This is a genomic window from Ramlibacter rhizophilus, from assembly GCF_004681965.1.
In the GTDB taxonomy this organism is placed as follows: domain Bacteria; phylum Pseudomonadota; class Gammaproteobacteria; order Burkholderiales; family Burkholderiaceae_C; genus Ramlibacter; species Ramlibacter rhizophilus.
The window spans coordinates 53,816-109,249 of sequence record NZ_SMLL01000005.1 but is presented as its reverse complement, the minus strand read 5'-3'; the positions used below and the strand labels follow the sequence as shown (position 1 = coordinate 109,249).

The 55,434-nt window shown below is 68.3% G+C and carries 53 protein-coding genes and 1 tRNA gene (2 of these 54 only partly in view); 30 read left to right on the top strand and 24 right to left on the bottom strand.

Annotated elements, in window-relative coordinates:
• The 6 genes from rpoD to EZ242_RS13375 form a co-directional block, all read right to left on the bottom strand.
• Positions 1-35: the 5' end (the start) of an RNA polymerase sigma factor RpoD gene (gene rpoD, locus EZ242_RS13400; RefSeq protein ID WP_135285682.1), read on the bottom strand. It extends 2,347 nt beyond the left edge of the window; 35 of the gene's 2,382 nt are visible here — the first part of the coding sequence; it begins with the start codon at positions 33-35; its stop codon lies beyond the left edge, outside the window.
• 284 nt (positions 36-319) lie between these two features.
• Positions 320-2,116 carry a DNA primase gene (gene dnaG / locus EZ242_RS13395; RefSeq protein WP_135285681.1) on the bottom strand — a complete coding sequence of 599 codons (1,797 nt, stop codon included), beginning with the start codon at positions 2,114-2,116 and terminating at the stop codon, positions 320-322.
• 56 nt (positions 2,117-2,172) lie between these two features.
• On the bottom strand, positions 2,173-3,960 hold the full coding sequence (locus tag EZ242_RS13390; RefSeq protein WP_135285680.1) for a gamma-glutamyltransferase family protein: 1,788 nt from the start codon (positions 3,958-3,960) through the stop codon (positions 2,173-2,175).
• 62 nt (positions 3,961-4,022) lie between these two features.
• Positions 4,023-4,781 carry a 3-hydroxyacyl-CoA dehydrogenase gene (locus EZ242_RS13385; RefSeq protein WP_135285679.1) on the bottom strand — a complete coding sequence of 253 codons (759 nt, stop codon included), beginning with the start codon at positions 4,779-4,781 and terminating at the stop codon, positions 4,023-4,025.
• Between the two features lie 117 nt (positions 4,782-4,898).
• Positions 4,899-5,942: an extracellular solute-binding protein gene (locus EZ242_RS13380; protein ID WP_135285678.1), complete on the bottom strand. Its 1,044-nt coding sequence runs from the start codon at positions 5,940-5,942 to the stop codon at positions 4,899-4,901.
• A 270-nt stretch (positions 5,943-6,212) separates the two neighbouring features.
• A complete protein-coding gene (locus EZ242_RS13375) occupies positions 6,213-6,764 on the bottom strand; it encodes a phasin family protein (RefSeq protein WP_135285677.1) in 552 nt (183 codons plus the stop codon).
• Positions 6,765-6,949: 185 nt separating this feature from the next.
• On the opposite strand from EZ242_RS13375, the gene EZ242_RS13370 reads away from it, so the two are divergent.
• The 7 genes from EZ242_RS13370 to EZ242_RS13340 all read left to right on the top strand — a co-directional run bounded on the left by EZ242_RS13370 (position 6,950) and on the right by EZ242_RS13340 (position 13,563).
• Positions 6,950-7,879, top strand: a complete 930-nt coding sequence (locus EZ242_RS13370; protein ID WP_135285676.1) for a histone deacetylase family protein — start codon at positions 6,950-6,952, stop codon at positions 7,877-7,879.
• Entirely contained in the window at positions 7,876-8,322 is a 447-nt protein-coding gene (locus EZ242_RS13365) for an acyl-CoA thioesterase (RefSeq protein ID WP_135285675.1), read from the top strand. Before EZ242_RS13370 ends, EZ242_RS13365 begins: the two co-directional genes overlap by 4 nt.
• A complete protein-coding gene (locus tag EZ242_RS13360) occupies positions 8,319-9,044 on the top strand; it encodes a nitroreductase (RefSeq protein WP_135285674.1) in 726 nt (241 codons plus the stop codon). The genes EZ242_RS13365 and EZ242_RS13360 overlap by 4 nt, the downstream gene beginning before the upstream one ends.
• Positions 9,045-9,066: 22 nt before the next feature.
• Positions 9,067-10,056 (top strand): 2-hydroxyacid dehydrogenase, encoded by a 990-nt coding sequence (locus EZ242_RS13355; protein ID WP_135285673.1) that lies wholly within the window; start codon positions 9,067-9,069, stop codon positions 10,054-10,056.
• A 17-nt stretch (positions 10,057-10,073) separates the two neighbouring features.
• Positions 10,074-11,417: a DNA recombination protein RmuC gene (locus EZ242_RS13350; RefSeq protein ID WP_205960664.1), complete on the top strand. Its 1,344-nt coding sequence runs from the start codon at positions 10,074-10,076 to the stop codon at positions 11,415-11,417.
• 64 nt (positions 11,418-11,481) lie between these two features.
• Positions 11,482-12,588: an MFS transporter gene (locus EZ242_RS13345; RefSeq protein ID WP_240787105.1), complete on the top strand. Its 1,107-nt coding sequence runs from the start codon at positions 11,482-11,484 to the stop codon at positions 12,586-12,588.
• 87 nt (positions 12,589-12,675) lie between these two features.
• Positions 12,676-13,563, top strand: coding sequence for a c-type cytochrome (locus EZ242_RS13340; protein ID WP_135285671.1), 888 nt, complete (start codon positions 12,676-12,678; stop codon positions 13,561-13,563).
• A gap of 14 nt (positions 13,564-13,577) precedes the next feature.
• On the opposite strand, the gene EZ242_RS13335 is transcribed toward EZ242_RS13340, so the two are convergent.
• The 4 genes from EZ242_RS13335 to earP form a co-directional block, all read right to left on the bottom strand.
• Entirely contained in the window at positions 13,578-14,441 is an 864-nt protein-coding gene (locus EZ242_RS13335; protein WP_135285670.1) for an LOG family protein, read from the bottom strand.
• 56 nt (positions 14,442-14,497) lie between these two features.
• The gene (locus EZ242_RS13330) at positions 14,498-15,307 is read right to left on the bottom strand and encodes a heme-dependent oxidative N-demethylase subunit alpha family protein (RefSeq protein ID WP_135285669.1); all 810 of its coding nucleotides are present in this window, start codon (positions 15,305-15,307) and stop codon (positions 14,498-14,500) included.
• A gap of 55 nt (positions 15,308-15,362) precedes the next feature.
• Entirely contained in the window at positions 15,363-15,917 is a 555-nt protein-coding gene (gene efp / locus EZ242_RS13325; protein ID WP_135285668.1) for an elongation factor P, read from the bottom strand.
• Between the two features lie 115 nt (positions 15,918-16,032).
• On the bottom strand, positions 16,033-17,208 hold the full coding sequence (gene earP, locus EZ242_RS13320) for an elongation factor P maturation arginine rhamnosyltransferase EarP (RefSeq protein WP_240787082.1): 1,176 nt from the start codon (positions 17,206-17,208) through the stop codon (positions 16,033-16,035).
• Here earP and uvrC point away from each other — a divergent pair.
• The 8 genes from uvrC to EZ242_RS13280 all read left to right on the top strand — a co-directional run bounded on the left by uvrC (position 17,194) and on the right by EZ242_RS13280 (position 25,378).
• Positions 17,194-19,212, top strand: coding sequence for an excinuclease ABC subunit UvrC (gene uvrC, locus EZ242_RS13315; protein WP_135285667.1), 2,019 nt, complete (start codon positions 17,194-17,196; stop codon positions 19,210-19,212). The genes earP and uvrC overlap by 15 nt on opposite strands.
• 39 nt (positions 19,213-19,251) lie before the next feature.
• Entirely contained in the window at positions 19,252-19,818 is a 567-nt protein-coding gene (gene pgsA, locus EZ242_RS13310) for a CDP-diacylglycerol--glycerol-3-phosphate 3-phosphatidyltransferase (RefSeq protein WP_135285666.1), read from the top strand.
• 24 nt (positions 19,819-19,842) lie between these two features.
• Complete coding sequence (locus EZ242_RS13305) at positions 19,843-20,781, top strand: DMT family transporter (protein ID WP_135285665.1); 939 nt, start codon at positions 19,843-19,845, stop codon at positions 20,779-20,781.
• Between the two features lie 4 nt (positions 20,782-20,785).
• The gene (locus tag EZ242_RS13300; RefSeq protein WP_135285664.1) at positions 20,786-21,676 is read left to right on the top strand and encodes an alpha/beta fold hydrolase; all 891 of its coding nucleotides are present in this window, start codon (positions 20,786-20,788) and stop codon (positions 21,674-21,676) included.
• Positions 21,673-22,758, top strand: a complete 1,086-nt coding sequence (locus tag EZ242_RS13295; protein ID WP_135285663.1) for a tartrate dehydrogenase — start codon at positions 21,673-21,675, stop codon at positions 22,756-22,758. The genes EZ242_RS13300 and EZ242_RS13295 overlap by 4 nt, the downstream gene beginning before the upstream one ends.
• 195 nt (positions 22,759-22,953) lie before the next feature.
• Positions 22,954-23,283, top strand: a complete 330-nt coding sequence (locus EZ242_RS13290; RefSeq protein ID WP_167784762.1) for an HU family DNA-binding protein — start codon at positions 22,954-22,956, stop codon at positions 23,281-23,283.
• 15 nt (positions 23,284-23,298) lie between these two features.
• A tRNA-Val gene (locus tag EZ242_RS13285) sits at positions 23,299-23,374 on the top strand.
• 75 nt (positions 23,375-23,449) lie between these two features.
• Positions 23,450-25,378, top strand: a complete 1,929-nt coding sequence (locus EZ242_RS13280; RefSeq protein WP_135285661.1) for a SurA N-terminal domain-containing protein — start codon at positions 23,450-23,452, stop codon at positions 25,376-25,378.
• A gap of 218 nt (positions 25,379-25,596) precedes the next feature.
• Here EZ242_RS13280 and EZ242_RS13275 read toward each other — a convergent pair whose 3' ends face one another.
• From EZ242_RS13275 to EZ242_RS13260, 4 genes are read right to left on the bottom strand one after another with little or no spacing between them, the layout of a single operon-like run.
• Complete coding sequence (locus tag EZ242_RS13275; protein WP_135285660.1) at positions 25,597-26,352, bottom strand: GntR family transcriptional regulator; 756 nt, start codon at positions 26,350-26,352, stop codon at positions 25,597-25,599.
• Positions 26,336-27,526, bottom strand: a complete 1,191-nt coding sequence (locus EZ242_RS13270; RefSeq protein WP_135285659.1) for an amidase — start codon at positions 27,524-27,526, stop codon at positions 26,336-26,338. The genes EZ242_RS13275 and EZ242_RS13270 overlap by 17 nt, the downstream gene beginning before the upstream one ends.
• Positions 27,527-27,547: 21 nt before the next feature.
• Positions 27,548-28,483 (bottom strand): polysaccharide deacetylase family protein, encoded by a 936-nt coding sequence (locus EZ242_RS13265; protein WP_135285658.1) that lies wholly within the window; start codon positions 28,481-28,483, stop codon positions 27,548-27,550.
• Positions 28,480-28,908, bottom strand: a complete 429-nt coding sequence (locus EZ242_RS13260) for a nuclear transport factor 2-like protein (RefSeq protein WP_135285657.1) — start codon at positions 28,906-28,908, stop codon at positions 28,480-28,482. The genes EZ242_RS13265 and EZ242_RS13260 overlap by 4 nt, the downstream gene beginning before the upstream one ends.
• Positions 28,909-29,124: 216 nt before the next feature.
• On the opposite strand from EZ242_RS13260, the gene EZ242_RS13255 reads away from it, so the two are divergent.
• The 4 genes from EZ242_RS13255 to EZ242_RS13240 all read left to right on the top strand — a co-directional run bounded on the left by EZ242_RS13255 (position 29,125) and on the right by EZ242_RS13240 (position 34,125).
• Positions 29,125-30,318: an ABC transporter substrate-binding protein gene (locus EZ242_RS13255; protein WP_135285656.1), complete on the top strand. Its 1,194-nt coding sequence runs from the start codon at positions 29,125-29,127 to the stop codon at positions 30,316-30,318.
• Between the two features lie 17 nt (positions 30,319-30,335).
• Positions 30,336-31,214, top strand: a complete 879-nt coding sequence (locus EZ242_RS13250; RefSeq protein ID WP_135285655.1) for a branched-chain amino acid ABC transporter permease — start codon at positions 30,336-30,338, stop codon at positions 31,212-31,214.
• A 5-nt stretch (positions 31,215-31,219) separates the two neighbouring features.
• Entirely contained in the window at positions 31,220-33,781 is a 2,562-nt protein-coding gene (locus EZ242_RS13245; RefSeq protein ID WP_135285964.1) for a branched-chain amino acid ABC transporter ATP-binding protein/permease, read from the top strand.
• Positions 33,782-33,876: 95 nt separating this feature from the next.
• On the top strand, positions 33,877-34,125 hold the full coding sequence (locus tag EZ242_RS13240) for a hypothetical protein (protein WP_135285654.1): 249 nt from the start codon (positions 33,877-33,879) through the stop codon (positions 34,123-34,125).
• Between the two features lie 121 nt (positions 34,126-34,246).
• Here EZ242_RS13240 and EZ242_RS13235 read toward each other — a convergent pair whose 3' ends face one another.
• Positions 34,247-34,984, bottom strand: a complete 738-nt coding sequence (locus EZ242_RS13235; protein WP_135285653.1) for a response regulator — start codon at positions 34,982-34,984, stop codon at positions 34,247-34,249.
• A gap of 208 nt (positions 34,985-35,192) precedes the next feature.
• Between EZ242_RS13235 and EZ242_RS13230 the strand changes: the two genes are divergently transcribed.
• The 4 genes from EZ242_RS13230 to EZ242_RS13215 all read left to right on the top strand — a co-directional run bounded on the left by EZ242_RS13230 (position 35,193) and on the right by EZ242_RS13215 (position 38,609).
• On the top strand, positions 35,193-36,170 hold the full coding sequence (locus EZ242_RS13230; RefSeq protein WP_135285652.1) for a hypothetical protein: 978 nt from the start codon (positions 35,193-35,195) through the stop codon (positions 36,168-36,170).
• Between the two features lie 28 nt (positions 36,171-36,198).
• The gene (locus EZ242_RS13225; protein ID WP_135285651.1) at positions 36,199-36,459 is read left to right on the top strand and encodes a hypothetical protein; all 261 of its coding nucleotides are present in this window, start codon (positions 36,199-36,201) and stop codon (positions 36,457-36,459) included.
• A complete protein-coding gene (locus tag EZ242_RS13220) occupies positions 36,456-37,640 on the top strand; it encodes an MFS transporter (RefSeq protein WP_167784761.1) in 1,185 nt (394 codons plus the stop codon). The genes EZ242_RS13225 and EZ242_RS13220 overlap by 4 nt, the downstream gene beginning before the upstream one ends.
• A gap of 165 nt (positions 37,641-37,805) precedes the next feature.
• On the top strand, positions 37,806-38,609 hold the full coding sequence (locus EZ242_RS13215) for an alpha/beta fold hydrolase (protein ID WP_135285649.1): 804 nt from the start codon (positions 37,806-37,808) through the stop codon (positions 38,607-38,609).
• A 24-nt stretch (positions 38,610-38,633) separates the two neighbouring features.
• Here EZ242_RS13215 and EZ242_RS13210 read toward each other — a convergent pair whose 3' ends face one another.
• On the bottom strand, positions 38,634-39,578 hold the full coding sequence (locus tag EZ242_RS13210; RefSeq protein ID WP_240787081.1) for a LysR family transcriptional regulator: 945 nt from the start codon (positions 39,576-39,578) through the stop codon (positions 38,634-38,636).
• A 327-nt stretch (positions 39,579-39,905) separates the two neighbouring features.
• On the opposite strand from EZ242_RS13210, the gene EZ242_RS13205 reads away from it, so the two are divergent.
• From EZ242_RS13205 to EZ242_RS13195, 3 genes are all read left to right on the top strand, one after another.
• Positions 39,906-40,253 carry a DUF4148 domain-containing protein gene (locus EZ242_RS13205; protein ID WP_135285647.1) on the top strand — a complete coding sequence of 116 codons (348 nt, stop codon included), beginning with the start codon at positions 39,906-39,908 and terminating at the stop codon, positions 40,251-40,253.
• A gap of 141 nt (positions 40,254-40,394) precedes the next feature.
• The gene (locus EZ242_RS13200; RefSeq protein WP_240787080.1) at positions 40,395-41,423 is read left to right on the top strand and encodes a TRAP transporter substrate-binding protein; all 1,029 of its coding nucleotides are present in this window, start codon (positions 40,395-40,397) and stop codon (positions 41,421-41,423) included.
• A 211-nt stretch (positions 41,424-41,634) separates the two neighbouring features.
• Entirely contained in the window at positions 41,635-42,957 is a 1,323-nt protein-coding gene (locus EZ242_RS13195; protein ID WP_135285646.1) for an MFS transporter, read from the top strand.
• Here EZ242_RS13195 and EZ242_RS13190 read toward each other — a convergent pair.
• The 4 genes from EZ242_RS13190 to EZ242_RS13175 all read right to left on the bottom strand — a co-directional run bounded on the left by EZ242_RS13190 (position 42,875) and on the right by EZ242_RS13175 (position 48,247).
• The gene (locus EZ242_RS13190) at positions 42,875-44,512 is read right to left on the bottom strand and encodes a hypothetical protein (RefSeq protein WP_135285645.1); all 1,638 of its coding nucleotides are present in this window, start codon (positions 44,510-44,512) and stop codon (positions 42,875-42,877) included. The genes EZ242_RS13195 and EZ242_RS13190 overlap by 83 nt on opposite strands.
• Before the next feature lie 72 nt (positions 44,513-44,584).
• Positions 44,585-45,397, bottom strand: coding sequence for a glutamate racemase (gene murI, locus EZ242_RS13185; protein ID WP_135285644.1), 813 nt, complete (start codon positions 45,395-45,397; stop codon positions 44,585-44,587).
• Positions 45,398-45,436: 39 nt separating this feature from the next.
• Positions 45,437-46,978, bottom strand: a complete 1,542-nt coding sequence (locus tag EZ242_RS13180) for a fumarate hydratase (RefSeq protein ID WP_135285643.1) — start codon at positions 46,976-46,978, stop codon at positions 45,437-45,439.
• A 183-nt stretch (positions 46,979-47,161) separates the two neighbouring features.
• On the bottom strand, positions 47,162-48,247 hold the full coding sequence (locus tag EZ242_RS13175) for a helix-turn-helix transcriptional regulator (RefSeq protein ID WP_167784760.1): 1,086 nt from the start codon (positions 48,245-48,247) through the stop codon (positions 47,162-47,164).
• 469 nt (positions 48,248-48,716) lie between these two features.
• Here EZ242_RS13175 and EZ242_RS22675 point away from each other — a divergent pair, with 469 nt between their 5' ends.
• Complete coding sequence (locus tag EZ242_RS22675) at positions 48,717-48,965, top strand: response regulator transcription factor (RefSeq protein WP_135285641.1); 249 nt, start codon at positions 48,717-48,719, stop codon at positions 48,963-48,965.
• 40 nt (positions 48,966-49,005) lie between these two features.
• Here the strand turns inward: EZ242_RS22675 and EZ242_RS13165 are convergent, their stop codons facing one another.
• Positions 49,006-50,556: a PKD domain-containing protein gene (locus EZ242_RS13165; protein ID WP_135285640.1), complete on the bottom strand. Its 1,551-nt coding sequence runs from the start codon at positions 50,554-50,556 to the stop codon at positions 49,006-49,008.
• Positions 50,557-51,573: 1,017 nt separating this feature from the next.
• Between EZ242_RS13165 and EZ242_RS22535 the strand changes: the two genes are divergently transcribed.
• From EZ242_RS22535 to EZ242_RS13150, 3 genes are all read left to right on the top strand, one after another.
• Positions 51,574-52,335, top strand: coding sequence for a tyrosine-type recombinase/integrase (locus EZ242_RS22535; protein ID WP_135285639.1), 762 nt, complete (start codon positions 51,574-51,576; stop codon positions 52,333-52,335).
• A 20-nt stretch (positions 52,336-52,355) separates the two neighbouring features.
• Entirely contained in the window at positions 52,356-52,673 is a 318-nt protein-coding gene (locus EZ242_RS22530; protein WP_135285638.1) for a tyrosine-type recombinase/integrase, read from the top strand.
• 220 nt (positions 52,674-52,893) lie between these two features.
• The gene (locus EZ242_RS13150) at positions 52,894-53,094 is read left to right on the top strand and encodes a hypothetical protein (protein WP_135285637.1); all 201 of its coding nucleotides are present in this window, start codon (positions 52,894-52,896) and stop codon (positions 53,092-53,094) included.
• A gap of 1,511 nt (positions 53,095-54,605) precedes the next feature.
• On the opposite strand, the gene EZ242_RS13145 is transcribed toward EZ242_RS13150, so the two are convergent.
• The 3 genes from EZ242_RS13145 to EZ242_RS22040 form a co-directional block, all read right to left on the bottom strand.
• Complete coding sequence (locus tag EZ242_RS13145; protein ID WP_135285636.1) at positions 54,606-55,031, bottom strand: hypothetical protein; 426 nt, start codon at positions 55,029-55,031, stop codon at positions 54,606-54,608.
• Positions 55,032-55,132: 101 nt separating this feature from the next.
• Complete coding sequence (locus EZ242_RS13140; protein ID WP_135285635.1) at positions 55,133-55,402, bottom strand: hypothetical protein; 270 nt, start codon at positions 55,400-55,402, stop codon at positions 55,133-55,135.
• A protein-coding gene (locus EZ242_RS22040; RefSeq protein WP_167784759.1) for a hypothetical protein crosses the window boundary here: on the bottom strand, positions 55,387-55,434 show its final stretch. Its footprint extends 117 nt past the window's final position; the window shows 48 of its 165 coding nt (coding positions 118-165); the start codon falls outside the window, past its right edge; it ends in the stop codon at positions 55,387-55,389. The genes EZ242_RS13140 and EZ242_RS22040 overlap by 16 nt, the downstream gene beginning before the upstream one ends.

Genomic DNA, 55,434 nt, shown 5'->3' with positions numbered 1-55,434 from the left:
GCAGCGGCCGTCTTGGCAGGCTTCTGTGCGGGCATGAGCGAGTACCTTCAGGAATGCAACACCAAACACAAATCGCGCCAGACGCGGCGCACGGACGACGCGGGCCCTTGCCCTGCGCTGCGTGATGCAGGCCAGGGTGGGGGCGAGCGCCTTCAGGGGCAAGATGGGTGGGCGAACATTTGGAGTGCAGTCCTTGCGGTTGTTGGCGCTGTCGTGCCGGGAATTCCCGTCTGCACTGTCGGCCGGCCCGGAGGTGCTGCTGTCGCTCTTGCCGCGAGCAAACCGCACATTATAGCGATGCGGTCGGATTTCAAGGTCCTCAGGAGGGCTGTTTCGGCGCGGGGCGGCTCGCGGCCACGAGCTGCTTGAGCCTTTCGTACGCATCCGGATCGGTGGCCGCGCGCTGCGAGAGGGCCTTCATTTCCTCCGCTCGGCGGTGCTCGCGCTCGCGCTGGACGATGTTGGCCAGCTCGGCGGGGTCGTTCTCGATGGCCTCGGGCAGGCGCTCCATGAGCCTGGCGGCATAGTCTTCGTGCTCATGGCCGGCCAGCACCGGGCGCAGCGCCGGCCAGGGCACCGGACCGGCCTCGTGCAGGCGCGCGTCCACCCAGGTGAAGAGCGGACCGTGCGGCGCAGGCAGCTCGCACAGCAGGTGATGCTCCTCGCCGGACAGGCGCTCCCAGGTCCCCGGGTCCGACAGGACGATCTGCAGGGCGCGGTCGGCGCGGCCGAGGGGATGCACGCGGCCACGCACCCGAGCGGCCGGCTCGCTGCCCGGCTCGCGCCACGGGCGTCGTCGCTGGCCGCCGCCGGCCACGGGTCGGCCGGTCCAGACGGATTCGAGCTCCGCGCCCGACAGCTGGCACAGCCCGGCGATCTCGGACAGCAGCTGGCGCTTGAGCGTGCCTTCGGGCAGGGCGGTCCACAGCGGCTTGGCATTGGCCGCGAAGCGGGCCCGGCCTTCGGCGCTGGACAGGTCGCAGCCCTCGCGGGCGCTGTCGACCAGGAAGCGCGACAGCGGCGTGGCCTCGCCCACGTAACGTGCGAAGGCGTCCCGGCCATGCTCGCGGATGTAGCTGTCCGGGTCGTGCTCGGACGGCAGGAACAGGAACTTCACCGAGCGCAGGTCCGTGGCGTAGGGCAGGGCGCCTTCGAGCGCCTTGCGCGCGGCGCGGCGGCCCGCGGCGTCGCCGTCGAAGCTGAATACCACCGCGTCGGTGAATCGGAAGAGCTTCTGCACGTGCTCGGCGGTGCAGGCGGTGCCCAGCGTGGCGACCGCATTGGGAAAGCCGAGCTGCGCGAGCGCGACGACGTCCATGTAGCCCTCGGTGACCAGCACGTAGCCCTGCTCGCGCAGCGCCTGGCGGGCCTCGAAGAGGCCATACAGCTCGCGCCCCTTGCTGAAGACCGGCGTCTCGGGCGAATTGAGGTACTTGGGCTTCTCGTCCCCCAGCACGCGACCGCCGAAGCCGATGCACTCGCCCTTGACGTTGCGGATGGGAAACATCACGCGGTCGCGGAAACGGTCGTAGCGCTTGTCGTCCTCCTCGTGGACGATGACCAGGCCGGATTCGGCCAGGAGCGGGTCGTCGTAGTGCGCAAAGACGCTGGCGAGCGAGCGCCAGCCCTCGGGGGCATAACCCAGGCCGAAGCGCTTCGCGACCTCACCCGACAGTCCGCGGCCCTTGAGGTAGGCGACGGCGCGCGGCGCATTCTTCAGGTGCTGGCGGTAGGCCTCGGCGGCTTTTTCCAGCACCTCGGTGAGCGTGGCCTGCTGCTGGCGTTGCCGGTCGGCCCGTTCGCGCTCCTGCGGCGAGCGTTCGTCCTCGGGCACCTGCATGCCGAACTGGCCGGCCAGGTCCTTCACCGCTTCGACGAAGCCCATGCCCGCGTGCTCCATGAGGAAGCCGATCGCGTTCCCATGCTTGCCGCAGCCGAAGCAGTGGAAGAACTGCTTGCTCGGGCTCACGGTGAAGGACGGCGACTTCTCCGAATGGAAGGGGCACAGGCCGGCGAAGTTGGCGCCGGTTTTCTTGAGCGGGACGTAGCGGCCGACGATCTCAACGACGTCGGCACGGGCGAGCAGCTCCTGGATGAATGATTCGGGGATGGCCATCGATGGGTACTGCGTGCGCGGCCGCTATTGTGACCAGCCCGGCAGCGATCTCGCCCTCAGTCTCCCATGACCACGCCTTCGCGGCGTGGATCGGCCCCGCCGAACCAGCCGGTCGGCGTGCGCGCGATGGCCTGCAGGCCGCTGGTCATGGCTTGCTCGCGCACCTCGGCGCCGCGGGCGCGCAGGGCCAATGCCGTGGCCGTGGGAAAACGCCTGTCCTCCAGCAGCGTGGGGCCGTTGTTGGAGCCGAAGTTGGGCAGGTCGATGGCGCGTTGCGGATCGAGCCCCCAGTGGAAGACGCCCTGCAGCGTCTTGGCCACGTAGTGGATGATGAGCGCGCCTCCCGGGCTGCCGCCGGTCAGCGCCAGCTGGCCGCTGTCCTTGTCGAACACCAGCGTCGGCGCCATGGACGAGCGCGGTCGCTTGCCCGGCTGCACGCGATTGGCGATGGGGCGCCCCTGGGCGTCGGCGGGGGCGAAGCTGAAGTCCGTCAGCTCGTTGTTCAGCAGGAAGCCCTTGACCATCTGGCGCGCGCCGAACTGGTCCTCGATGGTGGTGGTCATGGCCAGCGCGTTGCCGAAGCGGTCCACGATGCTGATGTGCGAGGTGCCGAACTCCGGTTGCTCCGGCATGGGCGCCGTGCGCGCCGCGGCGGCGCCGGTGGGCGTGCCCGGCTGCGCCACTTTCATGCTCTGCTCGCCGATCAGGCTGGCGCGGCGCGCGAGGTAGGCGGGATCGACCAGGCTCATCCAGCTGCCGACGGGTGGCTGCACGAAGTCCGGGTCGGCGATGTACTGGGCCCGGTCGGCGAAGGCCAGCCGCGCGGCTTCGGTGTAGAAGTGCAGCCACTGCGCCGACGGCAGGCCGCTTTCCAGCGGAAGCCGCGCGGCCGGCGTGGCGTTCAGAATGCCCAGGATCTGCCCGACCGTGATCGCGCCTGAGCTGGGCGGCGGGAAGCCGCACAGGCGCCAGGGCTTGCCTGCGGCCGTCCAGTCGTGGCAGAAGGCCTCGCGCTTTATAGGCTGGTAGCCCGCGAGGTCGGCCAGGCTCAGGCGGCCGGGGTTGCCCGGATGCGAGCGGACCTTCTGCACGATGGCCTCGGCGATCTCACCCTCGTGCAGGGCTTTCGAGCCCTCGCGCGCAATCCGGCGCAGCACGGCGGCGAGCTCCGGGTTGCGCAGTACGTGGCCGACGTCGTGCGGCGCGCCGTCCGCCTTGTAGAAGTAGGCGGCGGCCGCCGGGTCCTTCTTCAGGTGCGCCTCGTTGGCCAGCAGCGTGTTCAGGCGCGGACTGACCCGGAAGCCGCGCTCGGCCAGCAGGATGGCCGGCTCGATCAGGCGCGCCCAGGGCAGTCGCCCGTGTTCGCGGTGCGCCAGCTCCAGCATGCGCACGGTGCCGGGCACGCCGACGGCGCGGCCCCCCACCACGGCTTCGTAGAAGGGCAGGGGCTTGCCGTCGGGGCCGAGGAAGAGGCGCTCGTCGGCGGCTGCGGGCGCGGTCTCCCGGCCGTCGTAGGCCTCGACCTTGCGGCCATCGTGATGCAGCAGGAAGGCGCCGCCGCCGATGCCGCTGGACTGCGGCTCCACCAGGGTGAGCACCATCTGCACGGCCACCGCCGCATCGATGGCCGAGCCGCCCGCGCGCAGCACCTGGAAGCCGGCGTCGGTGGCCAGCGGATTGGCCGCCGCCACGGCGAAGCGGTTCGTGGCCCAGCCCGGCTTGGCGCTCAGGCCGGAGGCGGCTTCAGGCTGGTCGGGCGGCTGGTAGCGGAACCCGGACCCGCCGCCGGCGCAGCCGGCGAGCAGCAGGGCGGCCACGAGCGAGCCGAGCGCGGGGAAGGGCATGGCAGGTCGCTTCTTGTTGGAGGACGGGCCATGCTAGTCGCTCCCGCCCGGCGCACCAAGCCTCAGCGCGGCGCCAGGCGGATGGCGCCGTCCAGGCGGATCACCTCGCCATTGAGCATCTCGTTCTCGAAGATGTGCCGGGCCAGCTTGGCGTAGTCCTGGGGCGTGCCCAGGCGCGAGGGAAAGGGCACGCTGGCGGCGAGCGAGTCCTGCACTTCCTTGGGCATGCCGAACATCATGGGCGTGCCGAAGATGCCCGGGGCGATCGTCATGTTGCGGATGCCATTGCGGGCCAGGTCGCGTGCGATGGGCAGGGTCATGCCGACGACGCCGCCCTTGGAGGCGCTGTAGGCGGCCTGGCCGATCTGTCCGTCGTAGGCGGCCACCGAGGCGGTGGAGATGAGGCAGCCGCGCTCGCCGGTGGGCTCGGGCTCGTTGCGGGCCATGGCCTCGGCCGCCAGCCGGATCATGTTGAAGCTGCCCACCAGGTTGACCATGACCGTCTTGGTGAAGGTGGCCAGCGTGTGGGCGCCGCTCTTGCCCACCGTCTTTTCGGCCGGGGCGATGCCGGCGCAGTTGACCAGGCCCATCAGCTTGCCCATGCCGACGGCCTGGGCCACCACGGCCTGCGCGTCGGCCTCCTGGCTCACGTCGCAGCGCACGAAGGCGCCGCCGATCTCGCGGGCCACGGCTTCGCCTTTCTCCTCCTGCATGTCGGCCACGACGACCTTGCCGCCGCACTCGGCCAGCATGCGCGCCGTGCCTTCGCCCAGCCCCGAGGCCGCGCCGGTGACGATGAAAACCTTGCCCTGGATGTCCATGAGTGCTCCTGAAAGACGTTGACGTTGACGTAAACGTCATTATTGCCGAGGGCTTGCCCGGCCCCCCAATGCAAGCAGCCCGGCGGAGCCGGGCTGCGCACGGGACCGCGAGGCGGCTTACTTGAAACCGACCCGGTCCAGCATCTGCTGGATCTTGACCGTGTTGGCGCCGACGGCGGCCAGCGGGATGGTCTCGGCCTTGAAGTCACCGCCGCCGCTCATGGCCTGCAGCGCGGGGTTGTCGGCCTTCACGCCCTTAGCGGTGGGCCACTCGTTGTTGCCGTTGGCAAAGTAGTTCTGCGCTTCGGGGCTGGCCAGGTACTCCAGGAACTTGACCGCATTGGCCGTGTTCCTGGCGTTCTTGGCAACGGCGCCGCCGGCGATATTCAGGTGCGTGCCCCAGCTGTTCTGGTTGGGGAACACCACCCCGACGCGCTCCATCAGTGCCCGGTCTTCGGGCTTGTCGGAGCGCATGAGGCGCGCGATGTAGTAGGAGTTGCTCACGGCGATCTGGCATTCCCCGGCACCCACGGCGCGGATCTGGTCGGTGTCGCCGCCCTTGGGGGCGCGGGCAAGGTTGGCGACCAGGCCCTTGAGCCACTGCTCGGCCTGCTGCTCGCCCGTGTGCTCCATGACCGAGCCGAAGAGGGACAGGTTGTAGGGATGCGAGCCGGAGCGGATGCACAGCTTGCCCTTGTGCTTGGGGTCGGCGAGCTCCTGGTAGGTGTCCACGTCGGCCTTGTTCACCTTGGCCTTGTCGTAGACCACCACGCGGGCGCGGGTGGAAAAGCCGAACCAGGGCGTGCCTTCGGCCGAGGCCGTGCCGCGGTACTGCGCCGGAATGGCATCTTCCAGCACCTTGGACTTGATGGGCTTGAACAGGCCGTCCACCTCGCCCTTGTGCAGGCGGGCTGCATCCACCAGCAGGATCACGTCGGCCGGGGACGCCGCGCCTTCGGCTTTCAGGCGGGCGAGGATGCCGGCATCGTCCGCATCGACGCGGTTGATCTTGATGCCGGTGGCCTTGGTGAAGTTGTTGTAGAGCGCCTCGTCGGTGGAGTAGTGACGTGCGGAGTAGAGATTGAGCACCTGCTCCTGGGCAGAAACGGAGGCGGCGGTCGCCAGCGCCAGTCCGAAGGCGACGAGGGTCTTGCGGGTCATGGGTTCAATCGTTGTCGATGGTGGAAAGTGCGGCGGATGATAAGCGAAAACAAGAATGATTCGCAATCAGTGATCAGACCGAAAAAAAGCCCCAGACTTTTGGGGCTGGGGGCGCAATAAAAAAGCCCCAGTCCTGTAAGACTGGGGCTAAGGATCCCTGAACCGCTACGGTGTCGAAAGGACCCGAGGAGACAACCTGAAGAACCCTGCCTGAAAGCTACAGGCGAGCGGTTCGTAACGAGGGCTCCGGATGAGTTCCTGCGAAGGAACTCAGCGCTTGGCGCGGGTGGTGGTGGTCGTCTTGGCGGCGTTCACGGCCGTGTTGGCGACGGCGTTGAAGTTCGCTTCCGCGACGTCGCTGGCCTGCTTGACGGCTTTCTGCACCGACTCCAGGGCATTGCTGCCGGCGGCGACGGCGCTCTTGAACACGGCCACGGCGGTTTCGCTGCCGGCAGGAGCGTTCTTGGCGGCGTTGTCCACCACGGCCAGGAACTTCTTCTGCGCGTCGGCGGCCTGGGCTTCGAAGGTCTTGCCGAACTCGGCGCCGGCGCCGGAGGCGATCTCGTACAGGTGGCGGCTGTAGGACGCGGTCTTCTCGGCCAGGGGCTGGAACATGGCGGCTTGCAGGGCCAGCAGTTCCTGCGCGTCCTTGGCGCTCAGCAGGGCCTGGGTCGTGCCAGCGGCTTCGGCGATGGCGGCCTTGGAGGCGGTCATGTTCAGTTCGACCAGCTTCTCGACGCCCTCGAAGGCTTTGGCGGTCAGGCCGAACAGGGTTTCGACGTTGGCTTTTTGGGAGGCCAGGATTTGCTCTGCGGTCAGCATGGGATAACTCTCCAGTCAGGTGTGAATCGGGGTGTACGCTGCTGGCTGGATGTCATGTTGCGCCGCAGCATGGTTCGAATTTTAAGGACGTCTGAGACGATTGCAAGCTTTTTTTGCTGCGATGCACAAAAAAGACGGCGAGGCTCATCCTTAGCTTGGGCTCCGGAGCCTTCCACAATGCCGGGATGCAGGTGTTTTTCGCCACCCAGTTCGTGCTGAGCCTGCCCGCCGGGCACCGCTTCCCCATGGCCAAGTACCAGCTGCTGCGCGATGCACTGGCCGCCCACGTTCCCGAGGTACGGCTGGAGCAGGCGCTCCCCGCGAGCGACGGCGAGCTGGCGCTCGCGCACACGCCGGCCTACATCCGCGCCATCGCCCAGGGCACCGTCGCGCCGCAGGTGCTGCGTGAGATCGGGTTCCCCTGGAGCGAAGCCATGGCCGAGCGGGCGCGCCGTTCGGTCGGTGCCACCGTCTCGGCGTGCCGCGTGGCCTTGAAGGAGGGTGTTGCCGCCAATATCGCCGGCGGAACCCACCACGCGCAGGCGGACCGGGGAGGGGGCTTTTGCGTGTTCAACGACGCCGCCGTCGCCGCGCGCCTCATGCAGGCCGAGGCGGGGCGGGCGCGCCGCAGCCCACTGCGGGTCGCGGTCGTGGACCTGGACGTCCACCAGGGCAACGGCACGGCCAGCATCTTCCGCAGCGACGACTCGGTGTTCACGTTCTCGATGCACGGGCAGAAGAACTTTCCCTTCCGCAAGGAGCCCGGCGACCTGGACATCGACCTGCCCGATGGTTGCGGGGACGAGGACTACCTCGTCGCGCTCGACCGCGGCCTCGAGGAACTGGAGGCCCGCTTCACGCCCCAGCTCCTCATCTACCTGGCCGGTGCCGACCCGCACGAGGGTGACCGGCTCGGGCGGCTGAAGCTCACCTGGGACGGCCTGGAGGCCCGGGACCGTCGCGTCTTCGAATGGGCCTGGCAGCGCCGCCTGCCGCTGGCCTTCGCCATGGCGGGTGGCTACGGGCACCGCATCGAGGACACGGTGCGGGCGCAGCTGAACACCTTCCGCGTGGCCGTGCAGTACTGGCGACGCTGGCAGAATCTCGCGCGATGAGTCCGACGGCCCCACCGCGAATCCAAGCCGAGCCCCGCGAGGCCTTCCGCGTCTTCCGTCCCATCGGCACCCGCTGGTCCGACAACGACGTGTACGGACACGTCAACAACGTCGTCTACTACAGCTGGTTCGACACCGCCGTGAATGCCTACCTGATCGAGCAGGGCGCGCTCGACATCCACGGGGGCGAGACCATCGGCCTGGTGATCGAGACCCAGTGCAACTACTTCGCGCCGCTCGCCTTCCCGCAGGCGGTCGAGGCCGCGCTGCGGGTCGCGCGCGTCGGCGGCAGCAGCGTGCGCTACGAAGTCGGCCTGTTCGCCGCCGGCGAGCCGCTCACCGCGGCCCGCGGCCATTTCATCCACGTGTATGTGGACCGGCGCAGCCGCCGTCCGGTGCCACTGCCCGCGCGCCTGCGCGACGTCCTGGAGAGCCTTACGTGAGTTCACCCCAAGTCAGCACCCGCATCGAGGACCCGGCCAGCGTCGATGCGGCCATCACCAGCCGCTTTTCCGCGCGCGCCTTCCTGCCGCGGCCGGTGCCGCGCGAGACGATCGAAGGCATCCTCGACGTCGCCCGTCGCGCGCCTTCGGGCACCAACACCCAGCCCTGGAAGGTGTACGTGCTGCAGGGCGCGAGCCGCGACGCGCTGGTGGACAAGGTCTGCGCCGCGCATGACGCGATCTATGCCGACCCTTCGCTCGCCGCCGAGTACCGCGAGGAGTGGGACTACTACCCCGAGCGCTGGGTCTCGCCCTACATCGAGCGGCGGCGCGAGAACGGCTGGGGCCTCTACGGCCTGCTGGGCATCGCGCGGGGCGAGAAGGACCGCATGCACGCGCAGCACCAGCGCAACTACCGCTTCTTCGACGCCCCGGTGGGCTTCATGTTCACCATCGACCGCGTGCTCGGCCGCGGCTCGCTGATGGACTGCGCCATGTTCCTGCAGAACGTCATGGTGGCCGCGCGCGCCCGTGGCCTGCACACCTGCCCGCAGGCGGCGTGGAACGGCTACTGGAAGATCGTGCTGCCGCACATCGGCGCCGGCGAGGACGAGATGCTGGTCTGCGGCATGTCCCTGGGCTGGGCCGACGAATCGGCGCCCGTCAACGGCTTCCATACGCCGCGCGAGCCCGTCCAGAGCTTCACGCGCTGGCTCGACTGAACCTTTTCCGCGAAAGCACTCCATGACCGCCAAGCCCTCCGTCCTCGTCGCCCGCGCCATCTTCCCCGAGGTCATCGCCCACCTCGAGCAGCACTTCGAGGTCACGCACAACCAGGCCGACGAGGCCTGGTCGCGCGAGCAGCTCATCGCCCGCCTGCAAGGCAAGCAGGGCGTGTTCACTACGGGGGGCGAACGCATCGACGCCGAGCTCCTCGCGGCCTGCCCCGAACTGCGCATCTGCGCCAACATGGCCGTGGGCTTCAACAACTTCGACCTCAAGGCCATGACGGCCGCCGGCGTGCTGGGCACCAACGCGCCCGACGTGCTGACCGAGACCACGGCGGACTTCGGATTCGCCCTCCTCATGGCCACCGCGCGCCGCGTGACCGAGAGCGAGCATTTCCTGCGCGCCGGCCGCTGGGGCAAGTGGAGCTACGACCTTTTCGCCGGGCAGGACGTGCACGGCAGCACCCTGGGCATCCTGGGCATGGGGCGCATCGGCCAGGGCATCGCCAGGCGCGGCGCGCACGGCTTCGGCATGAAGGTCATCTACCACAACCGCAGCCGCCTCACGCCCGAGCTGGAATCGGCCTGCAAGGCGCGCTACGTGGGCAAGGAGGAACTGCTGCGCGAAGCGGACCACCTCGTGCTCGTGCTGCCCTACACGCCCCAGTCGCACCACGCCATCGGTGCGGCCGAGATCGCGCTCATGAAGCCCACGGCCACGCTGGTCAACATCGCGCGCGGCGGCATCGTGGACGACGCGGCGCTGGCCCAGGCGCTGCGCGAGCGACGCATCGCCGCGGCCGGCCTGGACGTCTTCGAGGGCGAGCCCAAGGTGCACCCCGAGCTGCTCACCGTGCCCAACGTGGTCCTGACGCCGCATATCGCCAGTGCCACCGTGCCCACGCGGCGCGCCATGGCGCAGCTGGCTGCCGACAACCTGGTCGGCTTTCTCGTCAACGGCAAGCCGCTCACGCCGCTCAATCCCGAGGTGCTGGAGTCCGCTTGAACCTCGACCTGAGCCAGATACCGCCCCAATGGATCGCCGCCGGCTTCGGCCTGCTCAATCTCCTCCTGCTGATCGTGCTGCTCGCGCGGCGTGCGCCCTCGCAGGAGCCGCTGCGCACCGAGCTGCTCGCGGCCGGTGAGCGGCTCGAGCGCGAGCTGCGGCGCGAGGTGCAGGAGAGCTCGCGCGGCTCGCGCCAGGAGCTGGGCCACCACCTGGCCGACCTGCAGCAGGTGCTGGTCGCGCAGGCCGCCGAGGCCACGCGCACGCAGAATGCGCAGATCGACGCCTTCGGCCAGCAGCTCGCCTTGCTGCAAAAAGGCCTGGGCGACACCCTGCACACCCAGCTGCAGGCGCTGGGCGCCTCCAACGACCGGCGCCTGTCGGAGGTCCGCGGCACGCTGGAGACCCAGCTGGCGGCGCTGCAGCAAGGCAATGCCGCCAAGCTGGAGGAGATGCGCCGCACCGTGGACGAGAAGCTGCAGGCCACCCTGGAGACACGCCTGGGCGAAAGCTTCCGGCAGGTGGCCGAGCGGCTGGAGCAGGTGCACCACGGCCTGGGGCAGATGCAGTCGCTGGCGCAGGGCGTGGGCGACCTCCAGCGCGTGCTGACCAACGTGAAGACGCGCGGCGTCTTCGGCGAGGTGCAGCTGGAGGCACTGCTGGAGCAGGTGCTCACGAACGAGCAGTACGCCCGGCAGGTCGAGACGCGGCCCGGCAGCCGCCAGCGCGTGGACTTCGCGGTGCGGTTTCCCGGGCGCAGCGCCGACGGCGTGCCGGTTTGGTTGCCGATCGACGCCAAGTTCCCGCGCGAGGACTACGAACGCCTGGTCGAGGCCCACGACCGCGCCGATGCCGCCGGCGTGGACAGCGCCGCGCGTGCACTGGAACTTCGCATCCGCCAGGAGGCCCGCTCCATCTGCGAGAACTACCTGTGCCCACCGCAGACCACCGACTTCGCCATCCTGTTCCTGCCGGTGGAAAGCCTGTACGCCGAGGTGCTGCGGCGCCCGGGCCTGGTGGACCACCTGCAGCGCGAGCACCGCGTCACGCTGGCCGGACCGACCACGCTGCTGGCCATGCTGAACGCGCTGCAGATGGGGTTCCGCACGCTCGCCCTGGAGCAGCAGGCTTCAGAGGTATGGAAGGTGCTCGGCGCGGTCAAGACCGAGTTCGAGCGCTACGGCGACTGGGTGGCGCGCATCCGCGAGCAGGTGCACAAGGCCGCCGAAACGCTGGACCGCGCCGATACCCGCACCCGCCAGATGCGCCGTGCCCTCAAGCACGTCGAAGCCCTGCCGGACGCGCAGGCGCAAAGCCTCATTGCCCTGGTCGATGAACCCGGCGACGACACCCCCGCCTGAGGCGGCCGAGGCCGCGCCGCAGGGGGGAGGCGGGCGCGAGCTGGCGCGGCTCATCGCCGGCCAGATGTGCATCCATGCCTGCATGGCCGGGATGCGAATGGCCGCGCCGCTCATGGCGCTGCGCGCCGGCTACAGCGAGATCGCCGTCGGCGTGCTGCTGGCGCTTTTCGCGCTCACCCAGGTCTTCCTGGCCTTGCCGGCCGGGCGCTTTTCGGACCGGCACGGTTTCAAGCGGCCCATCGGCATGGCCATTGCCGCCGCGACTTTCGGTGCCGGTGCCGCCACCGCCTTCCCCGTCTTTCCGGTGCTGTGCCTGGCCGCCATGCTCACCGGAGGCGCCACGGGCGTGGCGGTGATCGCGCTCCAGCGGCATGCCGGCCGGGCCGTGAGCGGCCCGACGCAGTTGCGGCGGGTCTTCTCCTGGCTGGCCATCGGGCCCGCGGTGTCCAATTTCTTCGGCCCCTTCGTTTCCGGACTCCTCATCGACCACGCGGGGTTCCGGGCGGCCTTCTTCACGCTGGCCCTGCTGCCGCTGGCCACGTGGTTCTGGGTGCGACCGGTCAAGGACCTGCCGCCGTTGACGCCGCCTCAGGGAGCGCGCACCGGCGCTGCCTGGGACCTGCTGCGCGAGCCCGATTTCCGCCGCCTCATGGTGGTGAACTGGCTGCTGTCCTCCTGCTGGGACGTGCATACCTTCATCGTTCCCGTGCTGGGGCACGAACGCGGCCTCTCGGCCTCGGTGATCGGCACCCTGCTCGGCAGTTTCGCGCTGGCGGCAACGGCGGTGCGGCTGCTCATTCCGCTGGTCGCGGCGCGGCTGCAGGAGTGGAAGATGATCTTCAGCGCGATGCTCGCCGCCGCCGCGCTGTTCGTGGTCTATCCGCTGCTCGGGTCCGCCTGGGCCATGGGGGCCTGCTCGGTCCTGCTCGGTTTCGCGCTCGGCTCGGTCCAGCCCATGATCATGAGCACGCTCCACCAGATCACGCCGGAGCACCGGCACGGCGAGGCGCTGGGCCTGCGCCTGATGGCGATCAACGGCTCCAGCGTGGTCACGCCCCTGCTGTTCGGCGCCGCCGGCGCGGCCGTGGGCATCGCGGGCGTGTTCTGGTCGGTGGGTGCGGTGGTTGCGGCCGGAAGCCGGCAGGCCTTGCTCCTGAAACCCGGGCGCTGAAGCACGACACCGGGGACCGCCCCTTGGCTGCCGGGCGATCGCCCGCTAGAGTTCGCCTCCGGTCGTCGTCCGGGCGGAGGTCTTGAGATGCGTTTCCTGAAGTACGGGCTCTACGTGGTGCTCGCCCTGGTCCTGCTGGCCGCCGCGGCGGTCTTTGCGGGCCTGCAACTGGGTGAGCGCAAGCTGCAGCGCAAGGTGGACGTGCGGGTGGCGGCGCTCGCCGTGCAACCGGCCAACGTGTCGCTGGAGCGCGGGCAGTATCTCTTCGCCTCCCGCGGCTGCGTGGACTGCCACGGGGCCAATGGCGCCGGCCGCGTGTTCGTGGACGATGGCAAGGGCCTGAAGATCAAGGGGCCCAACATCACCGGCGGCCCGGGCGGCGTGGTCGCGCGCTACAGCGACGATGACTGGACCCGCGCCATCCGCCATGGCGTCGCACCCGGTGGCCGGCCGCTGCTGGTCATGCCCAGCGAGGACTACAACCGCTTCACCGACCGCGACCTCGCCTCGCTGGTCGCCTATGTGCGCTCGCTGCCGCCGGCGCCGGGCGACGGTGCCGTCGTGCAGCTGCCCCTGCCGGCGCGGGTGATGTACGGGCTGGGCCTGATCGAGGACGCAGCGGCCAAGATCGACCATGCCCGGCCGCCGCAGGCCGAGGTCGCCGAAGGCGTGAACCTGCCGCACGGGCAGTACGTGGCCAATATGTGCATCGGCTGCCACGGCGAGCGGCTCACCGGCGGCCGGGTGCCGGGCGGTCCGCCCGACTGGCCGCCCGCGGCCAACCTGCGCCCCGGCGAGGGCTCGGGCATGGGACGCTACGAGCAGCCCGAAGCCTTCCTGGCCATGTTCCGCAGCGGCAAGCGGCCGGATGGTTCGGCGATCCAGGTGATGCCCTTCGAGTCGCTGCGCAACATGAGCGAGACCGACGTGCGGGCGCTGCACCTGTACCTGCGCAGCCTCAAGCCGCAGGGCTGAGGACCTGTGCTGCGCTACAGCTGGTAGAACGAACGAATCACCTCCCAGGCCGCCTGCGGTTCGTCGGCGTACTGGAACAGGGCCAGGTCGTCGGGAGAGATCACCCCTTCCTCGATCAGCGTGTCGAAGCAGATCAGGCGCTTCCAGTAGTCCGAGCCGAAGAGGACGATGGGCACCTGCTTGGACTTGCGGGTCTGCACCAGGGTGATGACCTCGAAGAGCTCGTCCAGCGTGCCGAAGCCGCCGGGAAAGGCCACCAGCGCCTTCGCCCGCATCATGAAGTGCATCTTGCGCAGTGCGAAGTAGTGGAACTTGAAGGACAGGTCCGGCGTCACGTAGGGGTTGGCGGCCTCCTCCATGGGCAGGGCGATGGACAGGCCCACGCTCACGCCCTCGGCCTCATAGGCGCCGCGGTTGGCCGCCTGCATGATGCCCGGGCCGCCGCCGGTGCAGATGAACAGCTTGTCCGCCGCGGGCTTGCCCGCGCTGTAGCGCGCCACCAGCTGGCCGAAGGCACGCGCCTGCTCGTAGTAGCGGGCATTGCGCACCAGGGTGCGGGCGCGGCGGATGGTGGCCTCTTCGCCGCCGGCCTCGGCCGCAGCCAGGAGCGCATCGGCTTCCTCCTGGCTGCGAAAGCGGGCGCTGCCGAACACCACGATGGTGTTCTCGATGCCGTGCTCGATCTGCGTCAGGTCCGGCTTGAGCAGCTCCAGCTGGAAGCGGATGCCGCGCGTCTCGCGGCGAAGCAGGAACTCGGGGTCGGCAAATGCCAGGCGGCTCGCGTCGGGCTGGAGCGGAAGTCCGGCCCCGGCATGGGCATGCAGCGTGGCCCAGGCATCGGCCAGCCTCTGGTCGTGGATGTTTCGGGTGGAAGCCATGCAGGCATTGTGAGGGCATTCACGAGCCCCCCGGGGTCCGGCATGGCCCGTTGGGACTATGCCGACGCGCGCGTGGAAAGCCAGCGCAGCAGCGATGGGCGGGCCGGCGCGAGCCCCTTGTAGGCGGCGACGGCCTCGCTCATGGAGGCGAGGCTGTCATGCAGTCGCCGGGCTTTCCAGGCTTCATCGACCGCTTCGGCCAAGGGCGCGAGCTGCACCCGGATCGTGAACACCGCAAGCCGGCGAGGACCCGGCACCGGGAAGAAGGTCTGCCGCTCGGCACGCAACCAGCAGTGCGCGGCGAGGGCATCGGCATCGGCCACATCGGGCCAGGGCTCGCGCGGATGGCGTCGCGGGTGCTGGTCATGCCGCCCCGACGGGCTCACGGTCCAGACGTGGCGCTCCCAGCGTTCGCCACCGGTGGCCAGCTGCACCAGCGGGGCGGCGGCGGCCAGCAGCAGCGCGTTGTCCGCCACCGGGGCATGCACGGCGGCGAAGGGCTGGCCCAGCTTGTCCTCCGGCGCCCAGTGCGAGGGCGCGCACACGCACAGCCAGGGCAGGGTGCCGGATTCGCCATCGAGCACGGCGAAGTCCTCCTCGAAGGCCAGCTCCAGCGGCGTGCCCTCCTGCGGCGTCCAGGCGATGCCGTTGCTGCGCGCCTGCTGCGCGATCGCGGCCAGCACGGGCCCGGCATCGAAGCCGGGCACGGCCAGCCGGGACCCGCTGCGGTCGAGCACGGCGCGCTTTTCGGCGTACAGCGGATGCACCGGATCGAGCGGCGTGAGCTGGCGTGCGGACGCCGGCAGCCGCGTGAGCCCCGGCCGCATGCGGAAGGGAACGCCGATCAGCTGGAAGTCGAAGTCCATCGCGGAAACGAAAAAGGCTCCCGCAGGAGCCTGTCGGGAGCGGCCGGGGCAGGCCTCAAACGCGGCGGCGGTACTCGCCCGTGCGCGTGTCGATCTCGACCTTGTCACCCTGGGCCACGAAGATCGGCACGCCGATCTCGAAGCCGGTGGCGATCTTGGCGGGCTTGAGGACCTTGCCCGAAGTGTCGCCCTTGACGGCCGGTTCGGTCCAGGTGATTTCGCGCTCCACGCTGGTGGGCAGTTCGACGGAGATGGCCTTGCCTTCGTAGAACACCACTTCGGCGCCCATGCCGTCTTCCAGGTAGTTGAGCGCGTCGCCCATGTTCTCGGCCTCGACCTCGTACTGGTTGTACTCGGTGTCCATCCAGACGTACATCGGGTCGGCGAAGTAGGAGTAGGTGCAATCCTTCTTGTCCAGCACGATCTGGTCCATCTTGTCGTCGGCCTTGAAGACGATCTCGGTGCCCTGGTTGGACAGCAGGCTCTTGAGCTTCATGCGCACCGTGGCCGCGTTGCGGCCGCCCCGGGCGTATTCGGTCTTGAGCACGACCCAGGGGGCGCCGTTTTGCATGATCACGTTGCCGGCGCGGATTTCTTGAGCGATTTTCATAAAGCGTGAGGGCTTGGGTTGGGCCGAGGCACCGGAAAGCTCGGTCGAGCCCTGCCGCGGCGGGATGCGCCGGTGCCTGGCTGTCCTGGCCGGCCCGACGGCAAAGCCCGCGATTTTAGCGCCTTCGCCGCCGCCCGCCCGAAAAGTGCTCCAGTCCACCGCCGCCAGGGACCGCCTCGTCCCGTTCCACGGTCATCAGGGTCGTGACGAGCTCGGGTTGGGCCTGCAGGCGGGCGCGGAAGGCCTCGGCCGCGGCTATCCAATCCCCGGTGTCGCCCGGCCAGTCGGCGCTCAGGCCGTTCCACGCCAGGAAGGCCTGACGCAGCGAGGCCGGCGGTGCCAGGAGGTCGAGGAAGGCGCGCAGCTTGGCCTCGTGGGCCTGGTCCTGCTGCGGATAGATCTGCCACACGAAGGGGCGGCCGGCCCAGATCGCGCGCACCAGCGAGTCCTCCCCGCGCACGAAGTTGAGGTCCGAGGCCCAGAGCAGCTCGTCGTAGCCGGCCTGGCTCAGCAGGGGGAGGAAAGCCAGTCGGGGGTGTGGCCGGGGCAGGGTGGCCAGCGCCCGGCGAACCGCGTCCCCGGCCCGGCCGCTGGTGACGAGCAGGCGCTTCGGAAGCCGCGACTCCCCCAGCTGCCGCAGGAGCGCGCTGAGCGCGGGTGGCTCGTAGCAGAAGAGACTGACCAGCGACTCGGCGGCCAGCGTCTCGGCAGGGATGGGCGCACCCGCCTCGTCCTGCAGCCGGGGCGCGATCTCCCGCAGCCAGGCCGCGCGATCGAAGCGCTGCTGCCGCTGCGCAAGTTCATGCTCGCGGATCAGCCCCCCCGTGCGGGGCGTGAAGCCCGGATAGATGAATCGTTTGACCAGCCCCGCGCCCGGGCCGTGGGCCACCGGCGAGGGCAGGCCGTGGAATCGCTCCACCCAGGTTTCGGCGCTGAGGTACTCCAGGTTGATCCAGGCCGGCTGCCGGCCCTGCGACCGCCAGCGCCGGGCCATCGCGGCGACGAAGGCCTCGTGTGGATCGCAGCCGAAGGCCTCCACCACGACATCGCCGGGCTCGGCGTCGCGGGCGTTCGCGTCCCAGCGCACCACGTCCACGCCATCGCGTCCGCCCGGCGCCATCCACGCCAGCGACGCAGGCTCGTCCACCCACAGGCGCACTTCCTCGCCACGCGCGGCCAGCTCCGCCGACAGGCGCCAGGTGACGCCCAGGTCGCCGTGGTTGTCGATCACTTTGCAGAAGATGTCCCAGCGCATGCGGTCGGGATAATAGGCGCGATGTCCGACGTGCATTCCGAACAACTGCTCGCGCAGGTCGCGGCGCTGCCGCAGCTTCCCGGGGTGTACCGCTATTTCGACGCCCAGGGCGGTGTCCTCTACGTGGGCAAGGCGCGCAACCTGAAGAAGCGCGTCTCCAGCTACTTCCAGAAGAACCACGGCGGCACGCGCATCGGCCACATGGTGGGTCGCATCGCCCGCCTGGAAACCACTGTGGTGCGCTCGGAAGCCGAGGCGCTGCTGCTGGAAAACAACCTGATCAAGGCGCTCGATCCGCGGTTCAACATCCTGTTCCGCGACGACAAGAGCTACCCCTACCTGAAGATCACCGGCGCGGCCGACAAGACCGGCGTGGAGGGCCAGGGCGCGGCCGTGTTCCCGCGGGTGGCCTACTACCGCGGCGCGGTGGACCGCAAGCACCGCTACTTCGGTCCCTATCCGAGCGCCTGGGCGGTCAAGGAATCCATCCAGCTGCTGCAGAAGGTGTTCCGCCTTCGCACCTGCGAGGACACGGTTTTCGCCAACCGCACGCGGCCGTGCCTGCTCTATCAGATCAAGCGCTGCTCGGGCCCGTGCGTGGGCCTGGTCGCGCCGGAGGACTACGGCCGCGACGTCGCGCATGCCGAGGCGTTCCTGCGCGGCGAGACGCAGCAGGTGCTGCAGCAGCTGGAGTCGCGCATGATGACCCACGCCGAGCGGCTGGAGTTCGAGCAGGCGGCGGAGCTGCGCAACCAGATGAGTGCGCTCTCGCGCGTGCTGCACCAGCAGTCGGTGGAGACCGCCTCCGACAAGGACGTGGACATCCTGGCCGTGCGGGTGCAGGGGGGCAAGGCCTGCGTGAACCTGGCCATGGTGCGCGGCGGCCGGCACCTCGGTGACCGGGCCTACTTTCCCACGCACGTGGAAGACGCGGCCGCCATGCAGGAAGCCGAGCAGGCCGAGGAGGGCGAGGGCGCAGGCCTGCTGCGGCCGGTGGAGGTTCAGGTGCTCGAAGCCTTCATCGCCCAGCACTACATCGGCGTGCCCGCGCCCCCGGCGCTCATCACCAGCCATGCCGTCGACCGCGCCCTGATCGCCGCGCTGGGCGAACAGGCCGGCCTTCGCATCAGCGCCGTCCACAACCCGCGCGAGCAGCGCCGCCACTGGCTGGAGATGGCCGAGAAGAATGCGGCCATCCAGCTGGCGCGCCTGCTGGCCGAGGAAGGCTCGCAGCAGGCCCGCACGCGCGCACTGGCCGAGGCGCTGGACCTCGCGCCCGACGACCTGGACGCGCTGCGCATCGAGTGCTTCGACATCTCGCACACGGCGGGCGAGGCGACCCAGGCCTCCTGCGTGGTCTACCAGCAGCACCGCATGCAAAGCGGCGACTACCGCCGCTACAACATCGAGGGCATCACGCCGGGCGACGACTACGCCGCCATGCGCCAGGTGCTCACGCGGCGCTATGGCCGCCTGGCCGAGGTCGGGCGCGACCCGCCCGATGCCGCACCGCCGGTGGAAGCCGCCGCGGAAGGCGAAGCACCGGCGGCCGCGCCGGTGGCCCGCAAGCGCGGCGGCGGGGGTGCCAAGCGCCTGCCGGACCTGGTGCTGGTCGATGGCGGCAAGGGGCAGGTGTCCATGGCGCGCGAGGTCTTCGCCGAGCTCGGGCTGGACCTGGGCGTGATCGTGGGCGTCAAGAAGGGTGAGGGGCGCAAGGTCGGCCTGGAGGAACTCGTGTTCGCCGACGGGCGCGACACCGTGGCGCTGGGCAAGGACTCGGCCGCGCTCATGCTGGTGGCGCAGATCCGCGACGAGGCGCACCGCTTCGCCATCACCGGCATGCGGGCGCGGCGCGCCCGCGTGCGCGTGGGGGGGAGTGCGCTGGAGGAGATTCCCGGCGTGGGCGCCAAGAAGCGCGCCCGCCTGCTGCAGCGTTTCGGCGGCATCCGCGGCGTCGCCGCGGCAGGCGTGGACGACATCGCCACGGTCGAGGGCATTTCGCGCGAGCTGGCCGAGGAGATCTACCGCGCGCTGCACTAGCCGGAAGAGCCATGAGCCGGCCGTGCCAGAATCGCGCCCATGTTTCTTACCGTCCCCACGATCCTGACCTGGACGCGCATCGTGGCGATCCCTCTGATCGTCGGCGTGTTCTACCTGGGGATGGAGCCGCGGCTGCAGAACCTGATTGCCACGGCCATGTTCATCGCCTTCGCGCTGACCGACTGGCTCGACGGCTACCTCGCCCGCCGGCTGAACCAGACCTCGGCCTTCGGCGCCTTCCTGGACCCGGTGGCCGACAAGTTCCTGGTCAGCGCCTCGCTCCTGGTGCTGGTCAACCTGGGCCGCGCCGACGTGTTCGTCGCGCTCATCATCATCGGCCGGGAGATCGCCATCTCGGCGCTGCGCGAATGGATGGCGCAGATCGGCGCCTCGCGCAGCGTGGCCGTGCACATGGTGGGCAAGCTCAAGACCACCGTGCAGATGATCGCCATTCCCTTTCTCCTGTTCGACGGCACCCTGTTCGGGGTGGTGGACACCGGCCTCTGGGGCGCCTGGCTGATCTGGCTGTCGGCCATCCTCACGGTGTGGTCCATGGCCTATTACCTGCAGAAGGCGCTGCCCGAGATCCGCAAGCGGGTGCCCTGAAGACGCTGCGAACGAATCCTGAGCATGTCCAGCGTCTCACCGCAGGCCGACCGCAACGAGCTGCTCCTGCGCAGCATGCCGGCCGTGTTCGTGCTGATCTGGGCGACGGGCTTCGTGGTCGCGCGCTTCGGCATGCCGCACGCGCCGCCCATGAAGTTCCTGGCCGTGCGCTACATCCTCTCGGTGGCGTGCTTCCTCGTCTGGGCCGGGCTGGCGCGCGCCTCCTGGCCCGTGGGGCGCAGGCAGTGGCTGCACCTCTCGGTCACCGGCGTGCTGATGCACGCCGGCTACCTCGGCGGGGTGTGGGCTGCCGTGAAGACCGGCATGGGAGCGGGCCTCGCGGCCCTGCTCGTGGGATTGCAGCCGGTGCTCACGGCGCTGTGGATCTCCTGGGGTGGCGGACGCATCTCAAGCCGGCAGTGGACCGGCCTGGCCCTCGGCCTGGGCGGGCTGGTGCTGGTGGTCTGGCAGAAGCTGGGCCTGGGCGAGGTGCATGCGCTCAACCTGCTCTTCGCCACCGTCGCGCTCCTGAGCATCACGGCCGGCACGCTCTACCAGAAGCGCTTCGTCCAGGCGTGCGACGTGCGCACCGCCAACGGCGTGCAGCTGGCCGCGGCCTTCGTGGTCACCTTGCCGCTGGCCCTGCTGGAGACCGAGTCGATGCGCTGGTTCCTGCCCGGCGGCGGGCTGAACCCGGAGCTGGCCGGCGCCATGGGCTGGTCGGTGCTGGCGCTCACCCTGGGCGGCAGCTCGCTGCTGTACCTGCTGATCCAGCGCGGCGTGGCCACCTCGGTCACCAGCCTCATGTACCTCGTGCCGCCCACCACCGCCCTCATGGCCTGGGTGCTGTTCGACGAACCGATCACCGCCCTGACCATCGCGGGCGTGGCGCTCACCGCCACGGGCGTGAGCCTGGTCGTGCGCACGCCGGCCACCGACAGCCTGCGCAAGGGGAGTGCCTGAGCCCATGCTGCTCGCGGACTTCACACCCATCGAGTTCGAGCGCGACGGCGTGCGGCTGCATGGCCGCCGCGCGGGCGAAGGCCCACCGCTGCTGCTGCTGCACGGGCATCCGCAGACCCTGGCCATGTGGCACCGCGTCGCGCCGGTGCTGGCACGCTCCCATGGCGTCGTGCTCATGGACCTGCGCGGCTATGGCGACTCGGGCCGCCCCCCGGCGGGCGAGGACAGCCGGGCCTACAGCAAGCGCGAGATGGCGCTCGATGCGCTGGCCTTCATGCAGTCGCAGGGTTTCACCCGTTTCGGCGTGCTCGCGCATGACCGCGGCGCGCGCGTGGCCCACCGGCTCGCCGCCGACCATCCCGACGCCGTTCAGGCGCTCATGCTGCTGGACATCGCCCCCACGCTCGCGATGTACGAAGGCAGCAACGAGCCCTTCGCCCGCGCCTACTGGCACTGGTTCTTCCTGATCCAGCCGCCGCCCTTGCCGGAGGCCCTGATCGACAGCGACCCGGTGCGCTACCTGCGCAGCGTCATGGGCAGCCGCCATGCGGGCCTGGGCGTGTTCGAGCCCTCGGCGCTGGCCGAGTACGAGCGCTGCATCGCCATCCCGGGCAGCGCGGCCGCCATCTGCGCCGACTACCGCGCCAGTGCCGGCATCGACCTGGCGCACGACCGCGCGGATGTCGCCGCCGGGCGGCGTCTTGCGCAGCCGCTTCGGGTGCTCTGGGGCGAGCATGGCACGGTGGGCCGCTGCTTCGACGTGCTGGCGCTCTGGCGCGAGCGTGCGCTGCACGTCAGCGGCGCCAGCCTGCCCTGCGGCCACTACCTGGCCGAAGAGGCCCCCCAGCAGGTGGCCACCGAGGCCCTGCAGTTTTTCCAGGAGACCATGCAATGAGCAGGAAGCGCATCGCCGTCATCGCCGGCGACGGCATCGGCAAGGAAGTCATGCCCGAGGGCATCCGGGTCATGGAGGCGGCGGCGACGCGCTTCGGCATCGACCTGCAGTTCGACCACTTCGACTTTTCCAGCTGGGACTACTACGAGAAGCACGGCCGCATGCTGCCGGACGACTGGAAGGAGCGCATCGGCGGCCACGATGCCATCTACTTCGGCGCGGTGGGCTGGCCCGAGAAGATCCCGGACCACGTGTCGCTATGGGGGTCGCTGCTCATGTTCCGGCGCGAGTTCGACCAGTACGTGAACCTGCGCCCGGCGCGGCTCATGCCCGGCATCGTCGCGCCCGTGGTGCGCCGCGACGGCAGCCCGCGCCAGCCGGGCGAGATCGACATGTACATCGTGCGCGAGAACACCGAGGGCGAATACTCCAGCATCGGCGGGCGCATGTATCCGGGCACCGAGCGCGAGATCGTCATGCAGGAGACGGTGATGTCGCGCGTGGGCGTGGACCGCGTGCTCAGGTTCGCCTTCGAGCTGGCGCGCTCGCGCCCGAAGAAGCACCTGACCAGCGCCACCAAGTCCAACGGCATCGCCATCACCATGCCCTACTGGGACGAGCGTGTGGCCGAGATGGCCAAGGCCTACCCCGACGTGGCGCTGGACAAGTTCCACATCGACATCCTCACCGCGCACTTCGTGCAGCGGCCGGACTTCTTCGACGTGGTGGTGGCCAGCAACCTCTTCGGCGACATCCTGTCCGACCTCGGGCCGGCCTGCACCGGCACCATCGGCATCGCGCCCAGCGCCAACCTCGACCCCGAGCGGCGCTTTCCCTCGCTCTTCGAGCCGGTGCACGGCTCGGCGCCCGACATCGCGGGGCAGGGCATCGCCAATCCGATCGGGCAGATCTGGTGCGGCGCGATGATGCTGGAGTTCCTCGGCCACAAGGACGCTCACGACGCCGTGCTGGCGGCCATCGAGAAGGTGCTCGATCCGGCGAGCGGCGCACCGCGCACCCGCGACATCGGCGGTACCGCGAGCACCGCCGACCTGGGTCGTGCCATCGCGCAGGCGCTCTGAAGCAAGACCGCGGCGCGCAGCGCTCGTAACGCCGCGCGCCGCGGCGCGCAAGAGGGACAGCCATTATCGTTCTCGCGGTTGTAACGCCACACGCCGTATTGACACCTCCAGGGGCGGTGGCTTTAATCACTCGGCAGTTGGGGTGGCTCAGCTGCAAGACACATCGAGGCTCCCCGTGCTGCCGCTGCGCCTGGCGTGCGCAGCGCGGGAGAGTCCCCAAGCCAATCTCCAAACACCTGCCCGAGGGACTCCGTGAACAAGACCGAACTGATCGACCACATCGCCAAGCATTCCGACATCTCCAAGGCTGCCGCCACGCGCGCGCTGGAGTCCATGATCGGTGCCGTGAAGACCACGCTGCGCAGGGGCGGCTCGGTTTCGCTGGTCGGATTCGGCACCTTTGCCGTCGGAAAGCGGGCCGCGCGCAGCGGCCGCAATCCCCGCACCGGCGACACCATTAAAATCAAGGCCGCCAAGGTACCCAAGTTCCGACCCGGCAAGGCGCTCAAGGACGCCCTGAACTAGTCGGAACTTACGGTGGGGTGCTTAGCTCAGTTGGTAGAGCGGCGCCCTTACAAGGCGTAGGTCGGCGGTTCGAGCCCGTCAGCACCCACCACCCCTGCAAAGGCGAACGGCAGTTCGCCTTTCGTCTTTTCCGGATAGCGAGGCGCTTGTCGCCGAAAGAGTCGCCATGTTTGATTTCGTCCGCAGGAACACGCGCTTCCTGCTGTTTGTCCTGTTCCTGCTGGTCATTCCCTCCTTCGTCCTGTTCGGGGTGGAGGGCTACATGAACATGGGTGACCGCGGGCAGGTGGTCGCCCGGGTGGACGGGCAGGACATCCGCCAGAGCGCATGGGACGCGGCCCACCGCCTCGAGGCCGACCGCCTGCGCCAGGCCATGCCCAGCATCGACCCCAAGCTGCTCGATTCGCCCGAGGCACGCTACGGCACGCTCGAGCGCATGGTGCGCGAGCGCGTGATCCGCGCCGCCGCGCAGGACGACCGCCTCGTCACGCCCGACGCGCGCCTGGCCGCGCAACTGCAGCGCGACCCCACCATCGCCTCGCTGCGTGGGCCCGATGGCCGCATCGACGCCGCCCGCTACCGCCAGCTCGCCGCCGCCCAGGGCCTCACGCCCGAGGGCCTGGAGGCGCAGTTCCGCGCCGACCTGTCCAACCGCCAGGTGCTCGCCGGCCTCATGGGCACGAGCTTCGTCACCCCGGCCCAGGCCGAGGTCGCGCTGGACGCCTACCTGCAGCGCCGCGAGGTGCAGGCCAAGACCTTGCGTCCCGCCGAGTTCGCCGCCCGCGTCAACCCCACGGACGAAGAGATCCAGGCCTTCTACCAGCAGAACCAGGCGCTGTTCCAGGCGCCCGAGCAGGTCAAGCTGGAGTACCTCGTGCTCGACCTGGACACGGTCATGAAGGGCATCACCGTCAACGAGTCCGACCTCAAGACCTACTACGAGCAGAACATCGCCCGCCAGACCGCACTGGAGGAGCGCCGCGCCAGCCACATCCTGGTCAAGGCGCCCGCGGGCGCGCCGCCCGCCGACCGCGAGGCCGCGCGCAAGAAGGCGCAGGAGCTGCTGGCCCAGGTGCGCCAGTCGCCCGAGCGCTTTGCCGAGCTCGCGCGCCAGCACTCGCAGGACCCGGGGTCCGCAGCCCGCGGCGGCGACCTCGACTTCTTCACCCGCGGCGCCATGACCAAGCCTTTCGAGGAGGCGGCCTTCAAGCTGAAGAAGGGCGAGATCAGCGACGTGGTCGAGACCGACTTCGGCTTCCACATCATCCGCCTGACGGACCTGCGCGCGCCCAAGCAGCAGACCTTCGAGGAAGTGCGCCCGCAACTGGAAACCGAACTGCGCCGCCAGCAGGCCCAGCGCAAGTTCGCGGAGACGGCGGACTCGTTCAGCAATGCGGTCTATGAAGCCGCCGACGGCCTGGCTGGCGTGGCCGAGAAGTTCAAGCTGCCCCTGCGCACGGCCGAGGGCGTCACGCGCGAGCCGGGTAACGGCGCGAGCGGCGTGCTGGCCAACCCCAAGCTGATGACGGCGGTGTTCTCGCCCGAGAGCCTGGAGAAGAAGCGCAACACCGATGCCGTCGAGGTTGGCCCGAGCCAGCTCGTGTCGGCCCGCGTGCTGGCGCACGAGCCTGCCCGCACGCTGCCGCTGGCCGAAGTCAAGGACCGCGTGCGCGAGCAGCTCAAGACCCGCCGCGGCATCGAGCTGGCGCAGAAGGCCGGCGCCGAGCAGCTCGAAGCGCTCAAGGCCAATCCGCAGAGCGTGCAGCTGCCCGCGCCCGTCGTCATTTCGCGCGAGAACCCGCGCGACTTGGCGCCCGAGGTGGTCGAGGCCGCCATGCGGGTCGATCCAAGCAAGCTCCCCGGTGCCACCGGCGTGGACCTGGGGGCGCAGGGCTATGCGCTGGTGCGGGTCCTCAAGACCCTGCCGCGCGAGGCCCCGCCGGCCGAGCGCGCCGCCCAGGAGCGCGAGCAGGTCGCGCAGTGGCTGGCCAGCGCCGAGGGCCGTGCCTACTACGAGCTGCTCAAGGAGCGCTTCAAGGTGAAGATCGAGGTGCCGCGCCCGGTGCCGGGCGCGACGGCGGACGCGAACCGCTGAGAAGGTGTGAAGGAATCGTAGCAGTAGATTCATTCACACCGTCTGAGAAGCTGTGAACGAATCCGCCACGCCCGCCTCGGCCTCCAGAAAGCGCCCCCTCGGCGTTGCAAATGCTCGCCATAGCCCGAGCTATGGCTGCGCTTCGCGCCTTGATGGGGCACTTTCCGGCGGCCGCTTCGGACGCGCCGAATTCATTCACAGCTTCTGAGCCCGACGCCTCAGGCCTGGCCCAGGCCCAGCAGGTACGCCAGGTCGCGCTTGGGCGTGGGCCGGTCCAGCAGCAGGTGGTGCTCCAGTGCGAGCAGGTGCTGCTCCATCAGCTGCACCGCCGCGTCGGCGTCGCCGCGTGCAATGCAGTCCACGATGCGCTCGTGCTCCTCGTGCTCGCAGGCGGCATTGCCCGGCGGCTGGTGGGTCGCCACCAGCAGCGAGCAGCGCGACACCGTCTCCGTGAGGTAGCGCCGCAGAATCGGATTGCCGGAGAGTTCGGCCAGCCTCAGGTGATAGGCACTGGCCAGCCGCGCCCAGGCGGGCTGGTCGTGCCGGTGCATCTGTGCATGCTCCTGTCGCAACTGCTCGCGCAGGCCCTGCAGGTCGGCCGGCGTGGCGCGTTCGGCCACCAGCCGCACGATGGCCGCCTCCAGCGCCCGCCGCGCCTCGAAGATCTGCTGCGTTTCCGCGCGCGTGGGCACCGCCACGATGGCGCCGCGGTGCGGGCGCAGCTGCACGATGTGGTCGTGCGCCAGCCGCTGCAGCACCTTGCGCACGACCGCGCGGCTCACGCCGAACAGCTCGCACAGGCGCGCCTCGGGCAGCTTGGTGCCGGGCGCGAGGCGCTGGCTCATCACGCCTTCGAAGACGCTGGCGTAGATGCGGGCCTCGATGTCGGCCGGCGTGCCCTCGCCGGCCGGGCGTGCGGGAGCGGAAGGAAGCTCGGCTTCTTCAGGGTCCAGGGACTCAGGCGATGCGCGCATGCAGCCTCCTTGCCAGGCGGATCAAGGCCAGGTCGCTGCCGGCGGCGCCGAGCAGGGAAATGCCGAGTGGCCGCGGCGCGTCCGAGCGCAGGGGCAGGCTCACCTGCGGCAAGCCCGCCAGGCCGGCGATGCAGGTGATCGCCATGGTGCGCAGGCGCACCGCGTCGACGCTCGCCGGGTCGGCATCGCGCCGGGGCGCGAGGCTCGCAGCCGAGGGCAGCACGGCCACGCCGTCCGGCCCGAGGCGGGCGCGCACCGCGGCACGGATGGCGCCGGCCTGCTCGCGTGCACGGGCGGCGTCTTGGGCGGTGACGGCACTCGCGGCGCGCCAGCGCGCGGCGATCGGCGCACCGAAGTGCGGCTGCTGGGCCTGGATCCAGGCCCCGTGCACCTGCCAGCCTTCGAAAGCGCCGGCGGTCGCATACACCTGGCGCCAGTCCGCCAGCGCCGCCTCGCCGCCCCAGGTGGCTTCCTCCACGGACGCCGACAGGTCGTGGGCCAGGGCATCGCGGGCCCGCTGCAGCGGCACCTGGAAGACTTCGTCCGCCAACGTCCAGGCGTCCCGTGGCACGAGGACTCGGCGGGGCGCCCAGTCCGCTTCGGGCAGCAGCACCGCGCCGACCCGTTCGAAGATGCCGGCCTCGTGGGCCAGCCAGGTGGCCGTGTCGAAGCTCGGGTGCAGCGGCACCAGGCCTTCGCGCGGCACCAGCCCGTGCGTGGTGCGCAGTCCCCACAGGCCCGCATAGCTCGCGGGCACGCGGGTCGAGCCGCCGGTATCGGTGCCCAGCGCGAAGTCCACCAGGCGCGCGGCCACCGCCGCCGAGGAGCCGCTGGACGAGCCGCCCGGCACGCAGTCGGGCGCCGCGCTGTTGACCGGAGTGCCGTAGTGCGCGTTGTCCCCGTGCAGGCTGTAGGCCAGCTCGTCGGTCAGCACCTTGCCGGCCAGCGTGGCACCGGCGTCCAGCAGCTGCTGCACCACGCCGGCATGGCGGGTGGGGATCGCATGCGTGGCCAGCCAGGTGGGGTTGCCGGCGCCCGTCGGATGGCCTGCGACGTCGAAGACGTCCTTGACCGCGAAGCGCAGGCCGTCCAGGGCGCCGCGCCGCGTGGGAGGCAGCATGAAGCGGCCGTGCGGCACCCAGGCGCCGACGCGGTCGTCGATGTCGAAATTCATGGGCGGGTTCCCTGTCGTCGATCAGCGGAATGCGTCCGGATCGGCTTCGGCGAGCCCGGACACGTGGGCGCAGATCGCGCCCGGGGTGGTGAACCACAGCTCGCCGCGCTCGCGGGCCGCGCACAGGTGCTCCAGCGCACGCCGCAGGTGGCGCAGGCGGTAGGGCTGCCCGACGAGGTAGGGATGCAGCGCGATGCCCATCACCAGCGGCTGGCTCTGCGCCTGGAGCTGCATCTCGTCGAACTGGTCGACGATCATCCGCGCGAAGTCCCTGCCGTCCATCTGGCGCGCGACGATCATGGGGATGTCGTTGAGCTCCTGCGGGTAGGGCACGGCCCACAGCGCCTGGCCGCTGCGGGTGCGCATCGTCATGGGCTGGTCGTCGTGGCACCAGTTGAGGGTGTAGCGATAGCCGGTCTCCGCCAGCAGGTCGGGCGTGTGGCGGCTCTCCGAGATCCAGGGCGAGAGCCAGCCTTGCGGCGCGGCGCCGCTTTCGCGCGCGATCCGCTCGCGGCAGGCGAGCAGCAGTTCGCGCTCCGCGTGCTCGGCCAGGTGCCCCTGCCGCTCGGCGTTGGTATGGCCGTGGCCCACGATCTCGTCGCCACGCGCGGCGAAGGCGGCCACCAGTTCGGGGCAGTGGTCGTACAGCGCCGTGTTGACCAGCGTGGCCGTCGGCAGGCCCAGCGAGTCGAACAGCTCCAGGCAGCGCCAGGCGCCCACGCGGTTGCCGTATTCGCGCCAGCTGTGATTGAGCACGTCGGGCTGCGGCGACGCCGGGCCGATGCCCGCGCCCAGGCCCTCGCCGAAGGCGAAGTGCTCCAGGTTGAAGCCGATGTAGACGGCCAGGCGCGCGCCGTTGGGCCACCGGTAGGGCTTGCGGCCCGTGATGGGACGGTAGTCGAAGCGGCCGTGGTCGGGCAGCAGGCCGGTGTAGGTGGGGAGGGCGCCGTCGCTCATGCGGCAAGCAGGCCGTGGCGCACCAGCAGCCATTCGGCGCTGTCGTTCCAGACGTCCATGTGCGTGATGAGGCCGTGGCGGACCACGTAGCGGTCCACGTAGCGGTTGCCCTCGAAGTCGGTGCCGTCCGGCCACTGCCCGTACAGGGTGCCCAGGCTGTAGACCACGGTCTCCTCGCCGGTGCCGCCGGCCACGGTCTCGGTGCGTTCCACGCGCTTTTTCACCCAGCGGTAGCGCCCGGCATTGAAGGCGGTGCATTCGGCCGGGTCGCGCATCGCGCGGCCGCCGGTGAAGCGGATGCGCAGGTCGGGCGCGATGAAGCGGCGCGCGGCCGCGGGGTCCGGGATCATCAGGAGGCGCAGGTACTCGTCGACGATCTGCGCGGGAGAGAGGGCCGCATCGGCCTGGGGCAGGGTGTCTGGCATGGATGCACGTTTTCGAGGATCGATGCACCGCAACGGGTTTCGCGGCCGCACCGGCGAGGGTGCTCGCAAGACACATGCCATCTTGTCGACAAGTTGATCTCCAGAGTGAAGACGTTCGAACTGCGCGCCTGCGAACGGATTGGCACGCGACTTGCGAACGGCTGGCGCACCGGCGCTGTCGCCGTCCATCAGCCCCCTTCCTTCAGGAGTTCTCCCATGCGCTCGTTCCGCTTCGATCCTTCCCGTCGCGCCCTGGTCGCCGCGCTCGCGTTGGCCGGTCTCGCCGCGACCGGCGGCGCCCACGCGGCCGATCCGATCAAGTTCGGCCTGGTCACGGCCCTGTCGGGCCAGTCGGCACTGGCCGGCGAGGCCATCACGCGCGGCATGCAGATCGCCATCGACGAGATCAACGCCAAGGGTGGCGTGCTGGGCCGGCCCATCGAGCTGGTGCGGCGCGACGACGAGGCCAACCCGGCCAAGGGTGTCACCGCTGCGCGCGAGCTGATCTACCGCGAGAAGGTGGCGGTGGTCTTCGGCGGCCTGGACACGCCGGTCTCCATGGCCATCGTGCCGCTGGTCAACCAGGAGAAGGTGCCCTTCGTCGGCCCCTGGGCGGCCGGCACCGGCATCACCAAGAACGGCGCCAATCCCAACTTCGCCTTCCGCGTGTCGGCGGTGGACGAGATCGTGGACGTGGGCATGCTCGCCTACGCGCAGAAGAACTTCAAGACCGCCAAGCCCGGCCTCATCCTGGTGAACAACCCCTGGGGCGAGAGCAACGAGAAGGGCCTGCGCGCGGCCATGGCGGCCAAGGGCGTCACGCCGGCCGGCGTGGAGAAATTCGAGGCGAACGACGTGGACATGGTCCCGCAGCTCACGCGCCTGAAGGCCGCCGGCGCCGACACGCTGTTCATGGTCGGCAACGTCGGTCCCTCGGCGCAGGTCGTCAAGTCCCTGGAGCGCATGGGCTGGAAGGTGCCGGTGGTCTCGCACTGGGGACCTGCGGGGGGCCGCTTCACCGAGCTGGCCGGTCCCGGCGGCAAGGACGTGCACTTCGTGCAGACCTACAGCTTCTTCGGCAAGCAGTCCCCGGTGGGCGAGCGGGTGATCAAGGCCATGGTGGCCAAGTACCCCAACGTGAAGGGACCGGCCGACATCACCCCCGCCGTGGGCGTGGCCAACGCCTACGACGCCACGCACCTGGCGGCACTGGCCATCCAGGCCGCCGGCTCCACGCAGGGCGACGCGGTGCGGCAAGGCTTCTACAAGATCGGCCGCTTCGAAGGCCTGATCAAGACCTACGACAAGCCCTTCACGCCCACCGTGCACGACGCCGTGACGGCCGACGACTACGTCTGGGCGCAGTTCATCGACAACCGCATCGTGCCGGTCGGCATGGGCACGAACTGAGCGCAGGCGGCGGCACGATGCTGGTTCTCTCCGCACTCGTCAGCGGCCTGGGGCTGGGCAGCATGTACGGGCTCATGGCGCTCGGCTTCTACGTCACCTACGCGGTCTCGGGCACCGTGAACTTCGCGCAGGGCAGCTCCATGATGCTCGGCGCGGTGCTCACCTTCGCCTTCGCCCAGACGCTGGGCTGGCCCATGCTGGCCGCGGTGCCGCTCGCCCTGGCCCTGTGCGCCGCCTATGGCCTGCTGGTGGAGCGGCTGGCCGTGCGGCCCTTCGTGAACCGCGGCTCGGAGGCCTGGCTCATGGCCACCGTGGCCCTGGGCATCGTGCTGGACAACGTGGTGTTGTTCACCTACGGCAAGGAGCCGCGCAGCCTGCCTTCGCCGCTCGCGCAGACGCCGCTGTCGGTCGGGGAGGTCGGCCTCGGGGTGTACCCGCTGCAGTTGATCATTCCGCTGGTGGGCCTGCTGCTGGCCGCGGTCCTGCATGCGCTGTCGAAGCGCACGCGCTGGGGCACGGCGCTGCTGGCCGTGGTGCAGAACCGCGCCGCGGCGCGGCTCATGGGCATCCCCATCCGGCGCGCGGTCGCGGCGGCCTTCGCGCTGTCGGCGCTCTTCGCCGGCATCGCGGGCGTGCTCATCGCGCCGCTGTTCAACGTCGCCTCCGACATGGGCACGCTGTTCGGCCTGAAGGCGTTCGCCGTCGCCATCCTGGGGGGCATCACCAGTGCCTGGGGCGTGATGATCGCAGGGCTTCTGTTCGGCCTGGTGGAGGCGCTGGTGACGTCCACGCTGGGCTCGGGCTATACGCAGATCCTCAGCTTCGCGCTGGTGATCGCGGCGCTCGCGTGGCGGCCCAATGGCCTCTTCGGGCGCGCGGAGGTGCGCAAGGTATGAAAGCGATGCCGTTCGCGCCGCGCGGGCGCGGCCTCCTTCCCTCCGGTGTCCTGCCGGGCGCGGCGCTGGTCGCGCTGCTCGGCCTGGCCGCGGGCCTGGCCCTCACGCTCAACGGCTACTGGGTGTTCGTGCTGGCGAACGTCGCCCTGCTGGCGGTCGTGGGCGCGGGTCTCAACATGCTGCTCGGCCTCACCGGGCAGGTCTCCTTCGGGCACGTGGGCTTCTATGCCATCGGCGCCTACACCGTGGCCATCCTCACCACCCGCGCCGGCCTGGACTTCTGGCTGGCCTGGCCGCTCGCGGCCGTGCTGGGCGGGCTGTCCGGCGCCCTGGTGGCATTGCCCGCCCTGCGCGTGAAGGGACCGTACCTGGCCATGGTCACCATCGCCTTCGGCTTCATCGTCGAGCACGGCATCGTGGAGGCCAGCGGCCTGACCGGCGGGCAGAACGGCATCATGGGCCTGCAGGCGCCCTCGCTGGGCGCGCTGGCCCAGGGGGAACGGGCCGTGGCCCTGCTGGCCATCGCGGCCGCGGGCGTGGCGCTGGCGCTCTACGCCCGGCTGTCGCGCGGCACCTGGGGCGCGGCGATGCGCGCCGTGCGCGACTCCGAGACGGCCGCCGAATCGCTGGGCCTGAACCCGCTGGTGATCAAGACCGCCGCCTTCGCGGTGTCGGCCGCGGTCGCCGCCGCCGCGGGCGCCCTGTTCGCGCCGCTGTCGGGGTTCGTCACGCCGCACACCTTCGGCTTCGTGCAGTCCATCCTGTTCGTGCTGGTGGTGATGATCGGCGGTGTCGGCTCGGTGGCGGGGCCGCTGGTGGGCGCGGTGATCGTCGGCCTGCTGCCGGAGCTGCTGGCGGGCCTGGAGGAGTACCGGCTGCTGTTCTTCGGTGCCCTGCTGCTGGTGGTGCTGTGGGTCGCGCCCGAAGGTGCGGCGGGCCTGGCCGCGCGCCTGCGCGAGCGCCTGTCGGCGCGCCGGGGCGGCGCGGGTGCCGCGCGCCACGCCGCCGCCGCGCGCACGCCTGCCACGCCGCGCCTCGCACACCGCGCCCGCAGCGCCCTCGCGGCGCAGGGCCTGAGCATGCACTTCGGCGGCGTGCGCGCCGTGTCCGACCTGCACTTCACGGCACCGGCCGGCGCCGTCACCAGCCTCATCGGGCCCAACGGTGCCGGCAAGTCCACGGCGCTGAACATGCTTGGCGGCTTCTACCGGCCCAGTGCCGGCAGCTTTTCGCTGGGCGGCGCACCGCTCACCGGCCTTGCGGCGCGGGAGATCGCGCGGCGCGGCGTCGCCCGCACCTACCAGACCTCGCAGCTTTTCGGCTCGCTGAGCGTCCTGGACAACGTGGTGCTGGCCATGCACCGCGGCCGGCTGGGGCCGCTGCTGGGCCAGGCGCGGCGGCACGATCCGGCCCTGCGCGGGCGGGCCGCCGAGCTGCTGTCCTGGTGCGGGTACCACGGCGCCACGGACGTGCCGGCGGCGGACCTGCCGCACGTGGACCGGCGGCTGGTCGAGATCGCGCGCGCCCTGGCGCTGGACCCGGAAGCGCTGCTGCTGGACGAGCCCGCCGCCGGCCTGTCGCGCGAGGACAAGCGCGCCTTGCAGCAGTTGCTGCGACGGATCGCCGATGCGGGCGTCAGCGTGCTGCTGGTGGAGCACGACATGGCCCTGGTGATGGGCCTGAGCGACCAGGTGGTCGTGCTCGACGCCGGCCAGCGCCTGGCCACCGGGACACCGGCGCAGGTCCAGGCCGACCCGGCCGTGCAGCAGGCCTACCTGGGCGAGTCGCTCGCCGCGCCGGAGGGGGCGCGCACGCGGGCGGCAGGTGCCAGGCCCGAGCTGCTGGGCGTGGGCGCGCTGGTGGCGGGTTACGGCGCCGAGCCGGTGCTGCACGGGATCGACCTGCAGGTCGGGCAGGGCGAGGTGGTGGCCCTCCTGGGCGCCAACGGCGCGGGCAAGTCGACCTTGATGAAGGCGCTTGCCGGCCTGCACCGGCCCGTGCAGGGCGGCATCCACCTGGACGGTCGGGAACTGCGCCACCTGGACGCCGAGCAGGTGGTGCGCCAGGGCGTGGTGCTCGTGCCCGAGGGGCGGCAGGTGTTTCCGGAGCTGAGCGTGCTGGACAACATCCGCCTGGGCGCCTTCCTGCAGCCGCAGGACCGCGAGGCGCGGATCGAGGCGCAACTGCGGCGCTTTCCGCGCCTGCGAGAACGCCTGCACCAGCGCGCCGGCCTGCTCTCGGGCGGCGAGCAGCAGATGCTGGCGATCGCCCGCGCGCTCATGTCCAGGCCACGCATCCTGCTGCTCGACGAGCCCTCCCTGGGCCTGGCGCCCAAGGTGATCGCCGAGCTGTTCGCCGCGCTGGACGGACTGCGCCGCGAAGGCATGACCCTGTTGCTGGTGGACCAGATGGCCGGCCTGGCGCTGGCCCTGGCCGACCGGGCCTACGTCATGGAAGGCGGCCGCATCGTCGCCCAGGGCAGCGCGGCGGAGATCGCCGCCGACGGCAGCCTCGCGCAGGCCTACCTGGGCGAGGGCGCCGAAGCCCCGGAGCGCGTGGCGGCATGACGTCCGGCGTTCGGAATGCGAAACGCCCGCCCCGATGCGGCGCTGGAGTGCTCATAATCTGGTGCACTGCAGCATTTGATCGGGTTGGGCGAGACGTGGACGCATCCGGCGGCGAACGCCGCTATTTCACCGTCCGGGACGCGGCGGGCAAGGACATGCCCGCGGTCGAGTACTGGGCGGGCTATTTCGAGCATGAGCAGGTGGCGCACCAGGTGGTGCCCCTGCGCCGGTTCGTGAAGCTGCTGTGGTCGGGCGAGCCGTTGCTGGAGCAGGGTGAGGGGCGCTTCGTCGGCCGGGTGAGCGGACGGGTGTTCATGGCGTCCGCGCCGGGCAGGCCGGCGTGACGGAGTTGCTCCTTCCACCTCTGGGGGAAGGTTGGGATGGGGGCCGCGCGGGAAGCAGCGCAGTCGGCGCGCGCAGCCCCCACCCCCACCCTCCCCCAGCGGGGGAGGGGGTCTCCTGGCCTCAGCCCGCCTCCGGCACGTACATGTAGCCCGCATTGCGCACCGTGCGGATCACGCGCGGCTCGCCGGCCGGATCGGGCTCCACCTTGCGGCGCAGGCGGCCGATGCGGATGTCGATGGAGCGGTCGAAGGGCTCCCATTCGCGGTTGCGCGTGTGCTGCAGGAGCTGGTCGCGCGAGAGCACCCGGTTGGGGTGGGCGAGAAAGGTGCGCAGCAGCTCGAACTCCATGGCCGTGAGCGTGACCTCCTGGCCGTCCGCCTCGAAGAGGCGCCGCGCCTGCAGGTCCACTTCGCAGCGGCCGAAGCGCTGGCGCGCCGAAGTGGCCGGGGGCCGGGCCGCCGCGCCCTCGCGCTCGTCGGCGGGCCGACCCTGCAGGCGCCGGAGCACGCTCTTGATGCGCGCGAGCAGCTCGCGTGGATCGAAGGGCTTGGCGATGTAGTCGTCCGCGCCCAGCTCCAGCCCCACGACGCGGTCCACCACGTCGCCCGAGGCCGTGACCATGATGATCCCGAGGTCGTAGCGCTCGCGCAGGTAGCGCGCCAGCACCAGGCCGTCCTCGCCCGGCAGGCGGATGTCCAGCAGCACGGCGTCGGGCAGGTCGCGCTCGATGCATTCGCGCATCTGGGCGCCGCTGGACGCTTCCGCGACGCCGTAGCCGTGCCCCTGCAGGTACTCGCGCAGCATGCCGCGCACCGACGGGTCGTCGTCCACCACGAGCAGGCGCGCGCTGGTAGCCATGGCCTGAAATTGTGCCGCGCGCGTGCGCCGGTGACGAGCGGCGATACATCTCGGATACCTGCGGCCGCGCTGGTGGTGGGGCTGCATACGAAGCGGCGACACGTTCGCCGGACCCGGACATGGCCGGGTTACCTGGGCGCAGGACAGTGAGTTCCAGCGCACCGCACCGGTGCGCGGTCTTCCCAACCTTCGCAACCAGGAGCCTGCCATGACCTCTACCGTCCATGCCCTGCCGTCCCAGCGCTATGCCCGCTGCATCGAAATCTCCAAGCGCGTGCGCTGGGAGATCGAGCGTGACGTGATCCGCGGCCGCCGCTTCGACTACGGCAAGACCTTCCTGCCCGCCAGCCTGTCGCTGGTCGGTGAGCTCGAGTTCCTCACCGCGCCCGACCGTCGCTTCCTGAGCCAGGTCCAGGGGCGCACCTATGCCTATGTGTTCGGCCTGGTCGAGCGCTTCATCAGCGCCAAGGTGCTGGACATCAGCCGTGAGCACTGGTTCGGCGACCAGCACGCGCTGGAGGCGCTGGTGCGCATGGGCGACGAGGAGATCAAGCACCAGGAGCTGTTCCGCCGCCTGGAATCACAGATGAGCGCAGACATGCCGTCCGGCTACGAGCAGACCGCCGACCCGAACGCGGTGGCCCGCGCCGTGCTGGGCAAGAGCACCTGGGCGGTGCTGGCGCTCACGCTGCACATCGAGCTGTTCGTGCAGGCGCACTACCGCAGCAGCATCGAGCCGCAGGCCGGCCTGTCGGACCTGTGGAAGGACGTGTTCCTCTTCCACTGGAAGGAGGAGGCGCAGCACGCGGTCCTGGACGAACTGGAGCTGGTGCGCGAGGACGCGCGCCTGTCCGCGCCGGAACGCGACGCGGCGGTCGGCGAGTTCATCGAGCTGGTGGGCGCGGTCGACGGCGTGCTGCAGGCGCAGGCGGCTGCGGATGCCCGCTACTTCCTGGCCCATGCAATGCAGGCCTACGACGCCGCGCAGGCCGAGCGCATTGCAGCCGGCGTGCTCAAGGCCTACCGCTGGCAGTACATCGTCTCCGGCGCGATGGAGCCACGCTTTCGCAAGCTGCTCTTCGGCCTGCTCACCCCGGAGCAGGCGCAGCGCGTGGGCGACGCGCTCGCGCCGCTGGCCTATGCCGTGCCGAGCCGCCCGGACGTGGACCTGCCGCTGGCGGCCTGACCGCCTGCCTTCGCCGCTGGAGATCGCCATGCAAGCCACCCGAACCCTCTTCGTCATCCAGGCCTGGACCCTCGCCGCCGGGCGGCTCGCCTCGCTGCACGAGGCCCTTGCGCTGCGCCGGCGCCGCGCCGCCGCTCGCCGCGAGTTCCAGGCGCTCGGGGCCGACACCCTGCGCGACCTGGCGCTCGGTCCCGCCGAGTTCGACTCATGCTGGGCCGAATCGCACGGCGAGGCGGCGCCCACGCGCCGGCGCATCGCGGACCCGATCCGCGTGGAGCGGTGGCCATGAACGCGGCGGCCTGGCGCATCACCCTGTCCGCGGCGCTGCTGATGGCCCTGGTCACCGGCAGCCGCGCCGCCGGCGCCCTGTACCTGTCGCCCCTGAACAGTGCGACGGGTGTCGGCCTGGCCGGCCTGAGCCTGGGCCTGGCGATCGGCCAGCTGGGCGTCGGCCTGCTGCAACCCGTGATCGGCGCGCTCGCCGACCGTCTCGGCGCCAGCCGCATCGTCGCGTGCGGCGCGGTGCTGCTCGCGCTCTTCACCGTCGCCCCGGCCGCGTGGCCACAGGCGGCACCGGTCCTGCTGGCGCTGGTGCTCGCGACGCTCGCGGGAAGTGCCGTCGCGAGCAACGCCCTGCTGCTCGGGCCCGTCAACCGCACCGTGCCCGCCGCACGGGCGGGGCAGGCCGTGGCCATCGTGGGCGCGGGCGCTTCGGCGGGCCAGCTGCTGCTCGGCCCGGCGACCCAGTGGGCCATCGAGGACTGGGGCTGGCGCAGCGCGCTCGTGGCATCCGGCGTGGTCCTCGTGTTCGCGTTGCCGCTGTCCCGCGCCTTGCGCGGCGCCCCGTGCGCGCCCGTGCGCCGCGAGGGCGGCGCCGGCACGGCGGGCCGCGCGTCGCTGCGCCGCACGGCGCTGCGAGATTCGCGCTTCTGGCGCGTGGCGGCGAGCTTCGGCCTCTGCGGCTTCCACATCGCCTTCCTGACCGCGCACATGCCCGGCGTGATCGAGCGCTGTGGGCTGCCGGTCAGCCTGGCCGGGCGCTGGATGGCCGTGTCCGGCGCGGCCAACGTCGTGGGCAGCCTGGCGGTCGGCGCGCTCCTGCGCCGCAGCGACCCGGCCCGCCTGCTGGCCGCGGTGTACGTGCTGCGCGCCCTGGGCATCGGCACGCTGCTGGTTGTGCCGGCAACCCCCACGCTGATGCTCGGCTTCGCGCTGGCGATGGGCGCCACGCACATGGCCACATTGCCGCCGACCAGCCAGCTGGTCGCACGCGACCACGGCGTGCAGCAGCTCGGCGCGCTCTTCGGCGTCGTCATGCTGGTCCACCAGCTCGGGAGTTTCGGCGGCGTCTGGCTGGGAGGCTGGGCGGCCGCGGCCACCGGTGGCGACGCCCTGCTGTGGCGCGTGGACCTGGGCCTGGCCCTCCTCGCCGCCGCGCTCGCGTGGTCCCTGCGGCCGCTCGGGCGGTGAACCCGCGCGCCCCGAGGCAGCTGCGTTGCAGCCGGATACGGGCGCGATACACGGCGGCCAGCCCGGTTGCATGGGCACCACCAAGCGCATCGCGACGCACGCATCCCCGATACCCCCGCGCGCGATGCTGGCGCCATCGTCCTTTCTTCATGCCAGGAGCGCACCATGTCCCAGACTCTCCACGCCCACCACCGCCAAGCCACCCAGGAGGAGCCGCGCATCCTGGCCCTGCATTGCAGCGGCAGCAGCGGCCGCCAGTGGGCCAGCTACGCCGCCCGCTGGGTTGGCCGGTTCGACGCGCCGGACCTGCTCGGCTATGGCGCGCAGCCCTGGCCGACCGGCCGGTCCCTCACGCTCGACGAAGAAGCCGAGCACGTCGCAGGGTGGATCGGCGCGGAGCCGGTGCACCTGGTGGGCCATTCCTACGGGGGCGCCGTGGCGCTGCAACTGGCCTTGCGCCACCCCGGGCGCATCGCGGCGCTGACGCTGTTCGAGCCCGTGCGATTCCACCTGCTGCGCAGCGACGCGGACAGCACGGCCTGGGACGAGATCGTCCGCCTGGCCCGCCGCGTGTGCACCCTGGCGCGTGCCGGCTTCGCCGCCGCCGCTGCGGCGCGCTTTGCGGACTACTGGTCCGGCGCCGGCACGTGGAAGGCGATGAGCGCTTCGAGGCAGCTCGCGCTCGCGCAGCGCATGCCCAAGATCGCCGCGGAGTTCCAGGCCATCTTCAGCGACACGGCGCCGCTGTCGGCCTACGGGGCGCTGCGCATGCCGGTGCGGCTCGTCGTGGGGACCGCATCGCCGCTGCCCGCGCGCCGCGTCGCGCACAGGCTGCAGGGCCTGCTGCCGCACGCACGGCACATCGACCTCGCGGGCATCGGGCACATGGGGCCGCTCACGCACGCGGACGCCTTCGCCGCCCTGCTGCCGCAGCGCAACGCGCCGGCGCCCTTGGCGCTGGCGGCGTGAGCGTCTGCCGCTGCTGGGTCGGTGTCAGTGTGCGGCCGGGCGCACGTCGGGCAAGCGGGGGCCGTCCCACTGGGTGCCGAGGCAGTCGACGAACCGGCCCGAATGCGCCACCAGGTAATCGACGAAGGCGCGCGTGCGCAGGGGAATGAACTTGCGGCTGGCGAGCACCGCCATCAGCGTGAGGTGTCCCGCGATCCAGCCGTCCAGCACCCGGCGCAGCCGTCCGGCCAGCGCCAGCGGCGCGATCAGGTGCACCGGCTGACAGCTGATGCCGGCGCCGGCCAGCGTGGCGCGCAGCAGCGAGTCCAGGTCGTTGGAGACGATGGCGGCCGCAGCGACCAGGCGAACGCGCTCGTGCGGCGCCTCTGGGCGATACAGCTCCAAGGGCCCGGGCCGGCGGGCGCCTCGGCGCAGTCGCAGCAAGCGGTGCTGCGCCAGTGCCTGCGGCTCGCCCGGCTCCCCGAAGCGGTCGAGGTAGGCCGGTGCGGCGCAGAGCACGTACTCGCTGTGGACCAGTGCGTGGCAGATGAAGTCCGGGTCCATGTGGCAGTCGTCGCCCACCAGGGCCAGGTCGTACTCGTGTACCGGGGGATCGGACGATTCGACCACGTCGATGTCGATGGCCACGCCGGGATGCAGGGCGAGGAAGCCCGCGGCCGCCGCCGCGAGCATGTGCGACGCAGCCACCGAAGGCGCGAGCACGCGCAGCTCGCCACCGATGCGGTGCGACTCGTCGCGCACCTGGATCTCCGCGTCGCCGAGCTCGCTCAGGATGGACTGCAGGCGGGCCAGGTAGACCTCGCCCGCGCGCGTGAGCGACAGGTGCCTCGTGGTGCGCTGCAGGAGTCGCACGCCCAGGTGCGCCTCCAGGTCGCTCACCAGGCGTGTGACCGCCGTGGGCGCCAGGTCGAGCTTGCGCGCTGCCGCCGAGAAGCCGCCTTCCTCGACCACTTGCTGGAACACCCTCATCGATTGCAGCCGGTCCATCTTCTTGATCGCGTGAGTTCCGGGGCGCGAATTCTGCGCCGCAGCACGAAGGCGCCAAGCACAGCGGCGCGATTTGAAGCGGGGACTGCCAACTGTGCACGCCCGACAGGAACCTCGGCAGGTCGAGCTCGAGCAGGCGGCGCGATTCTTGCCGGATTGGCAATGGGCCATGGCCCGCGCGGTCATGGGTGCAGCGCCATGTGCTGTCTACAGTGGCCCGCTTGCGCACGTGCAGCAGCTCTCCTGCCTGCACCGCGCAGCGGACGGCCGGCCCGAAGCCGGTCCGCAGACTCACTCCTGGAGGTTCTCATGAACACGAAGCACCTTGCGATCGCAGCCGCCGTGGCGGCCTGCACGGCGGCCTGGGCCGAAGGCCCGATCGTCGCGGACGCCGGCTTGGCGCCCTCGTTGAGCCGGGCGGAGGTCATGGCGGACTATGCGCAGTTCAAGAAGGCAGGTGGCAACCCCTGGTCCGCCTCCTACGACTACCGGCGCACCTTCAAGTCCGATCTCAGCCGCGCCGATGTTCGCCGCGACTGGCGCAGCGCCCGCGACGAAGCACACGCCCTCGCAGCGGAGGACAGTGGCTCGGACTACCTCGCCCGCAGCTATCGTGGTCCGATGCAGTTCACCCGCATGGGAGCTCCTGCGCAGTAGAGGTCCTGCAGAGGGAGAGCCGGGCTGCGCCGCTGCGTTCGCATGGCGCACACCAGCGGCGCTTCTGGGAAAACACCGTCTCCGTGCGCCGGCCGAGCGGCCCACAATGGCCGGCTCGACCAACATTCCATGGAGACGACATTGACCAAGAAGCCCGTGCGACACGCCCTGAACATGCTGGCCCTGGCCGCACTTGCCGCCAGCGGCATGGCGGCTGCGCAGGACAAGCCGGTGGAACTGCGCTTCGCCCACTGGCTGCCGCCCACCCATTCCCTGGCCAAGACCGGGTTCGAGCCCTGGGCCAAGTCGGTGGAAGCCGCTTCCAAGGGTTCGATCAAGGTGGCCATGTTCCCGGCGCAGCAGCTGGGCAAGGCGGCCGACCACTACGACATGGCCCGTGACGGCATTGCCGACCTCACCTGGATCAACCCCGGCTACCAGGCCGGGCGCTTCCCCGTCATCGCCGCCGGCGAACTGCCTTTCCTGATCGGCAAGCCCGGCCCCGGCTCGGCCGCGCTGGACGCCTGGTACCGCAACCATGCGGCCAAGGAAATGCCGGATGTGAAGTACTGCTTCGCGCACCTGCACGTGGGCACCATCCACGGCAAGAAGCCGATCACCGAGCCCGCGCAGATCAAGGGCATGAAGATCCGCTCGGCCAACGGCACGGTGGCCGCCTTCGTCTCGCAACTGGGCGGCACCAACGTGCAGGTCTCGGCCCCGGAGGCGCGAGATGCGCTGGAAAAGGGCGTGGCCGACGCCATCACCTTCCCCTGGGACTCCATCATCGGCTTCGGCATCGACAAGGCCGTCACGCACCACAGCGACATGCGCATGTACGCCTCGGACTTCGTCTGGGCCATGAACAAGAACTGGTACGACAAGCTCTCGGCGAACCAGAAGAAGGTCATCGACGACCACTGCAGCAACGAGTGGGCCGGCAAGGTCGGCGCCGCCTGGGGCGATTCGGAAGACGCCGGCCAGGCCAAGCTCGCCAAGATGCCGGGCCACACCATCGTGCCGGTCTCGGCGGCGCAGGTGGACCAGTGGAAGAAGGCGGCCGAGCCCATCTACGCCCAGTGGATGCAGGCGGTGCAGCAGAAGGGCGTGGACGGCAAGAAGGCGCTGGCGGACCTGCGCCAGGAGCTGGAGAAACGCAAGGCGAACTGACGTTCGCGGGCGCAAGGCGAACTGAGGTTCGCGGGCGCAAGGCGAACTGAGGTTCGGGCTCACTCCCTCCCCCCTTGGGGGAGGGCAGGGGTGGGGGCCACGCACGCCGACCACGCTGCTTTCCGCGAGCCTTCATCCCAACCTTCCCCCAAGAGGGGGAAGGTGCCAACCACCCGCGCAGCTCAGCGCATCGCGGCTATGCTCCGGGCCCATGCCCTCCGCCGCCCACCCCGCGCTCAATCCCGGTGTCCGTCGCCGCGAGGTGTTCGGTTGGGCCATGTACGACTTCGCCAACTCCGGCTACACCACGGTCGTCATCACGGCGGTCTTCGCCGCCTACTTCGTCGGCGGCATTGCGCAGAAAGCGAGTTGGGCCACGCTGGCCTGGACGGCGTCGCTCAGCCTGTCCTACCTCATCGTCATGCTCACGACGCCCACGCTGGGCGCGTGGGCCGACCTGCATGCATCCAAGCGGCGGCTGCTGATGGTCGTCACCGTGGGCTGCGCGCTGGCCACCGCCGCCCTCGCTTTCGCCGGGCCGGGCAGCCTGGCGCTGGCCATCACGCTGCTGGTGGTCTCCAACGTCTTCTACTCCTGGGGCGAGTCCCTCATCGCCGCCTTCCTGCCCGAACTCGCCCGGCCCGAGGACCTGGGCAAGGTCAGCGGCTGGGGCTGGGGCCTGGGCTACCTGGGCGGCATGCTCACGCTGGGGCTGTGCCTGGCCTATGTGCTGTCCGCGCAGGCGCGCGGCGAGAGCGCGGACGCTTTCGTTCCGGTCACCATGGTCATCACGGCCTGCATGTACGCGGGTGCCGCCGGGGTCACCTTCGCCCTGCTGCGCGAGCGCGCGCAGCCTAAACCCCAGGCCCTGCACGAAGGCGGCCTGCGCGCTTCCTTACACCGGCTGCGCCAGACCTTCGCGCAGGCGCGCCGCTACCGCGACTTCATGTGGCTCATGGCCTGCGTGGTCTGCTACCAGGGCGGCGTGGCCGTGGCCATCACGCTGGCGGCCATCTATGCCGAGCAGGTCATCGGCTTCCAGCCGCAGGAAACCATGGTGCTGATCTTCGCGCTCAATGCGGCAGCAGCGACCGGCGCCTTCGCCTGGGGCTACCTGCAGGACCGCATCGGCCACCGCCTGGCGCTGGGCGGCACGCTGGTGGGCTGGGTGGCCACCTGCGTCATCGCGGCGCTGGCGGTGAGCAAGGGGCAGTTCTGGGTGGCCGCCGCCATCGCTGGCGTCTGCATGGGGTCGAGCCAGTCGGCGGGGCGGGCCATGGCGGGCCTCTTCGCGCCGCCCGAGCGCCTGGCCGAATTCTTCGGCCTGTGGACCTTCGCCGGGCGGCTGGCCAGCATCATCGGCCCCTTGAGCTACGGCCTCATCACCTGGGCCACGCAAGGCAACCAGCGCATCGCCATCGCGGCCACGTCGGTGCTCTTTATCGGGGCGCTCATCTTGCTGATGAAGGTGGATGTGCGGCGGGGGCGGGCTGAGGCGCTTGCGGGGGGCGCAGGGGCGGTGCGAAGTGGGTAGGGTCCGTGGCGCAGCGGAGCAATTCCAGGCGCAGCTTGGCGGCGTGTGATTCGATGAAGGTTGGGGTCGTCCAGTTAATCGCTTCTTCTTTGTCGTGCTCGCGCCAGTCGGGCTTGCGTGCCCAGAGCGCGCGCAGCAGCAGGCCTCGGTCTTCAATGGCGTGATCGAGGTCGGGGCCCTGCAGCCGTTCCAGGCCGGCCGGGTTCCTCGCGGAAGCATGGATTTCATCCTGTCGGGTGGTGAGGACGCTCAGAAAGGCGGAGTAAAGCGCATGGCGCAGCCTGAAGGTGTCTTCGCGCGCCGTGTCCCTGCGCAGTACATTCCAGTCACGAGCGAACTCGTGCCACATGGTGACTTGCTGGGCGGGCGACACGACGCGGAGGATGTTCTTCTGCAACGTCGTCACGGTTGACTCGTAGGCGTGCCTATTCACCGCCGGATCGGCAGGAGTCGAACGCATGGCCCCGCGGATCAGTGCTGCTGCTTCACCTCCGCAAGCGAGCAGTTTCTGAAGCGCAAAACAACGAAGGTCCAGCTCAGCTTGAGACAAGGGTGCAGTGGGCTTCAGGAGCGACTGAGCTTCGACCAGACGTTCCTGGGGCGTCATCAATTCGTAGAGCGCGCGCAGGCACGCCTCCCTGACGACCACATAAACCCGGCGCGCTTCACCCTGCTGCCGAGGCACGCGCGATACGTTCTTGCAGCGCGCGAGCAGCGTCATCCTGTCCTCGGAAGTGCGAGTGGAGAGCAGGTCCTTGAAGCGGCTGACAACAACTTTTCGATGCGCGACGGCGCTGCCCACCGACGCGAGCCGGCATGTCTGTGTGAATAGACGGTCGTAGTGCTCCTTGGCTGCACCGGCCGGAAGGCCGCGAAGCCGACTGATCTCGTCCTGCCAGGTCGGCGCCGCGCCGCTGCCGGTCGCGGCTTCGGTCGCGGGTGCCTGGGTGGCGGGGCCGGACACCGAAGCAGTGGGGGGCGCGCCTTCCTGCGACGGGGCATCTCGCTGCGCTGGTTCAGGTACGCGGTCGATGGCGCGCGCGACAGGGTCCGGCTCCAGCGGGGGTGGACCGGATTCGGCTTCATCGCTGGTGGCTGTCCGCGACGCGTCGGCGGCGCCGGCGCTCGCCGGGAGCGGCTGCGGCTCGGGTCGGGCACGCGGAAGGTTGTCCTGCCAAGCCATGGTCAACAGCGCATCCGCGGCATCGACGAGGTGGTCGGAGATGACTGCTGCGTCGGATGCAGTGGGAGAGGTGGGCTGCGAGCGCTCCCGCTTTGTGCTTCGGAGAGGTTCGGCGACGTCATCGCGCTCGCGCTTGAGGCTGGCCCGTGCCGTGCGGGTGGCCAATAGTGGGGCCGCGTCGGTCGGGCTGGACGTTCCGGCCAGTGTCCAGTGGCGCGGAGAAGTCGCCTGTGGATCCCCGGTCGCCCTGCGCGCTGCAAACGGGAACGGTGAGGAAGACGAGGAAGACGAGGAGGAAGAGGAGGAAGAGGAGGAAGAGGAAGGCGGGATCGCTGTGCGCGAATAGACCCCGCTGCGGACGATGTCGGACATGAAGGCTACTGGCTGGAAGTACGGCCTGCAAATGCAGGCGGGCGGGCCGAAAAGCCTAGGGCCGCATGCCCTTCAACAAGCTGTCGATGAAGTGGCCGCCCACGCTCCTAGCCAGCGTGCCGCGGCGGCCTGCAAGGCGTGCGGCTCGCCGGAGCCGAGGAGCGTCACCTTTCCGGGCGCTTCGGTGTCCGTGCGCAGCGCGCCGCTCTCCAGCAGCCGGTTCACCTGTCGCGCCACGGGTTCACCTGTCTCCAGGATGCCCACCCCGTCCCCCACGAGCCGCTGGAAGGTGGCCAGCGCGAAGGGGTAGTGCGTGCAACCGAGCACCAGGGTGTCGATCTGCCCGGGTTCATGGCCGAGTGCGCCCAGGGCTTGCACGTAGCGGGCGCAGAGCGCCTCGACCTGCGACGCGTCGTCGCGCTCGATCGCCGCCGCGAGGCCGTCGCAGGGCTGCAGCCGGATGTCCGCGCCGGGACCGAGCGAAGCCAGCAGGCGCTTGAATTTGTCGCTCGCCAGCGTGCCGCGCGTGGCCAGGACGCCGACGCGGCCGGTGCGGCTGGCCTGCACGGCCGGCTTGAGCGCGGGCTCCACGCCCACGATGGGCAGATCCGGCCAGCTCGCGCGCATGCGCGCGATGGCGGCGGCGGTGGCGGTGTTGCAGGCCACCACCAACAGCTTGATACGGTGGCGGGCGATCAGCTCGCCCGCGATGGCGAGCGAGCGTTCGATCACATGGTCTTCGGTCCGCTCGCCGTAAGGCGCATGGCCCGTGTCCGCGAAGTACACGAAGTCCTCGGCGGGCAACGCGGCGCGCAAGGCGCGCAGGATGCTCAGGCCGCCGATGCCGCTGTCGAAGACGCCGATGGGAGCGCGCGTGCCGGACATGGAGGAAATAGGCGCACCGTCACGAGCGCGCCCGGGTTCTCAGGCTGCCGCGACCGGGATGTTCTTGAACTCGCCCGTGGCGATGCGCTTTTGCCACTCGGCCGGGCCGGTGATGTGCGCGCTGGTGCCGCCCGCGTCCACCGCCACGGTCACGGGCATGTCCTGCACGTCGAACTCGTAGATGGCTTCCATGCCCAGGTCTTCGAAGCCGACGACCTTCGCCGTCTTGATGGCCTTGGACACCAGGTAGGCCGCGCCGCCCACGGCCATGAGGTAGGCGCTCCTGTGCTTCTTGATCGCCTCGATGGCGACCGGCCCGCGCTCGGCCTTGCCGATCATGGCGATGAGGCCGGTCTGCGCCAGCATCATGTCGGTGAACTTGTCCATGCGCGTGGCGGTGGTGGGGCCGGCAGGGCCCACGGCCTCGTCCTTGACCGGATCGACCGGGCCCACGTAGTAGATGACGCGGTTGCTGAAGTCCACCGGCAGCTTCTCGCCCCTGGCCAGCATGTCCTGGATGCGCTTGTGCGCGGCGTCGCGGCCGGTGAGCATCTTGCCGTTCAAAAGCAGCGTGTCGCCCGGCTTCCAGCTCGCGACTTCCTCGCGCGTGAGGGTGTCCAGGTTCACGCGCCTGCTCTTTTGCGTGTCGGGCGTCCACTGCACGTCGGGCCACAGGTCCAGGCTCGGCGCGTCCAGGTACACGGGGCCGGAGCCGTCCATCACGAAATGCGCGTGGCGCGTGGCGGCGCAGTTGGGGATCATGGCCACGGGCTTGCTCGCCGCGTGCGTGGGGTACATCTTGATCTTGACGTCCAGCACGGTGGTCAGGCCGCCCAGGCCCTGCGCGCCGATGCCCAGCGCGTTGACCTTCTCGAACAGCTCCAGGCGCAGTTCCTCGGCCTTGCTGGCCGGGCCGCGCGCCTGCAGCTCGTACATGTCAATGTCTTCCATCAGCGACTCCTTGGCCATGAGCATGGCCTTCTCGGCGGTGCCGCCGATGCCGATGCCCAGCATGCCGGGCGGGCACCAGCCCGCGCCCATGGCGGGCACGGTCTTGAGCACCCAGTCCACCACGGAGTCGCTCGGGTTGAGCATCACGAACTTGGTCTTGTTCTCGCTGCCGCCGCCCTTGGCCGCCACGGTCACGTCCAGCGTGTTGCCGGGCACCAGCTGCGTGAAGATCACGGCCGGCGTGTTGTCGCGGGTGTTCTTGCGCTCGAACTGCGGGTCGGCCACCACGCTGGCGCGCAGGGTGTTGTCGGGATGGTTGTAGCCGCGGCGCACGCCTTCGTTGATAGCGTCCTCCAGGCTGCCGGAAAAGCCCTCGAAGCGCACGTCCATGCCGATCTTGAGGAACACGTTGACGATGCCCGTGTCCTGGCAGATGGGCCGGTGGCCCATGGCGCTCATCTTGCTGTTGGTGAGGATCTGCGCAATCGCATCCTTGGCCGCGGGGCTCTGCTCGCGTTCGTAGGCACGGGCCAGGTGGGCGATGTAGTCGGCGGGGTGGTAGTAGCTGATGTACTGCAGCGCGGCGGCGATCGATTCGATCAGGTCGGCTTGCTTGATGGTGGTCGGCATGGTGTTCCGGCGGTGATGGAGGGGCTCGGCGCCATTATCCCAAAGGCGGTCGGGCTGGCCGTGCCACGCTTCGACGGCACTTGGAACGCTTGGGGGCACGCTGCTGCAACGCTGTGCACCTGTACAAAACCAGCACAAACCGAGTGCGACTGCCGCATGGGTCGCCCAGAGCGCCAAGGTGCGCTATTGAGCTTGTTCCTGATTGGTCGCGCCCATCGAGATCGCGGGTAGCGACAGAAGCATCTGCGTGAGATCAACTTGCCGGCGTACTCCGGCCTTGTGCATGATCTCTCGCAACTGGGCTCGCACTGTCCAGACGCTGACCGCACGTGCGCTCGCGATCTGCTTGACGCTGTGACCATCCATAAGAAGGCACGCTACGTCAGCTTGGGCAGGGGACAAGTTCAACAGCTCCTGCATGAGATCCGGCGAGGGCCGTTGCCCATCGATTCGGCTCAAGTAGAGCAGCGTGACCCCGGAATACATCGTGATAGGAACGGCGCGAAGCCACCACTGAGAACGTCCGGCCTTCACCTTTATAGATGTGCCTGTGCGGGTCGCGGCAGCACTCAAAACCCGCCTCAGAACCAGATCCATTTCGGGGTCACGAGACCGCAAACTCCCAGCGTGCAGTTCGAATGGCGTGCCGAGTTTGAGCTGGGCTTCTCCCTTTTGATTCGCCAGGAGAAGCTTGCCCGTCGAACTGACGGCGAATACGGGCCACTGTAAAGCGTCAAGAGCGGCGATAGAGAGCCCCTTCGCGAGCTCTGCCTGCCGCAAATCCGATGACAACGCAGAGGCGCGGCCGATGTGCGTCGCCAGTCGCCGGAATGTCGATCCGGCGCTGTGATCGAAGCGCCGGTGGTCAGCGGGACGCTGCAGGCTAAGAGCCGTACAGCTCACTTTATCAACGTGCACCTTGCCGCCCGCGACGTATCGAATTCCGTGCCGTACTGCGAAATCCATGTATTCGGGTTCGGGCGTTGTGGCCGGATCCACTACCGACTCGCAGTCGAACCAGGCGCCGGGGTGCGCTGTCCGCGTGACCCGGAGAGTTGGGTCAATTGCCCAGTAATAGTCCCGGTACAGCTTTTGTGCTTCTGGGTCGTGGTTCAGCGCGCGAATCTCGAAAACACCGTCGAGGTTCGCGGTCGTGCGAAGGATTGCAACTCGCGGACTGTCGAAGGCCCTGCTGATCCCAGCTAGTGCCGCGGGCCACTGCTCATCGTGCGATACGGCCTCATATAAAGCAGAGATAGTGGAGTCCATCAACTTCTGATGAGTCGGCATGCTAACTACCCTTTGCGACACGGGGCTGGAACACGTTGAGCATAGCCGTCAATTACAAGAGGGGCAATCCATGCTGCTGGCTTAACAGCCACCGAACTCATCGTCAACTCATGTCGCAGTCCCCCGACCACCGCCAAAAAGGCGTCGAAAGCTCGTCTGATGTGATGCAAACGACAAATCGGCGAGCAAACGGATGCTGGGGCCAGGCTAGAATTAGTTTCGGGCTGCTCGTTCTGCTGCTTGATAAGCACCCTTCTGCGGAGCCACATCATTTCTCCGAGAGGTTCGTGGCTTCTGATCCCTACTACCAAGAATTCCTCATTTTCTATGGCTCCCGCTGGCTGCTTGAGAATGAGTCACGGCGGGATCGGCGTCTGTTCCTCGTGACGGTGAAAGGAGGGAGGAGAGCGCATTTGCACGACTTGCGCGGTTCGCCGCTAACCGCTGCTTGACGCCTGCGGAAACCGAAGTGCTCGGCCTACTCGCTGAAGGGATGGTGGTGAAAGCAATTGCTCAGCAACGCTCTTGCTCTCCGTACACCGTTCGGGCGCAGCTGGCATCATTGCTGCAAAAGACTGGCTGCCATTCCCAGCGCGAGGTGTTGACGAAGTTGGGTAAGCACTTAACTAGTTTGATTTCCATGGAACCATCGCGCGAGAGACGAGTCCTGTTTCAATCCGCATCGGCACGAAGGTGAATGACGCCACAGGCGTCATTCACCTTCAGCACGTCGCAACTTACGGTTGCGCCACTGAGTTCACCGTTTGCCCGCTATCGACCGCGTTGCCAGTGCGCGAGTGCGGTACCTGTACCTTGACGGAGCCCGTACAGGCACCTTCCTGGTCCGTAGCGCGGAAGTGGATCGTGTACACGCGACCGTCACCCGTACCCGCGCGTTCAGAACGCAGGTTCACCGTATCAGCTTTCTCACCGACAGTGATAGTTGCATCCGGTGCCGTGTCACCATCACCCGTGCCATTGATCGGCTCGTCTTGCGTCACACCAGTGATGCGGAGCGTGAAGGCCGTTGCATCGGGATCCGTGATGCCTTTGATCGTCACAGGCACCATGCGGTGATCGGGCGGCCACAGCTTCGGAACACTAGGCATCGCGAGCGAGCAGTTGGGCGGATCGTTGGCGTTCAGCACGTTGACCGTTGCATCTGCCGTTGCAGACCTGGGATTCGCAGCGTAGTTGTCCGTTGCTGTCATACGGAACGTCAGCGTTGATCCCCCTGCGTTGACCCATGGAGCAGTAAAGGACGGAGTAGCAGTATTTGCGCCGTTGAGCGTCACCGTCGGCCCAGTAAGCTGCGTCCAGGAGAAGCTAACCTGATCACCATCAGGATCAGTCGTTGCGCCACCGTTCAACGTAGCTGGCGTGCCCTCGTCAGTGGTGACTGGCACGCCTGCATTTGCTACGGGTGGGTTGTTGGCCGTGATCGGGATTGTGATTGTAGGTGACGTGCCGCTCAACTTGCCGTCAGAGACCGTCACCTTGAACGAGACGCTACCACCCCCGACTGGAGCAAGGAAGCTTGGAGACACTACGTTCGCGCCAGGACTCAACGTGACTGTTGGTCCACCAACCTGCTGCCACAAGTATGACGTGATGGCGTCACCGTCAGGGTCGTAGCTTGCGCTCGCATTGAGCGTCTTCGTAGCGCCTTCGCGAACACCAGTTGCGTCACCAGCATCACCAATTGGAGGGTTGTTCTGCTTGACAACTGTCACGTTTACGGTGTCTGGTTGGCTTGTAACTCCGCGTGAGTCCTTAACAATCAACTGGAAGGTCAGCGTTGTATTCGCATTCACGACTGGGGCGATGAATGACGCTGATGCGTTATTAACGTCGACTATCTGTACTTCTGGCCCGGCGGTCTGACTCCACAGGTAGGACAACGATAGATTGCTGGGGCTAGAGCCCCGCCCGCTCAACTGGACTGGTTGTCCTGAATCTACCGTTTGGTCCGAACCAGCATCTGCTATGGGTACTTGAACTTCTCCGGTCTGCGTCATATTTCGGACACCTATATAGCCACCAGAAAACCGAATCGCGGCTATTTGTGCTGTGGAGTATGAGAAGCCGATATAGCTGGGTGCGGGTAAGTAAGTTGCGTTGTTGGGTAGGTTAATCGTCTCGATTACGTTTCCGCTCGCATCTAATGCTTGGATGGATGTTGTGTAGCTGCTGCAGGCACCAACCCAATTGACTTCAGCAAGGAATCCGGAACGTCGTTCTGGAAAACTCAAGGTCATGTAACCAACGCCCGTGTTCAAGCCGAGCATTGGTGTAGTATTCCACTGACCTCGGTCACAAAACCCGTACCCACCAGTCCAACCAAACGCTGAGTTAGAGTGGGTACTAATCCACTTGAAATCAGACGTGACGACTGGTCCGCTCGTAATCTGGTTGTTCGCTGGTATGGGGATCGGGGTCCCACCAGGGAGAGTATTCACGACGGCCGCATTAGCCTGCCATGGGATGACACAGGCAAGCATGAGCCCAGCTAAGTGTTTGAGCATCTCTATTTCCCTAGTTTGAGGACAACATTTTCTCGGCGAGTGTGAGTGCGCTCACAGCTTGTGTGTTCTCGCCCAGCTTGCAGTGATTTGCGCCAGCGTCTCTTAAGGCCTTGGCTTGCATTGCAGTTCCCATGTAGTGCGGCGCGTGAATTGCCAGCAGGCTATCTACTCGAGTTAGTACCGCATTGCAGTCTTCAGTCTGTGCAAATGTTGAATTCCCTGACCAAGCGATTACGCTCCCGAGAACCACCCCGATGAGAGATTTAACTTTCAAAGTGAACTCCATGATTGGTTAAGAGATGCGTTGGGCCTGTTCGGCCTGGCCACGCTTCTGAGCTGGGATTTCCTCCCCACCTCCCCCACACGCAGCTAGGAGCGCTGCGGCAAAGACACTCAGCAATAGCTTCATTGAAAACTCCTTCACCTAACTCTGTCGGGCCAGAAAGTAGATGAGCCTCTAAAAGGTTGAGGCTCGCTTTGCTCATCAGCAGCGTAGTACGCGCGGTGCGCGTCTGCACTTACACGGACTATCGCTTGAAGCTTACGCATTTGATGAGCTCCCGCGAAGCAGGAGAGGTGATCGTCAGACAGTCGCGGAGCAGCCGTCCATAGTTAAAGCGAGGGATGGACCGAGCAGCGAGCGAATCCATGAGCTTCCAATTCCTTGATGCTGTGGATGAACTGGACTGCATGCTGCTCAACTAGCAGCTGCCGTTCCGTTGTGATGAAAACTTCTGCCGACCAGGTTGATGCCATGGCCGCCTGAACGCATCCTCCGTCGTGTTAAACGACATCGAGGATGCAATGGCTCTCACAGAACGCAACGGAATCTGGCACTGGCGCAAAGTCGTCCAGGGCCACACGTTCGCGCGCAGCACCAAGACTGGCGACAAGAAGCTCGCCGAACAGATCGCAGCCCTTTGGGAAGCGGAAGCGATCAAAGATGTCATTCTCAAGGGCACCAAGCCCGTCCTGCTGCACTCGGTCATCAAGGCCTTTCTTGACGCAAGGAAGGGGACGGCAGGGCACGCCAATGCGCAAGTCCACCTAAGGCACTTCCTTGCGTTGCCCAACATACGCATGGGCGACTTGACCCTTGCGCAGCTGCAAGGGGTCATCGAGAAGCGACGCGATGCTGGCGTGTCCCGCAACACGCTAGTCGTGTCCGTCAGCTACTGGAACGCGGTCGTGAAGTTCGCGGAGGAACGGAAGTGGGCGACCGCAGTGAAGCTCCCGCGCATGTACCCGGAGAAGACTCGGCTACGGTACCTGACTGCGAAAGAAGAGGCGGCCTTGTTCGCCGCGATTGATCCGAAGGCCAAGTACCCCGGCAAGTGCACCAGGACGGACAAAGCGCGGCAAGACAACACGGATCTCCTCCTGGCCCTGATCCATACGGGTTGTCGGTATCGTGAGATCGCCCGGATGACGTGGGCCCAAGTAGACCTGGAAAGACGCAAGCTCCGAATCCACCGGCAGAAGGGCGGTGTGGACAATACGCTCGTGATGAGCGATCAGCTCGAAGCGATGCTTTCGCGTTGAAAGGCCGAAGCAGCTGACGGGTGTTCCCTAGCAAGCGCCGCCATAATAATAATTATTCTTGGCTGCGAAATGCACTTGAGCGAGCCGGCATTTCCGGTGATGCGGGCAAGATTACTTTGCACACGGCGCGCCACACGTTCGCGTCGCGCATGCTACAGAACGGCATGTCTTTGGTCGAAGTGCAAGGGCTGCTCGGGCACAAGAATATTCAGTCCACGATGGTCTACAGCCACGTAGAGACCGGCGCAGTCGCGGAGAAGGCCGCCCGCGTCCTTGACGGCATGCAGCAGGCGCACGGGAAGGGCAGTTCCGCTCCGAAGCTATCCGTCGTGAGGTAACCCGACATGCAGCGCCTCCTATTCTAAGTCGCGGTGATCGTGTTGCTGCCGCACCTGCTGCGCTTTATGCAATGGCTGTTGACCGCCGCCTTCAAGCTGTTCCTGTGCTTGTTTGCGCTGGGTTTGCTGATCAAGCTGTTCGAGTAGCTGCTAAACGAAGACAGCGGGTGAACGTTTCGCATGTGCTCGCCGGGTAAATACTGGTGGAGGTATTTACCCGATGCGATACTACGAATTTGCAACGTTCTCCGAAGCAGTCGATTCGGAAAAGCAGGCCATTAAGGCGCAAAAGCAACGCGCGCAAGTGCAGCTGAAGAATGCCAGGCGGCAAAAGGAGCTTGCCAAGCAAGCCGACCTTCGACTGAAGCAGAAGCGTAGCCAAGAGACGCTCTCTAAGATCAACCGCACGCCAGTTTCGTAGCGCGGTTCAGCTCAAGCGGAGTCAAGCAGTCTGAACGCCCTGCAATTAAGTGGCCGTGGAACGTTACTAACTACTCTTTGTACATTTCCATGTTGAGCCTAGTGCCCCACGTCAGATAGGCTTGGGTGGCTTCGCTGTCATGCTCGAATAACAGCTCGTGGACTTCATAGTGAAGGCTCGTGTCGCTAGTCTCTGAGTAGACGTACAGGAACCCCATTGAGCCCAGCCAGTCTATAAACTCGTCGTAAACTGGATCATTCGAAATAAGCTCTGAATTTCCGTTGATGAGGCGCTGCTCTTCAACGCTTATTACAACCGCCATAATCGATTCTCGCATAGGAGCCTGGATCTTTATTGTACGATTAATCCGGCAAATCTGCTCGTAATCTAAGCGAAAGCCAACACTGCCGCTGTCAGCCAGGCATCATGTGAGCAACGCCAGCTTGGGCGGTCACTCCGGCGTTGGCTCCGATTGGCGCTGCGCTTACCCCATGTGGGTCGCGACTCACGAAAATAGAAAGCGGTGCCATGGAATATAAGCTGTATTAAATGGGTGCGGCCAAGCCAGAAGGCATGCGGTCTCCGTGAATGAATTGTATTTGCGCAGAATTCGTGCAGAGTTGAGCGGATTTCCGTAGGAAATGCGTACTTTAAGCAGACGCCGGGATGGCTCGTGTGCAGGTTGACTCGGCAAGCGTCGTTGGTAGCCGTTTGCTAAATAGATTGCAAGCAGCGATCATGGTTGCGTGAGTTTTCAGCGGTGAGCACATGCAGTGCGCTCATAGATGTGAAGCCCCGTGATGCATGATCCGTCACGGGGCTTCTTCCTTTTCGACCTGATCGCTGCTGCCGGTAGTTGCACTTCCGAACGCAGTCCATCCTGACTGCTGTGCAGGCAATAGGGGTCAGTTTCCACGCAAGGTGGTTCTGTGCAAAACGGTCTGGCATATGACCCGTAAAGCGACCTTGCAACCAGCCTGGAAAATAACAAAGCCGCAGGTGATCGCGTTCTCCCGATGCGATCAGTAAACGACCTCCTGAAAAGGGTGAAGACAACCGGAGTTGCTGCACTGCCCATGCAGCTTGGAGTCTCCGTAGCGCCAGCTAGATGAAAACTCGGTCGATAAGTTGGTTAGGGATGCGAAGGTAGTACGGATGGCGCAAAGCGCTGGAACAAGCAGTCTGCATTTTCTGCTCGTTTCGTCTGGTCGTAGCTTCACGTGTTTACGTGTCATGTCTCCCAGATCATCACGGAGTCCTTCAAGAGCTTCATGAACTCTGTTCATGATCGCCGTAGTGTGTCAGGTGGTCGTCGTACTTACCAATGGTATTCGTCAGGTCTTTCCAGGCGCTTGCCAAGTTCGTCCGTTCCGTCCTCTTCACCCTACGGCTTTGTCTATGGATGGCAGACGGACGGATGATGCTCACGAGGAACGACACAACGACAGCACCGCGCGAGAGATCGTCCGATAGGGATGGCAAGCCACGAACGGTTACGCCGGCTTTTCGGGTTACACGGACTGCGGCTCTTTCTTCATTCGGTCGGGGGGCTTGCGTTGGGTAGCCTTGAGCGCGTCGTCAAGTTCGCCGGCATCAACTGCAGTCTTGGCTGCTTCGAGCAGCTTGATGGCGGCTTCGGCATCGGGGACTTGGAACTGCTTGGCGCCGTTCAACGTTAGGGCGCTGTTGGCGTTGCGGAAGGACAAGACGAACGTCCCGTCAGATTGCTTGCGGAACCACTTGCCCTTGTCGGCCCCATCGGCGATCGCCTTGACCGTGGCGTCCACGTGGGCTGCGAACTTGGCACGCATGCGCTCGACCGGATCGGCCGGGGTTTCCGGCTTAGTAAACGGCTGCGCCAGCTTGCCGAGTTCGGCCATGAATCCCTGGGAGTCGGCTTGCGCAGCTGGGTTGATCAGGTTCTTGACCTTGGACATGTTCGATTCACCTGTGGAACGCGGCGCAATCGCCGTATAGCCAATGATTGGTTCACCTGCATGATGAATCAACAAAAGAATGACGCTGCGTTGCAGAGTGGCTAGTAGTCGCCGACCAGCATCACCGTCGTGTAGCTTCGGTCTGCTTCTGTAATCACATAAATCGGCGTCCCGTCTTTCAACAGATACTTGGAAAGAATTCTTCCGCCGTGCAGCAGCGCTTGCTCATTGTCTTGCTTGTCGGAGCTTCCCAGGTTGCCCCAGTCGCCTCGCTGGTGCCGCTTTAGGTACGGCACGGCGCTTGCGCCAATTGAGACGAGATGATCGAGGCAGTTGCGCGTGGCGACTACGCGGCCTAGTTGGACGCGCATTCGGCCTCCACTTGAACGGGGTCGATTTCATT

Excerpts from the sequence above, each read along its gene's own strand:
- EZ242_RS13255 (WP_135285656.1), top strand. The coding sequence starts at position 29,125 with ATGCGCTCGTTCCGCTTCGATCCTTCCCGTCGCGCCCTGGTCGCCGCG.
- EZ242_RS13195 (WP_135285646.1), top strand. The coding sequence starts at position 41,635 with ATGCCCTCCGCCGCCCACCCCGCGCTCAATCCCGGTGTCCGTCGCCGC.
- EZ242_RS13210 (WP_240787081.1), bottom strand. The coding sequence starts at position 39,578 with ATGAGGGTGTTCCAGCAAGTGGTCGAGGAAGGCGGCTTCTCGGCGGCA.
- EZ242_RS13380 (WP_135285678.1), bottom strand. The coding sequence starts at position 5,942 with ATGACCCGCAAGACCCTCGTCGCCTTCGGACTGGCGCTGGCGACCGCC.
- EZ242_RS13230 (WP_135285652.1), top strand. The coding sequence starts at position 35,193 with ATGACCTCTACCGTCCATGCCCTGCCGTCCCAGCGCTATGCCCGCTGC.
- uvrC (WP_135285667.1), top strand. The coding sequence starts at position 17,194 with ATGTCCGACGTGCATTCCGAACAACTGCTCGCGCAGGTCGCGGCGCTG.
- EZ242_RS13275 (WP_135285660.1), bottom strand. The coding sequence starts at position 26,352 with ATGCGCGCATCGCCTGAGTCCCTGGACCCTGAAGAAGCCGAGCTTCCT.
- EZ242_RS13385 (WP_135285679.1), bottom strand. The coding sequence starts at position 4,781 with ATGGACATCCAGGGCAAGGTTTTCATCGTCACCGGCGCGGCCTCGGGG.
- EZ242_RS13365 (WP_135285675.1), top strand. The coding sequence starts at position 7,876 with ATGAGTCCGACGGCCCCACCGCGAATCCAAGCCGAGCCCCGCGAGGCC.
- EZ242_RS13375 (WP_135285677.1), bottom strand. The coding sequence starts at position 6,764 with ATGCTGACCGCAGAGCAAATCCTGGCCTCCCAAAAAGCCAACGTCGAA.
- EZ242_RS13260 (WP_135285657.1), bottom strand. The coding sequence starts at position 28,908 with ATGCCAGACACCCTGCCCCAGGCCGATGCGGCCCTCTCTCCCGCGCAG.
- EZ242_RS13215 (WP_135285649.1), top strand. The coding sequence starts at position 37,806 with ATGTCCCAGACTCTCCACGCCCACCACCGCCAAGCCACCCAGGAGGAG.
- EZ242_RS13225 (WP_135285651.1), top strand. The coding sequence starts at position 36,199 with ATGCAAGCCACCCGAACCCTCTTCGTCATCCAGGCCTGGACCCTCGCC.
- EZ242_RS13140 (WP_135285635.1), bottom strand. The coding sequence starts at position 55,402 with ATGCGCGTCCAACTAGGCCGCGTAGTCGCCACGCGCAACTGCCTCGAT.
- EZ242_RS13295 (WP_135285663.1), top strand. The coding sequence starts at position 21,673 with ATGAGCAGGAAGCGCATCGCCGTCATCGCCGGCGACGGCATCGGCAAG.
- EZ242_RS13305 (WP_135285665.1), top strand. The coding sequence starts at position 19,843 with ATGTCCAGCGTCTCACCGCAGGCCGACCGCAACGAGCTGCTCCTGCGC.
- EZ242_RS13280 (WP_135285661.1), top strand. The coding sequence starts at position 23,450 with ATGTTTGATTTCGTCCGCAGGAACACGCGCTTCCTGCTGTTTGTCCTG.
- EZ242_RS13220 (WP_167784761.1), top strand. The coding sequence starts at position 36,456 with ATGAACGCGGCGGCCTGGCGCATCACCCTGTCCGCGGCGCTGCTGATG.
- EZ242_RS13175 (WP_167784760.1), bottom strand. The coding sequence starts at position 48,247 with ATGGACTCCACTATCTCTGCTTTATATGAGGCCGTATCGCACGATGAG.
- EZ242_RS13340 (WP_135285671.1), top strand. The coding sequence starts at position 12,676 with ATGCGTTTCCTGAAGTACGGGCTCTACGTGGTGCTCGCCCTGGTCCTG.
- EZ242_RS13205 (WP_135285647.1), top strand. The coding sequence starts at position 39,906 with ATGAACACGAAGCACCTTGCGATCGCAGCCGCCGTGGCGGCCTGCACG.
- EZ242_RS13370 (WP_135285676.1), top strand. The coding sequence starts at position 6,950 with ATGCAGGTGTTTTTCGCCACCCAGTTCGTGCTGAGCCTGCCCGCCGGG.
- EZ242_RS13355 (WP_135285673.1), top strand. The coding sequence starts at position 9,067 with ATGACCGCCAAGCCCTCCGTCCTCGTCGCCCGCGCCATCTTCCCCGAG.
- EZ242_RS13300 (WP_135285664.1), top strand. The coding sequence starts at position 20,786 with ATGCTGCTCGCGGACTTCACACCCATCGAGTTCGAGCGCGACGGCGTG.
- EZ242_RS13235 (WP_135285653.1), bottom strand. The coding sequence starts at position 34,984 with ATGGCTACCAGCGCGCGCCTGCTCGTGGTGGACGACGACCCGTCGGTG.
- EZ242_RS13330 (WP_135285669.1), bottom strand. The coding sequence starts at position 15,307 with ATGGACTTCGACTTCCAGCTGATCGGCGTTCCCTTCCGCATGCGGCCG.
- efp (WP_135285668.1), bottom strand. The coding sequence starts at position 15,917 with ATGAAAATCGCTCAAGAAATCCGCGCCGGCAACGTGATCATGCAAAAC.
- EZ242_RS13245 (WP_135285964.1), top strand. The coding sequence starts at position 31,220 with ATGCCGTTCGCGCCGCGCGGGCGCGGCCTCCTTCCCTCCGGTGTCCTG.
- dnaG (WP_135285681.1), bottom strand. The coding sequence starts at position 2,116 with ATGGCCATCCCCGAATCATTCATCCAGGAGCTGCTCGCCCGTGCCGAC.
- EZ242_RS13250 (WP_135285655.1), top strand. The coding sequence starts at position 30,336 with ATGCTGGTTCTCTCCGCACTCGTCAGCGGCCTGGGGCTGGGCAGCATG.
- earP (WP_240787082.1), bottom strand. The coding sequence starts at position 17,208 with ATGCACGTCGGACATCGCGCCTATTATCCCGACCGCATGCGCTGGGAC.
- EZ242_RS13270 (WP_135285659.1), bottom strand. The coding sequence starts at position 27,526 with ATGAATTTCGACATCGACGACCGCGTCGGCGCCTGGGTGCCGCACGGC.
- EZ242_RS13190 (WP_135285645.1), bottom strand. The coding sequence starts at position 44,512 with ATGTCCGACATCGTCCGCAGCGGGGTCTATTCGCGCACAGCGATCCCG.
- murI (WP_135285644.1), bottom strand. The coding sequence starts at position 45,397 with ATGTCCGGCACGCGCGCTCCCATCGGCGTCTTCGACAGCGGCATCGGC.
- EZ242_RS13165 (WP_135285640.1), bottom strand. The coding sequence starts at position 50,556 with ATGCTCGGCTTGAACACGGGCGTTGGTTACATGACCTTGAGTTTTCCA.
- EZ242_RS13145 (WP_135285636.1), bottom strand. The coding sequence starts at position 55,031 with ATGTCCAAGGTCAAGAACCTGATCAACCCAGCTGCGCAAGCCGACTCC.
- EZ242_RS13265 (WP_135285658.1), bottom strand. The coding sequence starts at position 28,483 with ATGAGCGACGGCGCCCTCCCCACCTACACCGGCCTGCTGCCCGACCAC.
- EZ242_RS13180 (WP_135285643.1), bottom strand. The coding sequence starts at position 46,978 with ATGCCGACCACCATCAAGCAAGCCGACCTGATCGAATCGATCGCCGCC.
- EZ242_RS13150 (WP_135285637.1), top strand. The coding sequence starts at position 52,894 with ATGCGATACTACGAATTTGCAACGTTCTCCGAAGCAGTCGATTCGGAA.
- EZ242_RS13390 (WP_135285680.1), bottom strand. The coding sequence starts at position 3,960 with ATGCCCTTCCCCGCGCTCGGCTCGCTCGTGGCCGCCCTGCTGCTCGCC.
- EZ242_RS13345 (WP_240787105.1), top strand. The coding sequence starts at position 11,482 with ATGTGCATCCATGCCTGCATGGCCGGGATGCGAATGGCCGCGCCGCTC.
- EZ242_RS13335 (WP_135285670.1), bottom strand. The coding sequence starts at position 14,441 with ATGGCTTCCACCCGAAACATCCACGACCAGAGGCTGGCCGATGCCTGG.
- pgsA (WP_135285666.1), top strand. The coding sequence starts at position 19,252 with ATGTTTCTTACCGTCCCCACGATCCTGACCTGGACGCGCATCGTGGCG.